This window comes from Paenibacillus sp. Cedars, assembly GCF_003184205.1.
GTDB lineage: Bacteria > Bacillota > Bacilli > Paenibacillales > Paenibacillaceae > Paenibacillus_AQ > Paenibacillus_AQ glucanolyticus.
In genome coordinates this window covers 57,672-115,342 of sequence record NZ_CP020864.1, presented here as the reverse complement: position 1 = coordinate 115,342, position 57,671 = coordinate 57,672, and the positions used below count along the sequence as shown (strand labels likewise).

Annotated in this window: 54 protein-coding genes and 1 pseudogene (1 of these 55 only partly in view); 51 read left to right on the top strand and 4 right to left on the bottom strand. The window is 40.4% G+C overall.

Annotated features, from left to right (window positions below; translation table 11 throughout):
* Window positions 1–279 precede the first annotated feature (279 nt).
* Entirely contained in the window at window positions 280–2,739 is a 2,460-nt protein-coding gene (locus B9D94_RS00545; protein ID WP_253805978.1) for a type IV secretory system conjugative DNA transfer family protein, read from the top strand.
* Between the two features lie 15 nt (window positions 2,740–2,754).
* Here the strand turns inward: B9D94_RS00545 and B9D94_RS00540 are convergent, their stop codons facing one another.
* Complete coding sequence (locus tag B9D94_RS00540; RefSeq protein ID WP_119851401.1) at window positions 2,755–3,063, bottom strand: hypothetical protein; 309 nt, start codon at window positions 3,061–3,063, stop codon at window positions 2,755–2,757.
* Window positions 3,064–3,324: 261 nt separating this feature from the next.
* Between B9D94_RS00540 and B9D94_RS00535 the strand changes: the two genes are divergently transcribed.
* The 23 genes from B9D94_RS00535 to B9D94_RS00425 all read left to right on the top strand — a co-directional run bounded on the left by B9D94_RS00535 (window position 3,325) and on the right by B9D94_RS00425 (window position 29,905).
* Window positions 3,325–3,936 (top strand): hypothetical protein, encoded by a 612-nt coding sequence (locus tag B9D94_RS00535; protein ID WP_148246125.1) that lies wholly within the window; start codon window positions 3,325–3,327, stop codon window positions 3,934–3,936.
* 104 nt (window positions 3,937–4,040) lie between these two features.
* On the top strand, window positions 4,041–4,523 hold the full coding sequence (locus B9D94_RS00530) for a hypothetical protein (RefSeq protein ID WP_148246124.1): 483 nt from the start codon (window positions 4,041–4,043) through the stop codon (window positions 4,521–4,523).
* Entirely contained in the window at window positions 4,520–5,371 is an 852-nt protein-coding gene (locus B9D94_RS00525) for a hypothetical protein (protein WP_148246123.1), read from the top strand. The genes B9D94_RS00530 and B9D94_RS00525 overlap by 4 nt, the downstream gene beginning before the upstream one ends.
* A 12-nt stretch (window positions 5,372–5,383) precedes the next feature.
* Window positions 5,384–6,292 (top strand): replication-relaxation family protein, encoded by a 909-nt coding sequence (locus B9D94_RS00520; RefSeq protein ID WP_148246122.1) that lies wholly within the window; start codon window positions 5,384–5,386, stop codon window positions 6,290–6,292.
* A 71-nt stretch (window positions 6,293–6,363) separates the two neighbouring features.
* Window positions 6,364–7,752 carry a P-loop NTPase family protein gene (locus tag B9D94_RS31235; protein WP_208652662.1) on the top strand — a complete coding sequence of 463 codons (1,389 nt, stop codon included), beginning with the start codon at window positions 6,364–6,366 and terminating at the stop codon, window positions 7,750–7,752.
* Window positions 7,753–7,784: 32 nt separating this feature from the next.
* A complete protein-coding gene (locus B9D94_RS00510) occupies window positions 7,785–8,765 on the top strand; it encodes an SAF domain-containing protein (RefSeq protein ID WP_119851396.1) in 981 nt (326 codons plus the stop codon).
* Between the two features lie 10 nt (window positions 8,766–8,775).
* On the top strand, window positions 8,776–9,456 hold the full coding sequence (locus tag B9D94_RS00505) for a hypothetical protein (RefSeq protein WP_119851395.1): 681 nt from the start codon (window positions 8,776–8,778) through the stop codon (window positions 9,454–9,456).
* 1 nt (window position 9,457) lies between these two features.
* Complete coding sequence (locus B9D94_RS00500; RefSeq protein ID WP_119851394.1) at window positions 9,458–10,300, top strand: P-loop NTPase family protein; 843 nt, start codon at window positions 9,458–9,460, stop codon at window positions 10,298–10,300.
* A complete protein-coding gene (locus B9D94_RS00495; RefSeq protein WP_119851393.1) occupies window positions 10,300–12,207 on the top strand; it encodes a Flp pilus assembly complex ATPase component TadA in 1,908 nt (635 codons plus the stop codon). Before B9D94_RS00500 ends, B9D94_RS00495 begins: the two co-directional genes overlap by 1 nt.
* Window positions 12,200–14,275, top strand: coding sequence for a hypothetical protein (locus B9D94_RS00490; protein WP_119851392.1), 2,076 nt, complete (start codon window positions 12,200–12,202; stop codon window positions 14,273–14,275). The genes B9D94_RS00495 and B9D94_RS00490 overlap by 8 nt, the downstream gene beginning before the upstream one ends.
* 17 nt (window positions 14,276–14,292) lie before the next feature.
* Entirely contained in the window at window positions 14,293–14,760 is a 468-nt protein-coding gene (locus B9D94_RS00485; protein WP_119851391.1) for an ABC transporter permease, read from the top strand.
* A 62-nt stretch (window positions 14,761–14,822) separates the two neighbouring features.
* Complete coding sequence (locus tag B9D94_RS00480) at window positions 14,823–15,200, top strand: hypothetical protein (RefSeq protein ID WP_119851390.1); 378 nt, start codon at window positions 14,823–14,825, stop codon at window positions 15,198–15,200.
* A 12-nt stretch (window positions 15,201–15,212) separates the two neighbouring features.
* Window positions 15,213–15,767: a hypothetical protein gene (locus tag B9D94_RS00475; protein WP_119851389.1), complete on the top strand. Its 555-nt coding sequence runs from the start codon at window positions 15,213–15,215 to the stop codon at window positions 15,765–15,767.
* Window positions 15,754–16,743 (top strand): hypothetical protein, encoded by a 990-nt coding sequence (locus B9D94_RS00470; RefSeq protein ID WP_119851388.1) that lies wholly within the window; start codon window positions 15,754–15,756, stop codon window positions 16,741–16,743. Before B9D94_RS00475 ends, B9D94_RS00470 begins: the two co-directional genes overlap by 14 nt.
* A gap of 299 nt (window positions 16,744–17,042) precedes the next feature.
* On the top strand, window positions 17,043–17,990 hold the full coding sequence (locus B9D94_RS00465) for a copper amine oxidase N-terminal domain-containing protein (protein ID WP_119851387.1): 948 nt from the start codon (window positions 17,043–17,045) through the stop codon (window positions 17,988–17,990).
* Between the two features lie 11 nt (window positions 17,991–18,001).
* Window positions 18,002–21,295 carry a DUF5704 domain-containing protein gene (locus tag B9D94_RS00460; RefSeq protein ID WP_172963869.1) on the top strand — a complete coding sequence of 1,098 codons (3,294 nt, stop codon included), beginning with the start codon at window positions 18,002–18,004 and terminating at the stop codon, window positions 21,293–21,295.
* A gap of 300 nt (window positions 21,296–21,595) precedes the next feature.
* The gene (locus B9D94_RS00455; RefSeq protein WP_119851386.1) at window positions 21,596–22,711 is read left to right on the top strand and encodes a GGDEF domain-containing protein; all 1,116 of its coding nucleotides are present in this window, start codon (window positions 21,596–21,598) and stop codon (window positions 22,709–22,711) included.
* Entirely contained in the window at window positions 22,711–23,385 is a 675-nt protein-coding gene (locus B9D94_RS00450; protein ID WP_119851385.1) for an HD-GYP domain-containing protein, read from the top strand. Before B9D94_RS00455 ends, B9D94_RS00450 begins: the two co-directional genes overlap by 1 nt.
* 125 nt (window positions 23,386–23,510) lie before the next feature.
* The gene (locus tag B9D94_RS00445) at window positions 23,511–23,774 is read left to right on the top strand and encodes a DUF1294 domain-containing protein (RefSeq protein WP_119851384.1); all 264 of its coding nucleotides are present in this window, start codon (window positions 23,511–23,513) and stop codon (window positions 23,772–23,774) included.
* A 153-nt stretch (window positions 23,775–23,927) separates the two neighbouring features.
* A complete protein-coding gene (locus B9D94_RS00440) occupies window positions 23,928–24,425 on the top strand; it encodes a nuclease-related domain-containing protein (protein WP_119851383.1) in 498 nt (165 codons plus the stop codon).
* A 67-nt stretch (window positions 24,426–24,492) separates the two neighbouring features.
* Window positions 24,493–25,860 (top strand): COG1470 family protein, encoded by a 1,368-nt coding sequence (locus B9D94_RS00435; protein WP_119851382.1) that lies wholly within the window; start codon window positions 24,493–24,495, stop codon window positions 25,858–25,860.
* An 86-nt stretch (window positions 25,861–25,946) separates the two neighbouring features.
* Complete coding sequence (locus tag B9D94_RS00430) at window positions 25,947–29,216, top strand: hypothetical protein (protein ID WP_119851381.1); 3,270 nt, start codon at window positions 25,947–25,949, stop codon at window positions 29,214–29,216.
* Window positions 29,217–29,296: 80 nt separating this feature from the next.
* Entirely contained in the window at window positions 29,297–29,905 is a 609-nt protein-coding gene (locus B9D94_RS00425) for a WxL domain-containing protein (RefSeq protein WP_162939250.1), read from the top strand.
* A 157-nt stretch (window positions 29,906–30,062) separates the two neighbouring features.
* Here B9D94_RS00425 and B9D94_RS00420 read toward each other — a convergent pair whose 3' ends face one another.
* A complete protein-coding gene (locus tag B9D94_RS00420; RefSeq protein WP_119851379.1) occupies window positions 30,063–30,848 on the bottom strand; it encodes a hypothetical protein in 786 nt (261 codons plus the stop codon).
* Between the two features lie 129 nt (window positions 30,849–30,977).
* On the opposite strand from B9D94_RS00420, the gene B9D94_RS00415 reads away from it, so the two are divergent.
* From B9D94_RS00415 to B9D94_RS31835, 20 genes and pseudogenes are all read left to right on the top strand, one after another.
* Window positions 30,978–32,090: a hypothetical protein gene (locus B9D94_RS00415; RefSeq protein WP_119851378.1), complete on the top strand. Its 1,113-nt coding sequence runs from the start codon at window positions 30,978–30,980 to the stop codon at window positions 32,088–32,090.
* 212 nt (window positions 32,091–32,302) lie between these two features.
* Window positions 32,303–33,187 (top strand): AbaSI family restriction endonuclease, encoded by an 885-nt coding sequence (locus B9D94_RS00410; protein ID WP_119851377.1) that lies wholly within the window; start codon window positions 32,303–32,305, stop codon window positions 33,185–33,187.
* Window positions 33,188–33,728: 541 nt separating this feature from the next.
* Window positions 33,729–34,169 (top strand): annotated as a pseudogene (locus B9D94_RS00405) (PstC family ABC transporter permease); the annotation flags it as partial.
* On the top strand, window positions 34,169–35,071 hold the full coding sequence (pstA, locus tag B9D94_RS00400) for a phosphate ABC transporter permease PstA (protein ID WP_244235580.1): 903 nt from the start codon (window positions 34,169–34,171) through the stop codon (window positions 35,069–35,071). The pseudogene B9D94_RS00405 and the gene pstA, both read left to right, overlap by 1 nt.
* Window positions 35,072–35,088: 17 nt before the next feature.
* On the top strand, window positions 35,089–35,841 hold the full coding sequence (gene pstB / locus B9D94_RS00395; protein ID WP_119851449.1) for a phosphate ABC transporter ATP-binding protein PstB: 753 nt from the start codon (window positions 35,089–35,091) through the stop codon (window positions 35,839–35,841).
* Between the two features lie 126 nt (window positions 35,842–35,967).
* Window positions 35,968–36,282 carry an ArsR/SmtB family transcription factor gene (locus B9D94_RS00390; RefSeq protein WP_119851450.1) on the top strand — a complete coding sequence of 105 codons (315 nt, stop codon included), beginning with the start codon at window positions 35,968–35,970 and terminating at the stop codon, window positions 36,280–36,282.
* 103 nt (window positions 36,283–36,385) lie between these two features.
* A complete protein-coding gene (trxB, locus tag B9D94_RS00385) occupies window positions 36,386–37,348 on the top strand; it encodes a thioredoxin-disulfide reductase (protein ID WP_119851451.1) in 963 nt (320 codons plus the stop codon).
* Between the two features lie 116 nt (window positions 37,349–37,464).
* Window positions 37,465–38,808, top strand: coding sequence for an MATE family efflux transporter (locus B9D94_RS00380; RefSeq protein WP_119851452.1), 1,344 nt, complete (start codon window positions 37,465–37,467; stop codon window positions 38,806–38,808).
* Between the two features lie 28 nt (window positions 38,809–38,836).
* Window positions 38,837–41,164, top strand: coding sequence for a bifunctional glutamate--cysteine ligase GshA/glutathione synthetase GshB (gene gshAB / locus B9D94_RS00375; protein ID WP_119851453.1), 2,328 nt, complete (start codon window positions 38,837–38,839; stop codon window positions 41,162–41,164).
* 369 nt (window positions 41,165–41,533) lie between these two features.
* Window positions 41,534–41,857, top strand: coding sequence for an ArsR/SmtB family transcription factor (locus tag B9D94_RS00370; RefSeq protein ID WP_119851454.1), 324 nt, complete (start codon window positions 41,534–41,536; stop codon window positions 41,855–41,857).
* A 101-nt stretch (window positions 41,858–41,958) separates the two neighbouring features.
* On the top strand, window positions 41,959–42,303 hold the full coding sequence (locus B9D94_RS00365; RefSeq protein WP_119851455.1) for an ArsR/SmtB family transcription factor: 345 nt from the start codon (window positions 41,959–41,961) through the stop codon (window positions 42,301–42,303).
* Window positions 42,304–42,318: 15 nt separating this feature from the next.
* A complete protein-coding gene (locus tag B9D94_RS00360; protein WP_119851456.1) occupies window positions 42,319–43,614 on the top strand; it encodes an arsenic transporter in 1,296 nt (431 codons plus the stop codon).
* A 27-nt stretch (window positions 43,615–43,641) separates the two neighbouring features.
* Window positions 43,642–44,061 carry an arsenate reductase (thioredoxin) gene (arsC, locus tag B9D94_RS00355; protein ID WP_028407113.1) on the top strand — a complete coding sequence of 140 codons (420 nt, stop codon included), beginning with the start codon at window positions 43,642–43,644 and terminating at the stop codon, window positions 44,059–44,061.
* Window positions 44,062–44,123: 62 nt separating this feature from the next.
* Window positions 44,124–44,483 (top strand): arsenite efflux transporter metallochaperone ArsD, encoded by a 360-nt coding sequence (arsD, locus tag B9D94_RS00350; RefSeq protein WP_119851457.1) that lies wholly within the window; start codon window positions 44,124–44,126, stop codon window positions 44,481–44,483.
* Window positions 44,484–44,506: 23 nt separating this feature from the next.
* A complete protein-coding gene (gene arsA / locus B9D94_RS00345) occupies window positions 44,507–46,270 on the top strand; it encodes an arsenical pump-driving ATPase (RefSeq protein WP_119851518.1) in 1,764 nt (587 codons plus the stop codon).
* Window positions 46,271–46,312: 42 nt separating this feature from the next.
* Window positions 46,313–46,597, top strand: coding sequence for an iron-sulfur cluster assembly accessory protein (locus B9D94_RS00340; protein ID WP_119851458.1), 285 nt, complete (start codon window positions 46,313–46,315; stop codon window positions 46,595–46,597).
* Window positions 46,598–46,623: 26 nt separating this feature from the next.
* On the top strand, window positions 46,624–47,058 hold the full coding sequence (locus B9D94_RS00335) for a protein-tyrosine phosphatase family protein (RefSeq protein ID WP_119851459.1): 435 nt from the start codon (window positions 46,624–46,626) through the stop codon (window positions 47,056–47,058).
* Window positions 47,059–47,323: 265 nt separating this feature from the next.
* A complete protein-coding gene (locus B9D94_RS00330) occupies window positions 47,324–48,571 on the top strand; it encodes an MFS transporter (protein WP_172963867.1) in 1,248 nt (415 codons plus the stop codon).
* 20 nt (window positions 48,572–48,591) lie between these two features.
* Window positions 48,592–49,641: a flavin-containing monooxygenase gene (locus tag B9D94_RS00325; protein WP_119851461.1), complete on the top strand. Its 1,050-nt coding sequence runs from the start codon at window positions 48,592–48,594 to the stop codon at window positions 49,639–49,641.
* A gap of 545 nt (window positions 49,642–50,186) precedes the next feature.
* A complete protein-coding gene (locus tag B9D94_RS31835; RefSeq protein WP_367613770.1) occupies window positions 50,187–50,312 on the top strand; it encodes an exodeoxyribonuclease X C-terminal domain-containing protein in 126 nt (41 codons plus the stop codon).
* Between the two features lie 949 nt (window positions 50,313–51,261).
* On the opposite strand, the gene B9D94_RS00320 is transcribed toward B9D94_RS31835, so the two are convergent.
* On the bottom strand, window positions 51,262–51,870 hold the full coding sequence (locus tag B9D94_RS00320; RefSeq protein WP_119851463.1) for a hypothetical protein: 609 nt from the start codon (window positions 51,868–51,870) through the stop codon (window positions 51,262–51,264).
* A 344-nt stretch (window positions 51,871–52,214) separates the two neighbouring features.
* Between B9D94_RS00320 and B9D94_RS00315 the strand changes: the two genes are divergently transcribed.
* The 7 genes from B9D94_RS00315 to B9D94_RS00285 all read left to right on the top strand — a co-directional run bounded on the left by B9D94_RS00315 (window position 52,215) and on the right by B9D94_RS00285 (window position 57,513).
* A complete protein-coding gene (locus B9D94_RS00315; protein ID WP_119851519.1) occupies window positions 52,215–52,550 on the top strand; it encodes a metal-sensitive transcriptional regulator in 336 nt (111 codons plus the stop codon).
* Window positions 52,551–52,766: 216 nt separating this feature from the next.
* Window positions 52,767–52,967 (top strand): copper ion binding protein, encoded by a 201-nt coding sequence (locus B9D94_RS00310; protein ID WP_119851520.1) that lies wholly within the window; start codon window positions 52,767–52,769, stop codon window positions 52,965–52,967.
* A gap of 33 nt (window positions 52,968–53,000) precedes the next feature.
* Window positions 53,001–55,439, top strand: coding sequence for a heavy metal translocating P-type ATPase (locus tag B9D94_RS00305; RefSeq protein ID WP_119851464.1), 2,439 nt, complete (start codon window positions 53,001–53,003; stop codon window positions 55,437–55,439).
* A gap of 123 nt (window positions 55,440–55,562) precedes the next feature.
* Window positions 55,563–55,766, top strand: a complete 204-nt coding sequence (locus tag B9D94_RS00300; RefSeq protein ID WP_119851465.1) for a heavy-metal-associated domain-containing protein — start codon at window positions 55,563–55,565, stop codon at window positions 55,764–55,766.
* 21 nt (window positions 55,767–55,787) lie between these two features.
* Window positions 55,788–56,027 carry a glutaredoxin family protein gene (locus B9D94_RS00295; RefSeq protein ID WP_036638501.1) on the top strand — a complete coding sequence of 80 codons (240 nt, stop codon included), beginning with the start codon at window positions 55,788–55,790 and terminating at the stop codon, window positions 56,025–56,027.
* A gap of 132 nt (window positions 56,028–56,159) precedes the next feature.
* Window positions 56,160–57,005 carry an N-acyl homoserine lactonase family protein gene (locus B9D94_RS00290; RefSeq protein WP_162939255.1) on the top strand — a complete coding sequence of 282 codons (846 nt, stop codon included), beginning with the start codon at window positions 56,160–56,162 and terminating at the stop codon, window positions 57,003–57,005.
* A 40-nt stretch (window positions 57,006–57,045) separates the two neighbouring features.
* Window positions 57,046–57,513, top strand: coding sequence for a MarR family winged helix-turn-helix transcriptional regulator (locus tag B9D94_RS00285; protein ID WP_162939256.1), 468 nt, complete (start codon window positions 57,046–57,048; stop codon window positions 57,511–57,513).
* Window positions 57,514–57,589: 76 nt separating this feature from the next.
* On the opposite strand, the gene B9D94_RS00280 is transcribed toward B9D94_RS00285, so the two are convergent.
* Window positions 57,590–57,671: the 3' portion of a heavy metal translocating P-type ATPase gene (locus B9D94_RS00280; protein WP_244235581.1), read on the bottom strand. 2,018 nt of this gene lie beyond the right edge of the window; the window shows 82 of its 2,100 coding nt (coding positions 2,019–2,100); its start codon lies off the right edge, out of view; the stop codon is at window positions 57,590–57,592.

Below are 57,671 nucleotides of genomic sequence, written 5' to 3'. Positions count from 1 at the left end.
TCCCGATATTAGAAACGCTTCTACAATTTAAAGTATAGAAGTATATCTTTCCACATGGATGGACTCTCTCACACAATTGGAGGGCTGTTTTGAACAGTGGGAGAGGGTCTACATCATTGTAGGAGGTATCCCAGCGTAAGGGAGAGGGCTACATTAGTCCAAGGAGAGAAACAGGTTTCCCGATCAATTAAAAGAAAAATAGAAATGTATGATAGATTTATGGCTTTTTTATTGTAATATATTAATTAAATAATATACAAGAATCAGGGTGGTGTCATATTGAAGTATATAGGAATGGTAATCGGAGGAATATTCTCAGCAATAGGGCATATGGTGGCTTTTATTTTCAAGAATATTTACATTGCAATCCGGAGGTTTACATTAGACCCTGCTAACAAGAACGCTATCTGGAACATCCAAGCTTTTTCACTATTAATCCTGCTCTTATTTATTTTTTTATGGTTGGTTGGTAAATATCAGGATGTAATTTATGGAGTAGATGATCCAGTAGTATATAGAGCAATTCCGATCATACTAGCATGTTTTTTGGGTCACTCGATATATTCGTGTCCGGCTCTATATCAAAATCAGTATGCTAAACCTCTTGTTCAGACCTTTCTTAATGCACTAAGCATTCTTGCAATCGGTCAATTGATACTTGCTTATACGGATAGAAAAATAGGGCTTTTGATTGCTCTTGTACTATTCATCTTAACCATTTTCACTACTTTATATTACACATTACGTATTAGAGTCAGTTCTACAATATTCAGTAAACTGTCTGCTGCAGCTGAAGAAAATAAACCTCGAAAGGAACACAAGAAAACTTCTAATAGTCATTATGAGATGAAGAGGGGAGAGGAGAAACCGGAGAATAAATTTTCTTGGGAAGAAATTAATGAGCTAGACAGTATTGATTTAAATACACCTGGCTGCTTAAGCCATCTCAGATACTATTCGGAGCAATGTGAATTAGAACTCTTTTATACTCGTCCAACGAAAGAAAGGCAAAGTCAACTCATGAAGCTAAACCGTTCCGACAGGGCACAACACGGGCAAATAATTGCCGGAACGGGTGCCGGTAAAACCTTATTTGCAACCAACTTAATTACACAGGATCTTTTAAATGATTACATCGGAAGCACAGTTATAGATCCTAAAGGTAGTTTGATAAAACGAATGGCTAATTTTTTGGATCGTATCGGAAGAAAATATTATAGGTTGGATCCATTAATTGTTAATTCAGATTGTCTTAATCCGTTCTTTGTCCCAGAGAGTGAAGATATTGAACCGATGATCGAGCGAAATGTTGCAGCATTTCATGCATATCTAGGTCCAGATGCACAAATTTACTTTAAAAGCCGCGCCACACAGCTCTTTCGTGTCGGTGTTAAAGCTTTAAAGTTAGTTTACGGAAATGAAGTAACATACAATGAACTAGACAGATTGATTCAACCCATCAATGATGATTTTAGAGTAGAAGTGCTTCACGAAATAACACTGCTCGGTAAAGAAGGCCAAGTTGCATTGCTTAGAGAATATACGCGTAATATGGCTGGATCTCCGAAAATGCAAGAGCATGCAATGCAGACGTATTCAAACTTGTATGATTATCTTTCTGAATTGACGTCGAACAAATATATTCAAAAGATGTTCTGTGGAAAGTCAACTTTCAGCATAGATGAAGCAATGAAGAATGGAGAGATCATCCTTTTCAATGGAGCGTATGGAACACTTCAAACTCTAACATATACTGCAGGGCGTTTATTTCTAAATCTTATGCGTGCGAGTACGTTCAGAAGAAATATGGATGGCAATGTACGGCCACATCAATTGACTATTGATGAAGTTGAAATGTTTGCGGATGAAGAGTTCTCAACATTCATGGAAATGGCAAGGGAGTTTGAAGTATTTGTAAATGTAATCCATCAGGGTAATGAACAACTCGATGATGTAAGTAAGCGTCTAGGCGCAATGGTAAAACAGAATGCTGTCCAGAAGTTTATAATGGCTGGTCTCGATCCAAATGATGCAAAATACTATTCAGAGATGATAGGAGAGGAATATAAGATTGGCCAGAGTAGTGGAACCGATGAAATGTCTACAACAGGGTTTAAAACCCAAATCAAAGAAGAGAAAAGGTTTACGGTTATGCCAAAAGAAATTCTTAGCCTAAAGGGTTATAATCCGGAAACCGGGGATCCGGCGGAATGTCTCTTTAGGGGAGTACATAATAATGTCAGATTAGACCCTGTCATTGGATTAATCTACCCGCTTCCTAAAGTATTGTTCACTCCACTTGAGGTTAAGGGAGAAGATGAAATTAATGAAGAGGTTGAAGATGACCAAGAAACTATAACGGTTGAAAATGAAAAAAAGGAGGGGGAAATGGACGATATAGAAACTAAGGATAATAATGATAAATTGGAAAATATTAAGAAGAAAGCTCAACATCGCAAAGAACTTCATACAAATGTTCGTGAAATTGAGACCAAGACAGAAATTAATGAGCCTACAACAGTTCGAAGCCCTCTATGGGATGAACAGGATTCAGTAAACAATAGTAGCCATCTTGTTGAAAATTTATCAAATGGGGAAGAGGGCGGGAGTATAGTATCACCACGAGGAGTAACCTTTAGACCGGCAAGCATAGACGACAAGGCATTAAAACTAGCGCAGCAAATCAAAAACGATGCTCAAATATCCCGCAATGAAAAAAAGAGTAGCAAGACGGAGTAATCCGTCTGCTACTCTTTATTGCTCTTCGTTTAGAGTGTGAAACAAATCGTTGAATTCTTCATATACCTTGATACCCAATGGTGTAAGACTATAAAGTTTCTGACGACCACTAGCATTATACTGTACAAAACCAAGCGCTTCAATCCAAATTAAAGCATAGTTTAGTTCTCCGCGGCGGACTCTGCTTTCAAGCGATAAATCTTCTTTGTTGTAATCCTTTTTTGACAATGATTGCATAACTAATTTTGGAGCATTGGGTAAGTTGGAAATCATTGTTTCTAAATAAGGCTTTAATTGTGACGATAAATCAAAGGAAAAGGTCATTATTATTTCACCGAGCCTTTCAAGTTACTATTATATATATTAACACACAATATAAGTAAATAACATATATCTATTAGCGTAATCAAAGGGTGTATATTTCCTCAAAACCAATGTTATTACAGTACAAAAAGATTAACTATCTAGTACATTGTACCCAACTCAAATAAATAAATACAGAGGTTCTTGAAAATATTTTGTGGAACTGAAGGTTGATACTATAATTATATAAGATGAAATTTATTGGGGAGGAGTAGGTGATATATGTATCATTTTTTTGATCCTTCAATCAGACCTGTTACTACTACCGATTTAGCAGGAAATATTATATATGTTCGGACCCATGGACTTCACCATTATGGTTATCCTGATATTTATTTAGATAATGTAACAAGTAATTACGAGGAGTTATTTCATTCAATATTTGATAAAATGTACTCGCTTGATTTTGATATCAATCAGATTTGGAAGTTCAATGGTCACATAATACAATTTGAGATTTACCCAGAAGAGAAGCTTGCAAAAATCGTTTTCCCATCAAATGATGAAATAAAAATCATTACAATCAATAATCCCGTGACTGATGAACCATATAAATTATTAACCAGAGGAATTCAGCAATTATATAATCTACCGGAAATCACCATTACAGCAGAATTACCTAATTCAAGAGAAATTATTGAATATGTATTAGAACAAATCCAGCAAGGTGAATCCTTCGACGGAGACTCGTTTATTTTGTACGATGGGCTGCAGTATGATGTGGTACAAAATTCAGACCGATATGGATTTCCCCAGTTAGAAATTCAACTTGTGAAAAAATCCAAAAAACGGATATTTAAAGAGAAAGGTAGCCATCTAAAGAGGGTGAAATAATAGTCCTTCATTTTTTTGATTAATAGTTGTATATTAATATATATATTAAATAATAGATTAATATGATTGTGTAGAAAGGAGTACTTATAGAAAGGAGTTTTAGATTGTTTGATGAGCATCTTATAAAAGAATTGGAATTTGTTCTGACACATCCTCATTGTAACGTGGAGAAAATAGAATCGTTCTATAACAATTGTCTAATGATGAATGAATCAGTCCCAGTCTACGCATTTGTTAAAACGGTTAATATGATAAATCCTCAACTGTTGGAGGAATGGTCTAATAAAAACCCGATGGTAAGGGTAGCAGCTCAGGAATTAGGAGTGAAAGCAGAGACTAGCAATATAAGAACAAGCAACTTCTCAATTCAAATCAGTATTGATTTATCTGGACATCTACCCAAAGGCGGACTATATAAAGTAGTTTGGTCTTCTGAACTTGAGGAGGGACTATTTAATCAAATGTTTAAACGAAGAGCAATCCATGTAATAGACAGAAAACGTCGAGAAGTGGAGTTAATAGGATTCCGGTTTTTGACGGATCGTAACTGTACACTTTATTTAAAAGTTAAGGAGGAATCAGCATGACGACTTTTCAGGCACTATCGTCCAATCCTATGCAAGAGTATCGTACTTCTCTTCGACGTAAACAAATTCACCAGGGCACGGTAAGTGGAGTCGAGGTTCATGAACCACATGGCAAAAAAATGGAATGTGCACTTGTCCGATTAAATAACGGTCTAAAGGGATTGATTTTCGAAGATCAGTTTGATAAGCATAAATTTCGTTCACTAGTCGGCTTTATTGATCATCGAATTGATTTTATGGTATTGGATGTTCAAAAGATGGGATTGGATCCTAATCAATATCAAGTATTCGATGAAGAAAAGGGAATTGTCTTGCTTTCACGTGTTCAAGCAATTGAAGAATTGCAGGAAGAATTTTGGGAGACTGCAGAAGAGGGTCATGTTGTTACGGGTACAGTATCGGGTTGGGAAGAGAGCCGATTATATATTTTGGTTAAAGGGGTATCATGTGTACTTGCAATACAGGATTACGAATATGATTGGACACCCTCCGCTAAAAACCTAGTTCCATTGGGAACATCTCTCACTGTGAAAATTATAGAGATCGATCGAGAGAATCAACAAGTAAAAGTATCTCGAAAAGAATTATTAGAGGATCCATGGAATCGTGTTCGAGAAAATTTTGGAGTCGATAATTTTTATGCTGGTGAGATAACAGGGGTAGTCGAAAATGTTGGGATTTTTGTAAAAATCGCTCCAGGCATTGAAGTACTTTCATGGTTTCCGAAGAGGTTGCCATCACATGGACAATTAATCGGAAAACATGTAAGTGTTAAGATAAAGAGCATCGATGCTGAGAGAAGGCGGATAAAAGCAAGAATCTGTAAGTTTCCTCATGAAATTTATTAAGGGGAGTGTGTTATGGAAATTCAAGTGTCTCCGTTGATAAATACAACGGGAGAGATGGCACTCCAACCTAAACCTGTATGGGATGATCCATATGCGTACATCACCGGGATGGATCAGTTAACAAGACATGAGTTTTATTTCATCGAAGAAAAAATAAAAAATGGTTGGATTACAGACAGGGATATTGAAATCGTCAAATTTTTATTCGTTCACCGTTGGATAACTTTGATACAACTACAACAGATTTTCTTTGGAGAAGCAGAGCGAGACGAAACGGTGAAAAAGAGGGTTCGGAAATTACTAAAGTATGGGCTGATTAGACGTATTCAGTGGAAAACCTACTCAAGCCCTTCCGAAAATCGGCAAAGTTTTTACGAACTCGGAGCTAGTGGTGCTGATATCTTGAAGTATAGGTACGGAATAGCCTTAGGAAACAGAGATCCGCGTGCAACTCGCCCCACTACGATGCTGTATCGAATGAAATACATCGTAACAAACGAGCTGTACATCCAACTTCGTGAAAACTTCAATATGATTCATTTTGAATTCCACCCGATATTGAAATTAGAAGATGACCAGCAAATACCAATGGCTCGTTACATACTTCAAACACCGGCTAATAAGAAAATAATATTCTATTTGGTGGTTCATCGAGATGATGAGAAGTGGCTAAAAACACTTAGGTACCAGGCGCAGTTCTATAAAAGTTATATCAGTGGAGGAGAAGATGGGGGGATTTTAGTCCTGTTGCTATCCTCAGACGATAAAGCGGTATTAGCACAAAAGCTTCTGCTACAAGAAGGCATTACTAATTTGGTCTGGTTTATTACCGATAAGGATTTATATGATACTGAGAAGGACATTAAAACCAACTTCTTCTTTTTTAAAGATGAAGGAAAGCAATACTACAATCTTGGATGAAATATCCTTCTTCAATACTTATATATTGATATATTTATTAATTAATATACAAACTTAATCAGGGGGTTGAAATGAATCGCATATTCTTAGCTACCCCGGATCGGGATGAAGCAGAATGGCTTTCTGATGAGCTAAGTGAGGTCGGAAAAATAGTAAGGACAATCGATTCTTTAGACTTCTTTATACCTCAGTGGGAATCCATCGAAGCGAATGTAGTTATTTTTATGGAAAATGTAATAAGGTCGGATGAAGCATTTATTCGTCTGATTAAAAAAGTACGCTCTGATCGACCAGGTTCATCAATTTTGTTGGTTTATCATCGTGATGATGATGAGTTAATTTCTAACCTGCACGATGAAGGTGTCACCTGTTTGAATTATATGGACCTAGAGCCAGGTATCGTGGAGCTCCGACTTTTAGAGGCATTAGGACATAAATTCCCCGTCCCTGTTCCGGAACAGATGGCGGTGGTAAACCAGGACGTTGATTACAATCCGGAAAGCGAAATAAATGACTTGTTTGAGTCACCTGAAGAAATAGAGAGAACACCCGCTCCTAATAACGAAGAGAAGAATATAGAAGCAGATGAATTTGAGCAGGATAACCAACCGGCATTTTTGATTGGGGAAAAGGCTAGGGGAATAGGGAGACAACTCTCCGAGACTAGCTCTAAGCTCTTCGGGAAAATTGAAGAAAAGAAACGGTTGATCATTGAGAGTCAGAAGAAAAAAAGCACAGATGTATTTCGAACAGATGATATTGATTTTGCCCCCATATTGCGTAATGGCAATAAACGAAAAAAGGAAAGATTTGTTGGAACGGCAGTCATTGCTGTAATCGGCGTGAAGCCTGGCGTAGGATGCACGCATACCTCGGTTATGATTGCAAACTATTTAGCGAATGAAAATTATCCTGTTCTCCTGATAGAGGCAAATGATTCAAATGATTTTGTAGAAATTGAAGCTGCCTATGAAGGTGTTGAAAATCCAACAATACTCAAAAATCCAACATTTACAATCGACGGAGTAAGATATGTCAAGAATGTCACGGACCTAAAGCTTTATCAATACCATCCAGGGAATTATGCTTTCATCATTCTCGATATGGGCGCTTATCAAAATAGTTACTGCTATGAGGAATTCTTACGAGCTAATATATCCATCGTCATTGGGTCAGGAAGTGAGTGGAAGCAAAAAGATGTCATCACATTCTTTGAGGAGCAGATACACCTGGATCAAAGCAGATGGAAATTGTGTGTTCCTTTGGCCACAAAGCAGACGATTGAAGATATAAGAAAAAAACTGCCAAAGCGAAAAATTCACGCCATACCTTTTCAACCGGATCCTTATAGAAGGGACAAGGTTGTAAATTCGACATTGGAAGATATGTTAAAGCTGCATCAGCATCAACGATTATCGGTTCTTAAGAAAAAGATGCAGTCGTTCTTCCAAGATGAATAACGGTGGGCTTGAGTTCAGAAGGGAGAAGAAACATGTCAAGGATAAGATTTCGCCAAAAACAATTACTGCTTGCGGCCTCAATCGGTGGAGCTGCGGTATTGTTGATCTGTTTTACTTTCGGATTTTTCTATTTTAATCACATTGAAAAAAGAAATGAAAGTGAAAAGCTCGTGATTGAGCAGGAGCGTGATTATGTGAAGAAGCAATTAGAGGAGGAAACGATCGCAGTAGAAGTAGCTGCTAATGATTATTCAGCGGGTGATATTCTACATGAATCGGATCTAGTAACGATAAATATTCCCAAAAGTGCTGTGCCGGACAATGTTATGAGAGCAAATGACATTGTTGGAAAGTACACAAAAATCAATCTCAAGAAAAACACACCTATCACAGAAGCCATGCTATTTGAAGAAGGTGTTACGCCAGATGATTTGAGGAATCAGGAGTTTCGTCTTATTGAACTACCAAGCAAACTGGGAAAAGAAGAATATGTAGATGTTCGTGTGAAATTCCCTACGGGACAGGATTACATTGTTCTTTCTAAAAAGAAAGTCAAGGATCTGGCGAACGGGACCGTCTGGTATGAAATGAATGAGAAAGAAATTCTCACTATGTCGAGTGCGATTGTAGATGCCTATATCAACGATGCTTCCATTTATGCGCTTAGCTACGTGGATCCTTATATGCAGAATAAAGCAGTTGTCACTTATCCAGCCAATGAAGCCGTGCTTGATCTGATCGAATCTGATCCAAATATAGTTGAGGTTGCTAAAACAGAACTTGAGCGTAGATACCGTCAAAAACTAGAAAGCGATCTTGAAGCAATGACAGATAGAGAACGGCAAAATTATCTTAATGGGCTAAACGGAAATAAAAAAGAGGATCAAATTAACGTACAAGAAAGTCAAACCCCTCCAGTTAGCGGAAATTCGCTGCTAGATCAACCGCAAACACAGCAAGACTCTGAAGCAGTATTCTCAGATACTATCGAAAGCGTTCCGGTAACGGAGTAAGGAGGATGACATGAGACAGGTACTCTTCATCGGGGATCTTGATAAAACGGATCTATTATTCTATATAGCGAAGCTCATTTCACTTGATAAAAAAGTTCTAATAGCTGATTACACTCTCACAAAAAGATATGAATTTGCCTATCCCAAGGTTGAGATGTGTGAAGCCATTCAACAATATGATTATTTTGATGTGGCTGAAGGCCTGAACAAATATAGTGATTTAGAATCCATATTAAATAAGCACGATTATGACATCGTGCTTGTAGACATTGAAAAGGAACAGTCATTAAAGAATTGGCCAAATGCCGATTCGTTGTACTTGATCACTTCCTATGAGAATCCAGTAATTCAGAGAAACTTGAAACTTACAGAATCCTTCTTTCATGAAAAACTTGCTTCCGAATTAGTACCAGTTACGAAGATTATTTATGAAGTCCATGGCACGCTGAATGAGGATTACATTAATGATCTTATGGACAAGTTCCCTATTCACTGGGAAGAAACATTAATTTTTTACCCAGATGAACGAGATTTGACTCGAAAAATAAGCAATCAATATTCGAGCTCAGTGAAATTGAAGGGATTATCAGGACCTTTTAAAGAGGTTATCAAGTCTGTAGCAGGTAAAATCCTTGATTCTAATTCTAAAGAAACCAATGTCCTTTGGAAACAAGCTGAAAGGAGAAAATAATATGGGGCAAATTGCTTTTTGGGGAATTCAGCATGGTTTGGGTGTAACAAGTAACACAGCTGCGTTAGCTTCTATAATTGGTATGGATTATCAGATTAGAACTTTATGCTCTCAGCCTCAATGGTCCGACAACACGCTTGAGAGTTCCTTTAAGAAATCGATTAACCGAGGGAATCCGGAGTTTTACAATATGTCTGGTACTGGACTGGATGGTTTAGAAAGAGCTGTTCGTGCAGGGAAAATTGAAAGAGATACTGTTAAGAACAATGCTTTATTTATCGAACGAGACAGGTTAGATCTGCTTAGAGGCAGTGAAAAATCAGATAAAAGTCAGTTTGATAATGCAAATGAAATTATGCGGATTATCTATAACGGAGCGAAGGAGTATTATGACCTTGTCTTATTAGACGTTCATAGTGGATCGAATAGCCCTGTTACTAATACGTTGCTTGAGGATTCCGATCTGATTGTAGTTTGTGTAAATCAGAATATTCACGTTTTAGATAAGTTCTTTAAAGATAAAGAAAGTTTGCCCAAAGCACTATTGCGGAAACCTCATGTTTTACTCGTCGGGCAATACGATCCTGAGTCTAAATATAAAGTCAGAAATATTGCTAACAAATATTCATATAAAGGACCAATTCTAACGTTGCCTTACAATACCTCTTTTAAAGATCACCTTAATGATGGGGATATTAAAGGGTTTATATCAAGGAATCGAAACATCAGTAAAAATCATGAAAACTATCAGTTCATACAAGATTTAAGAAGAAACGCTAAATATATACTCACAGAGGTTGGTATCAATACGCAAGTCAAGATGATTGAAAGAGGGGCTTCTTAATGGGCGAATCATTAATCAATTTTGCAATAATCGTCCTGATCATTTTCAGCTTAATTATCCTTCTTTGTTACAAGCTTACTCGGAAGCCCTTTGCAACTCCAAAAAGAAAAGATGACTTGGAAATCGAAAGATTTCAGCAAGATCAAATTCTTGAATTCGTAAAAAAAAGAATCAATGATTTTGTAAACAGCAATCCGCTTGATATGGGGTTATCTGGAGAGGAGTTTGAAAGAAGAACAGGGCTCGTCGAAGAACTTCGTAATGCTATGAAAAACGCTACATCAGGGGATATTCAAGAAAAAGTGTATCTCAAGCAGTATATATATGACCTACTTGATCGAGAGTATGGTGTTAACGAAACAAATGTTAATTGGATTATTCCATTTAATGACCCAAGCCATCTCACCGATCAAGATCGTTTTGACGTATTGCTCTATCTGTACAAACAAAAACATGGTTTTAAGGCGTTGTCAAAATTAATAGAGGATTACCAGTTGGATAGGCCCAAGTTCATTATTGAGGACGGGACAGCGGAATCCTACATTATTACAGGAGAAGAAATTAGAGATATTTATAACAAAGTATACAAGGAAGGCAAGCTTACGTATCACGATAAACTGAATATCGTTGTTCAAAGAATTTATCAGAGATATAAGGGTTTTGGTGTGATCGATGAAATAAGGGATATGACAATTGACGGTGTGTCTGGAGGCGTATCTGGATTACCTAGCAATTTACAGTCTATTGAGAATGAACTGGAGCTCATGGACAGTATGAAGAAGCCAAATCAAGGACATCAGAGCGTTTGGATATTCTATAAAGGTAAATCCATACATTTATCTTTCCTCGGTTTTGAGTCGGAATTAGAGCTCATCAGAGTCTGTCAAAATATCTATAAATACGATAGTTCAGAACAGCTTACCGAGACAAACGGATATGTTGTTAACGAAATGAAAGATGGTTCCCGGGTTGTCGTAGTAAGACCTCAATTCTCAGAGAGTTGGGCTTTCTGGGTTCGTAAATTTGATTTACCTAACATGACTTTATCTAAACTGTTTCCAGACACACTTCAAAATGCTGTTGTTGTCCGTGAAATGCTCAAATACTTGATGAAGGGTGCTCAAACTACTGCTTTCACTGGAGCACAAGGATCTGGTAAATCTTCTGCGGTGATGGCGTCAGTAAAAGAGATGTATGCAAGATGGAATTTGAGGATTCAAGAATTAATATTTGAACTTCATATCAGAAGACTTTATCCAGAACGGAACTCCATTGCATTTCGTGAAACCAAGCATATTTCAGGCCAAAAAGCATTGGATTTACAAAAGAAAACCGATGGGTCGGTTAACATTCTTGGGGAGGTTGCAACTGATGAAGTTGCTGCCTGGATGATACAAATGTCTCAGGTTGCAAGCTTATTTACAGTGTTTACGCATCATGCTACCTCTACAAAAGAATTGATATGGTCATTAAGAAACTCGCTTCTCAAAGAGGATGTCTTTAAAAACGAAAAGATTGCAGAAGAACAAGTTGCCCACGCAGTTAAATGGGATATTCACTTTAGAAGAGAAATGGACGGATCCCGATTCATTGAAAGAATTACTGAAATAACTCCGATGGAATATGATTCGGAGCTGTTCGATAAAAGTGGGAATTTCAATAAAGGAGACACTCTTGAAAGTAAAATTGATGCACTTTATGAGCTGCAAAGAGAAGGATATCGAAGGAAGAACGGAAAGCTTTGGAAAGCTACAAATGTAATTGAATTTAGAGATGGAGGATATCAAGTTGTAGCTCCAATTTCAACGGAGAAAATAGAACGGATGATGTTCAACATGTCTTATGACGATAGGGCCTCCTTTCAGGAATTTTTAAATGATCATTGGGGGACTACTCTAAATGAATAAGTGGCTCTGGTTTGCAATAATTAGCGGAATAGCTCTGGCTTTCTCAGGTGGATTTTACCTTTACTCTTACCTGAAATTAAAAAGGAAGAGAAAAGACCTGGGTAGTATGTGGTCAGCAAGCCGAACAACCAAAAAAACAACTAATGCGCAGCTAATGGTGCTTTATCAGAAATCGTATACACAGTTCATGAAGATTCCTGGTTTACGAGGGCAAGTGAAATCGATCAGGAAGCGCCTTTCGTCAGTAAACTCTTACGATGAATTTACAATTCGTAAAGAAACAATGCGGATTACTTTTATAACCTTGGGTATCATTCTGGTTGCACTTCTTTTATTGGCTTTCTTAAGTAAGAGTGTAATGGCTGTATTTTTCGGAATAATGCTGGCTATTGTTTTGAATGGATTCCTGATAACTATTTTTGTGAATCGAGTTGAGGACAAGCTTTTAAAACAATTTACTCAGTTTCTAGAGGACGAACGTCATTATTACCAAGAAAAAGGATTGGTGGATGAAGCAATATATGATGCTGCTCAAGGGTCACCCCATGAGGTCAAACTTCAAACTCAACGAATCCATGAAATACTGACTTCCCAGGATCCAAAGAGAGCACTTGAAAGCTACTACACTGTAGCTCCTAACAGATACTTAAAAATATTTGCTGGTGTATCACACCTTGTTATGGAGTATGGAGATAAGGTCTTAAGCAAAGGGTCAATGTACCTTAATTCAATAAACAAATTTGTACAGGAGATACGTTTTGATCTGCTTAGAAGGAAACAATTAAGCTACAGGCTTAACGGACTGACATTAATTGCTCTAGCGCCAATATTATTATCATTCCCGATTGTTCAATGGGCAGAAAAGTATTTTCCGATTACAAAGGAATTCTATAAAGCCCGTATAGGGTACATCGCATTGATTTCTATTTTCGCTGCCTCTGTCTTGGCTTATATGATGATTCGTAAATTAAGTGAACTTGATGAGGCTAGATATGTTGCGAAAAGTCGCCGCAAACAATGGGAGAAGAAAGTTTATAGTTGGCTATGGGCTAAGTGGATCATTGACCGTTTTGTTCCTGGGAAACATACGCGAAAGCATTACCGACTTAATATGTTGCTTAAAGAATCAAACTCACCTCTCTTAATGGAGTGGTTCTATATACACCGAATATTAGTGAGTTTGGCAAGTTTTATCGGCGTAGTTGTACTTAGCTTTTTTCTTCACTCCAATGCTGTTAATCAAGTACTCACTAGTCCTACCTCTGAGCGATTTCAGATCATTGGCCAGATGAGTGCAATTGAGGCTCAGAAAGCTAAAGAGTTAACTGCGTTCGATAATGCAATTATTAATGATGTAAAAGGGGTGAAAGAGAATACAAGAGAGGCGATCCAGGCAAAGGTGATTGAAATTTTCGATGGACGCATCAATGACATTGCTTTAAATAACACGGTTAACCGCATTATGGAGAAAACCACTTCAATTCAAAATGAGTACTTCCGTTGGTGGGAGCTTGTTATCGCTTTAACAGCCGGAATCATTGGTTACTACATTCCGGTTTGGATTCAGCAGTTCCAACGAAAGATGAGATCGATGGAAATGCAGAATGAAGTTGATACTTTTCATGCCTTGATCTCTATACTTTCAGAATTTGATAGAGTTTCTGTTGAATCAATATTGGAATGGATGGAGCGTTACAGCATTATATTTAGACCGGCTTTACAAAGATGCCTATTAAATTTTGATAGCGGTGCAAAAAATGCTTTACGAGAATTGCGTGAAGAAGCACCATTTGAATCATTTGATAGGATTATCCGGCGATTAGAAAGGGCAGCTGACAAAATAACGGTCACTGAAGCCTTCGATGATCTTGAAATGGAGCAAGAGTATTACTCCAAACAGAAAGAGGAACGTCTTGCACGTTTAATCCGCAAGAAAGCATCATGGGGGCGGATAATTGGTTTTGTGCCGGGTGCATTACTTATTGTGTTTTGGCTTGTGTTTCCTCTGCTGTACACATCAGTTGGACAGCTTACGGATGTAGCAAATCAAATAATGAATTTTAATTAAAAGGGGACTGAATTTCAATGGAAGAAAATCCGAATTTAGCGTTACGAATAGCTGCAGGTATCTTTTTTACGGTGTTGTTGATTACAATTGTTGCCATGCTTACGATGTCGTCCCAGGACGCGACCAAACAAGGTCAAAGTAAGATCACAACGATTACAACTCAAATTTCTAACACTGAGTACAACACTTATAATAATGCCTCGATGTCAGGTTCCCAAGTATTGAATGCTGTTCGTCAATACATGGATCAGGAACATTTCGGTATTCAAGTAACCACGGGTAAAGGAGCAACAACTTTCTACGGGAATACATTTAATCCAAATGATGGAACAGTTGTCGGAGGCCCAAAAGATAAGAATAAAAATATTTCGACGGCTGAAGATCCTGCACTGGATACTTACGTAAATCCATCCGGTAAATATTCTTCTCGAGTTGTCCGTGATCAGAATAACGTTATCGTAGGTCTTGTGTTCCAGCAGTTATAAACCTTAAAGCTTATCGGCTTTCCTCACTGAGGAAGGCCGATAGGAAATAATCGGAGGCTATCATGAATGATTCTATAGAAAGAAGTATATTGCTTGGCGCGATGTTAATCGTATTTATTTTAGCAGCTACAAGTGCAGTTCATAGTTTAGACCTTCAAAATAAAACTTTCCAAGCATTTAAACAAATAAATGAACAAGATAAAAGATTATTTACAACCCTTGATGTAGGGGGGAAAGAAGCTTATTCAGGCGCTGAAGTGTTACAAAGCATACGACAAATCAAAAGTATTAATGCAGACATTAAGGTTGAAAATACAATCTTTTCAAAAGATTTAGATATAGATGTAACAGATCTCTCAATGATTGATCTAAATAGAAATTACCTAGTTACTTTTATAAGAGCTACTAATGGTGATTTGAGCACTGTTGTTTTTAACTAGGAGGCGTATGGATTGGAAAATATATTTTCTAAGGTAGTTGCAGTGCTAATAGCGATTGTCTTGTTGTTTATTTATCCCCTGTACCAACAATCTATAAAGCAAGATAATTTATCCCAATTAATAGTCCAAGGTGCTGTCACCGAATTGGTAGATGCTGTAAGAACCAAAGGATACATAAGCCCATCAATGTACCTAGAATTTAATGAAAAGATAGGGAGTACAGGAAATCAATTTGATATTCAAATGGAACATTTGCATAAAAAATATAATCCTGATTACGCTGATCTAGCTAATCCAAATAGTTTTAGAAATAATTTCGAAACTTACTATGATGGTCATTATACTGAAGAAATTATGAATGTACTGTTTCCTAACAACTTGGATCCTCTCAATAGTGAGAGAAGGCTGTATAAATTGACTGAAGGGGATTTTTTCAAAATTAAGGCCGTCAATACAAACCGGACTATGGCTACCGTAATTGGGGACATATTGACCGCATCTAATACTGGTAACAACGCAAAGATCTTAGTCCCATACGGGGGAATGGTATTAAATGAAGATTACTAATTTTGCCATTATTTTCATATTGATTTTCTTTCCATTCTACTTGATTTTGGATTTACACATTTCCGATCAACATGAAGTTAATAAGTTGAACGAAATTTACTCCGCAGCGTTGCGGACAGCAGTGCAAGATAGCAGCGCTATGCTGAATCAAAATGAATTGCAAGAATACGAGGCAGGATACCAGTCCCCAAAGTACTTTAATGCCAATAAAGAGATTGCCATCGACACTTTTTTTAGAACAATGTATCTCAATTTTGAAGTGGATAATGATTATATTGGTCAAGGGGCGTTGGCATCATATATACCAGCTGTAGGCATTATAGATTATAAAGGTTTTCATATTTATGCTTTTTCTGAATACCAGAATTCAGAAGGTCAAACAATCTTTAAACATATGTGGAGACCACAGAAACCCTATTCTTTTGCCGATAACAAAGGGAACAGTGTTAACTTCACACTTGATCAATACGTATATGCATTCGATGCAAGTACTAAATCTTGGATCGAAGGATATCAACCGGAACTTCAGGGTCGAACTAATATTGATATTTTAAATAATCCTGATCTCTTTGAGTCTGTAAGAAGAAGCACGATCGTTAAAACGGTTCAAACAGATTTGGCTTATTACATTAACAAACACAATGAGTATGCTTCGCATTATGGAGTAACTTATAACTTCAAACTTCCCGAAATACCAATGGAAGATTGGACAAACACTATAGATGATATTGGCGTATTAGCTTTCGTCCAAGGGATTCCGATTGGAGATCAATATTACAATAACTTTGCTTTTGGTGGTGGACGACTTGTAAAACAACCGGTCATCTACGGGGCCGTGGATCAGCAAACGGGGCTTAAATATTATTACCGTGATAGCTGTTCCTACCCGTACCGAATCGAAGAAGCATTTAGTAGTGAAAAAGAGGCTGCAGCAGCTGGATATTTCCCTAAAGAATGTTTTAATGGTTCTCAGTAGCTTCAAATAGGTAGTCCAAATTCAAAAGACCGCGGTCTATTTGCCACTGCCGCATCGGCACTGCGTATCAGGGTGCTTGAAAGTGTTAAGGATTTATAAGTCCAACTACTCCAGCAGCGCCTTTGGCACTTTGCTAAGCCTCTAGTTGCGGCAAACATACCGGCCGCAACTGATTCTAATAGTTTCGGGAAAATGGGGGGCATAAGGTATAATTGAAAGGGGTGATGCTGGTTGTTATGTTGTTATCGGAAGATTCTGAAACAAGTGATTCAAAATATATAGACGGAGAGTGAGATCCAATGAGAGTGGTTTTTAAAAGTTTGCTTGCCGGTGTTTTGCTGACAACTGCTGCTTATGGTGTAGTGAGTGCTAACACGACAGAAGCCAAAAGTGCAGTTCAAGTCGAAGTTATGTTGGACGCAAAAAAGATGAAGTTTCCAGATGCCAAGCCGTTCCAAGATCAACAAGGTAGTGTGATGGTTCCGATTCGTTTTGTGTCCGAAGCTTTAGGAGGGAAGATCAGCTATAGCAAAAGTGGTGGTAAAACCACTGTTGAAGTAAAGAAAGGCACGGATACGGTCAAAATGACCGTTGGCCAAACAACTGCGTTAGTGAACGGGAAGTCCAAAAGCTATGGTACGAAGATCATTCTAAAGGATAGCCGGACATTTGTTCCTCTTCGCCTGGTGAGTGAAGGTCTGGGTGAAAAGGTCAGTTGGGATAAGGTTGGTCGGTGGGTCTGGATCGGCGAGAAAAATTTCCGAAATACAGACGATGATCAGTTTAAGCTTAAGCCTTTGAGCGATTTCAAACAGTACACAAAAGATAAATATTTCTTTGAGAATCTAAAAGGTGAGCCTTTTAAGGGCATTAAAATCATTAATGCTAATCAATTGCCGATCAAACTTGGAAATGGAGAAATCATTTATGATATCAAACTTGAAAAGGATAAGGTGAAAGACTATATCGCAATTAGAAGCTCAGTTCGAGGTACACCAATCTTTTTCATGGTCAATAATGACTTTGTAAAGTATCGGACTGGTGTAGACAATGCTTTTGTAAACCATAAGGACGGGACAGCAACGAATTATTATCCAGTTACCAGCACGTCGGATGTTTTCCAAGGTGGAAAATACATTCAACATTATGATTGGACTAAATTTCGTTTGAATATGGCAGATTACATTGCCTTTAGGACAGACAAACCAGAGGATTATATCGTGGCGATTGTTAATCCCTTTAAGTAAGGAGCAGCAATATGCTGAGATCGAGAATTAAGAAATCATTACAGCTGACGCTTTGCTTAATAGCGGTGATCACGACGGTTTTTGTATTCGACCCGAGTAAAGCAGAAGCTATTGGGGACAGTAGGATGTTTCAACATCCTAACAATCCAAACATCTATTATTTTGTTGGTATGGTTTACTATGACACATGGAGTGATTCCGCTGGTAAATGGACGACAACAAAACCACCAGGAGCCGTTACTGATGTGGATGGTTTCGACTATATGTTTGAATTTAACTCGTCTCGAAAAATAAAGGATGTTCGTGTAAGCAAGTTCGATTATTCCCGTGAGTATGGAGATCAGATTTGGGAAAAATCTCGATCAGTCGAAATGGCACGAAACCCTAAATCCTATTATCAAGATTCAACATCCATTAGTTATTCTCTCACTAAACTACCATGGACAGGGAAAGGGACTAACGTGGCGAATGTTCCTGTTTATGTCACGGGAGGACTGTTGGAGGCCCCAAAAGCAGTAAATAGAAGAGAAGAAGAGGAAAGGGATAATAACCAACAATTTGCACCACTCGTTCAAGGGTGGCGTTATCACTTCCCAACTTTGTTTGAAATCGAACTCGAGCCTGCTGAAGGTAAAGCGATTATCAAACACTTTACTACTACGGGCAAGCCACTGAATGGTGTACCTGGATTTAATGATAGGGAAGAGAAGTTAGAAAAAGATAAACGGTATGATTTTACGCACACACCTGGTACTGCAGATTATGAGTACAAAGGACACAAAAAAAGTTCCCAATCTGATCCAAGCGGTGGAGCTATTTCGCCGGGAGATCCTAGTGGATTTGTTTATAACGGTCAATTTCCAATTTACTATCTGTATTTTTACTATGAACCTAAAAAAGATCCACCTCCTCCGCCGAAAAATTCATGCACTCCACCGGCGCCAGGAGCTCAGATTAATGGGAAGTACATGGATCCGGTTGTCACCGCCAAGATATTGGCCGATCAACGTGGAAGTGAAATGTTTGATGTTCTGCAGGGAATCCCGACTTCCGAAAGCTTGTACGGAAACATTTTAGCTCGAAACTATTTATTCCAGAATACCTTCGTTCAAATGTCGGGAACATGTACCTTTGAAGTAAACGTGGAGAAGACATGGACTCTTCGATGGGATCCGAAGAAGCCGGGGCCGAATGGACCAGACGGTAAACCGACTGAGGTTCCGGATCCGCAAGAGGATGAAGAGGTTGTTACTCAGAGATATACGGTTGTGCGGCCGTATTCGTATTGGGTGATCGATAACCTGGAAGTGTATAAGATCAACCAAGGTATTTTAAGGAACTATGCCTTACCGGGAGAGCAAATTACCATTAGTCCGCAAGGGTATCAGCCGCCGCAATTTACAACAAATGCGTCAGGAGCGTACTATCCGCCAACACCACCAGATCCTATTGTGGCACCGGCAGGATCTTATGGCGGCAGTCAATTTACAAGCAGACCGTCTCCACCAAGTGAGAATCTGCAAAGTGTTGCCGAGGATGGTGTAAAGAAGGTTGAAGTTACCAATGATGCATTAGTTTTTAATGGGGCAACGATCATGAATCCTGCCCGAACTCCTGAGACAGGACCGAGGCCTGGAAACATACCTGCACCGACTCAGATCGATGAGAATGTGCTGTATAAGCCCAACAACATCATTAGTTCCAGCAAGGTCAATCGAGCTAATACAACGAGTGCCGGCACCATATTCTACGGATTGCTCCCTGGCAACATAAACGGCGGCAGCGACCAAGAATTTTCGATTCACCAAATCAATACGGTAACGGTACATACACCAGTTGTTAACTATTCATCAGTTAGTGATGATCGGCCACATAATCAGAAAACAACACCGAATTATAATAGAGCCGCGTTCATCTTGGATCGACCGTTTATAGTACGAATGCCGACAAATGGTCAGCACACGAACTATCCTGGTTATGGAAATCGAGATTACGCCAAATACTTCCGGACGAAGCAAGTGCGATTCCCTTTTGATACGTATAACAGCAGCCGCACGGTATTCTATCCGAAAGACACATGGATCGATATCCCGGTTAACCAATTGGATACCGAATTTTTCTTACCAGTTTGGGTTGATGAGGGGAATTACCAAGTATACTTCCGGAACATTGCGGAAAATTCACCACCAGATCTTCCATATCAATACGATGCAAATCTTGATCTGGTGAATCACGTGGCTGCTGATGAAGTATCTGTGGAAGTCATTGGCCGGCTTTACGATTTCCATATTACCGATATTGCGGATTATAAATGGGAATCTGTTTTCCGGACACAACCAGGCAGCACAAATCCAACGGGAATATCCTATTGGGTTGGAACAAAGGGCATTGATGGAGAACCAAGAGGAAATACTCCACAATTCACGTTACCAATCCGGCCAGGAAGTAACCCAATCCAAGGATTTAAAAATGTGGCCGTCAAAACCGGGTATCATTTCAAATTCGATTTCAAGAGCAAGGGTAACATGTTTGGAAAAGAGGATGGCATACGTATAACACCGACATTCCACTTTGTTTCCAAGGATGGGCAATATCGCTTTCCTGTTGATCTGTACTATAAAACAAATTCAAAAAATTTCGTTAAGGTAGGATCTCCAGAAGATCAAGTAAAGCGATACGTCATCTTGAATGAAAGGTTAAGAAATGTACCTGCAGAGGAAATGATCGATACTGCTAACTTCAAATATGATAACTACTTCACGACTGGGCAGCTGGGTTCAATCACAAGACAGCAGTACATCGATCGCTACATTTCAAAAGATACAAAACAAAAGACACCGGTTGGTGGATATGGGCTGATGCTGCTTCCGGAGTATATCCGAACCTTTATCGGGCCAAAAACGAATATCCCACCTTCTGTCAATGTTCAACGAGCCAATGCTGCGATCCAGAAATGGTATGGAGAATACAGCTTGCCGGCAGAGCCATATGTGGTTGAGGCTGGCACGGATCTGGCAGAGTATGCAAGAACCCACGGGGGACTAGATGAAAAATCGGCTGTCTTTTTCAAGAATGGTTATATCATTGTGAATTTTAACATTGAGTCTATTCGCAATGGGGATCTGAATAACCCTCATCTTCAGTACATTAATGCGCCTTTGATGAATCAATGGCAGCTTGAAGGATATCAACGTTTGGTATTTGACTCCTTCGGCAACCGGTTCAATTTAGAGGATGGAGATGTCGTTTTCTATCATGCTGATCTGTCCAGTCGGAATGATTTCAGCTCTCAGGTGCCTCATTAAATTAAAAGAGTTTCAGGTGGAGGATTTATGTTTTCTGGAATTCCTGGCCCCTGAAGTAGCGGCAGATGGTTACCGGCTATCCGGAAGAATCATTTAGAACAAAAGCATACCTGACAAGAGCCGAGAGTTCTACCCTGTTTATCTAATGACCAAAAAATTGTAGGAAAAGGTTATGTGACTTAATGAGTTAGGGAGAAGAAAACTCGTCATCGACCCGTTGTCCATGTGGTCTAAATTGCCAAAGGGATCCGGGGGAGGGCATTCCCTTTCCTGGATCCTTTCTTTATAAGGGGGATTCAATTGGAATTATTGCAATCAATTATGATGTTACCTCTGTTATTTATCATGTGGAACTTAACAAATAAAATGCCTAGACGAAAAGGCTCTGAAAGTAATATCCAATTGAGCATTATCGTATTGTTTACAGGTATATATCATATTCTGCAAATCCTTGGGGTATTCGAAAATGTAACATTGAACGGAGAAATACTAGGGGATGTATTGTTTATAGCTATCCTTTTTGCGCTTTACCAGATATTTCAAAGTACCCAAAGATGGGAACAGTGGGTAGTTTATATAGGTTGTTTAGTTACAGGTTTAGTTGGGTTTTGTATCCCGCTTCCGGTGCTTCATCCTATACTTTCGATTATTCTGGGGGCAGCTGCGTGGTATTATCTAGCATCAGATATGCATCGTAAAGCGAAGATCGCTATTGTGCTTTTTATTTTTTCTAAGATGGTTGTTTTGGCAAAACTATTCATTTGGGACCTATCGTCATTAGAGCTTTTAATAGCACTCATAACTGTCTCAGCATATACAATAATAATTTCTTACATTGTTGATTATTTAATTCAGTTAATTCGAGGTACATACGAATCATCTATTCAGGACCCACTAACAGGGCTTTATAACCGTAAGCAATTTGCTGCTTTCGTAAATAAAAGCATTGATAGAAAGATACATGTATATGTTATCTTCCTTGACGTTGATAATTTCAAACAACTAAATGATGTTTTTGGACATAAAAAGGGGGACGAGATCCTCAAGAAAGTTGCATCCATTCTGTTGGAGGAATTAGAGGGTAGTGGTGTTGCAGGACGATACGGCGGAGAGGAAATGGTAGGTTTAATTGTAGATCCCCATATTGATATGTTGGAGTTGACTGAATCGATCCGTTCTCGTATTGAGCACGAGGCTTCCTTTGACACGCCAGAAGGAACGTACTCGGTAACCGCGAGTATAGGTTACAGTTCATACGTTGAGGGTTTATCATCTGATGAACTCATAAAACAAGCAGATGAAGCGATGTATGCTGCAAAAAAATCAGGGAAAAACCAAGTGGTGGAATACGGCAAATATGAATCATCCACGATCAATGTATCTGACAGAAATTTAACTAAAGCGGGGAACATGTAATGAAAGAAACAATAAACGTGCCTCAGCAGACATTTAAGCATTCGTTAAAAAGAACGCTGAATCTCGAAATCGTTGACGCTTTATTCTATTGCATCGAGTTGCGAGACAAACTGACTGCCACTCATTCAGTCGTAATGGCTCATTATTCATACGAGCTCGCAAAGATTTATGATCAAGAACAATCACTTTTATATTATGCAGGTTCCCTGATCCACGATATAGGGAAGATAGCGATGGATGATAGGATTTTAAAAGGAAATATAAGACTCTCAGCAGATGAACGAACATGCTTATGGGAACATGTAAAAAGTGGAGAAAGAATACTTGAGAGATTACCACTGCCTGCAATCGTGAAGGACATTGTAAGGTACCACCATGAACGTTTTGATGGTAGCGGGTACATAAAGGGATTAAAGGGCTACAGCATACCATTGTGTGGCCGTATAGCGGCCGTGAGTGATACATTCTCAGCTATAATATGTGGTCGACCTTATCAAAACCTTAGATCTGCGAGAGAAGCTATTAATATTATGAAACGAGATACTCATTTATTTGATGCAGCCATACTCCAATCATTAACCATTATTGTGGAAAAAGAAATAAATAATAATCGAGTAATATCAGAATCGAAGGTTCCTTGGAATATGCTTCAGGATACAGAAAAGATTAAATAATATTTGTATACATATATATTTGTATATTAATATATATATTAATTAATAATATAATATAAAGGAGTGATAATCATTTCAAATGTAACGTGTACATAAGAACATTAATCATTCAAGGGGAGAAAGAGATGCTAATACCTTGTTTCATTGCTCTTATGAATTTAATTGGCATGTTTATTATGTGGTATGACAAGTCTCAAGCAATCGTAGGTTCGAGAAGGGTTCCAGAAAAACGAATTTTTCTGATCGGCTTCCTTGGAGGAGCTATTGGTATTTGGCTAGGCATGAATCTTTTTAGGCATAAGACAAAGCACTCCCTTTTTGTAGCAGGAATCCCCATTCTCGTCGTTATCAATCTATTCCTATTTGTATTACTGGCTCTAAAAGTCTAAGATTTTTCAATTTTATATGCGTAGGTGGAACAATTGGATGTTCAAAATGTGATACTACTAACGCTAATACCCTTGTCATTAGCAATAGTATGCTTCTTACTAATTCGAACCCTTCAGGAGAGGAAGTTTCAGCAGGAAGGGGGGCCTTCGAGTATGATGGCGATTAGCGCGCCGTCTACAGAAGATCCTAATTACATATACAAAAATGTTGAATTGATTCACGAAAACATCAAGGTAGAAATCGAAGAAATTCGAGTTCAAAATAACGGAGTTTTCATTATCGTCAGAAAGAATCGATCTGGTTATATCGTCGGATCCGAAAATGATGAGGTGTGGAATCAATACAAGCAAACAGGTGATAAGGTAAACCCCAAAACCCTTCGAAACCCAATGGCGATTACAAGAATTCATACCTTCGTTCTAGCTAAAAATCTTGCGGAAATTGGTTGTCGAATGTGGGTTCAGGGGATCGTGGTGTTTACTCATCCAACAGTTGAACTAGATGTCAGGTTAAAGAAAAACTCGAATACAGCTGTACTAACTGCCAATCATTTGAATGAATTTGTTAGTAATTATGAACCCAGAGATATTATCGATAATCAACAAATAACTAAAATAAGGGATTGGCTCAATGGTTTGAATAATAAGTAACGCTCATAAATCTACTTATTCCCAATGGAAGTACATCATATCAAGACTCTCTTTAGAGGTGAAAATCATGAAATCAAAACAACCAATCATGTTAGTTGGTTTAACTATGCTAATTGCTCTGCTATCTAATTTGTTTATCCTTACTCCCTCTTACGCAAAACAGGAAGTAAATCCGAATCAAGCGCCAAAAGCATCCTTTTGGTTTGCACCAAGTAAAAAAGAAGCTCGAGATGGTCTGGGGTACTACCGTGATACAGTAACCCCCGGAGAAACTCGGGAGTACAAATTCTATGTTAAAAATTTGCTGAATGAAAAACTAGATTTGAAGATTTACGCGACGGATCCGGTGCCCTTGCAGGATGGAGGAAAGGATTTCGGGGCATATAACGCCGGGGTAACGAATGCAGGGACATGGCTTTATCCTCAAGGTTCTAAGGACATTACGTTGGGGCCTAATGAAATGCGTGAGTATACCTACCGAGCATCCATACCAAAGGATCTGGCTCCTGGGCAGCACATCGGCGTTGTAGCTGTATCTGAATATAACGAGTTCCAGGGAGAAGGAGTCGAGACCAATATCGAAAACACGACTCTTGCTCCGGACGTTGAAAGTTCAAATGGTTTGTGGATCATTATGGATTATAAGATCGATGATGCCAAACATGCTATGTCGATTAATACATTTACTCATGACTATATCGCATCGGGTGAATCCCGGTTTACCGTTACACTTGAGAATCGTGGGACGATCTTGGAACAACCGACCGGTTATATTGAGGTTCGGGATAGCTCCAAAAAAGTTATTTTTCGAAAAGAGTATGAGGCCGGCTCGATCTACTACGGTACGACAGCCAATATGGTAAGCATCGCGAAAAACCAGTTGTTATTGCCAGGCGATTACGAAGCGTACTTTGAAGCAAACTTTGCTGGGCAAAAGGAATGGAAGCTATTTAAATTCACAGTAACACCAGAAGCTAAAAATGAAGCACAAGCTGCTATGGCGCATTACGACAAACTGGAAGTAACGGACGGCATTCCAGATTGGTTGAAATATGTTCTCGTCATCGGTGGGATCCTCATTCTTCTGCTGCTAATTCTCCTATTTTGGTTGCTGGCTAAGCGTAAAAAGGGCGACATTGAGGAACGAATCAAAATGTATCTGGAAAAAGGCCTTACTTTTGATAAGACGCGAAAGAAAGTCCAACTTGACCAAAAGACATTCACCTTATACGTCGTCAAGCTCGGGTACATACCGGATGGCGAAGAACCTGAGTGGGATAAAACCATTCATACGTGCAAACATGCGAGACGTATTGCAATTGCCATGGTCGAGAATTCATCTGTTGGACCTGGCAGCAAAAATGAAATAACGGAAGGTTCTGCATCATCTGAAAACCTGAAAGGGGGTGAGGACGATGTAGGAAAAGGAGCTTAAGCGATAATTGGAAGTCAATTGGGGTGACGGAAGCCAACATGAACGAATGCATGATGAAAATAACAGTATTTTGGAGGTCTTGGCACATGGCTAAAGAAAAAGATGTAGAGAGACAAAGGAGTAAATCTGGTAAGGCAAGACGTGTCCTAACAACTGCGCTGGCGGCTGCATTGTTATTACCAAGCGTACTGATACCTGGTAAAAATACGGTCGAAGGTGCCGGTCATGCAAATATAGTCGGCGTTGATTATTTTGCAGATCCAACCATGAACAGAGTGCCTAGGCCAACGTTTGAGCTTAGTGATGGTAGAACCATCTTTATGCGTGATTCCGCATTGGCTTTTCAACCTGAAGATAAAAATGTATTACAAGATTGGGGCACGGACTACATTAAGTATCTTCATTTCAATACTGCCGAGTCTGGTTATGCAGCTAGACTTACAACCTCTGGAGAATTCTTCGTTCGCAAAGATCAATTCAATGATCCTAGTCGGGCCTTCTCAAAGTGGGCTGAAGGATGGAAAGACTTTGTTTACCTGAACTATGCCGGCGGATACAGTTTCTTCGGTTTGAAAAATGATGGCGGCGTAGTTGCAATAGGATCGGGAACTATGGGTGAGCTGGGGACTGGAGTAAAGCAGAGTGCGTCAGTTCCGATGGAAGTGCTGAATCCGGACACGAACACACCACTAACCGGGGTTAAAAAGATCATTCAGGTCGATCCAGTAAATGTGTTGTTTGTTACCGATTCAGAAATCTATAAAATCGGTCGTGCCTTTGGATCAAGCTCTTTTGATAACGCAAAACCTATCAAGGTCACGTCATTGTTTCCAGGATTTAATGGAGCAGATAGCTTTGAAATGGGATATATCGGAGAAGGAATGTTAGGCACTATTGATACGATAAATTCAAATCCTTATGCAGATGTATCCCTTCGTTACTTTATGATTAACGGAAGTTATTATACCTTGACTGATACGTCAACATCTTCGAAATATACGCTTGAAAGTTCAGGCTACTCCGAGATGAATAGTAATAGGCTTTACCCATTTAATGGGGACCCTACAAAAACTGTACGATCGTTATATCAGCAAGAACAAACCAATGGAGGTAGGGTTTATACCGCCAATGCAGAAAACACGTTCTTTGAAATTGAGTCGAATGGAAACTTGGTTACATGGGGATTCCCGATTGATCAAATTGGTTATCAATCCTTTGACCGGTCCAAGTATTCAACGTCAAAAAGCCTCTTAATCCCAAATGCAAGCAAAGTGTCTGTAAATCCTAATGCAGCTATTTCTATTGTTGCCGCCCTAGCAACGGATGGTAATGTTTATGTGGTCGGCAACAACGGTAACACATGGGCAGGCGGACCCAATGTAGGGATAACCGGCATTAGTGGTGTCATTAATGCTCCTACTAAATTAACAGGGCCAGATGGTGCGATTGAGAATATAACTGATTTGGCTATGAGCTCAAGTGCAATGTACCTCTTGAAAAATACAGGGGATGTGTATGTCTTTGCGAGAGATACTTCGAGCATCTATAAAAACAAGTACAACAAAACAACAGGCACGAAATTTGTTGGTTTATTGGAAATTAAGCGTGACGTTAACAAGAGTGTAGTATACGGAATCGATGAAACAGGGGTTCTTCATCTTATTGATGAAGCGGGTAACACTACGCCACAAACGGGTGCAACTGGCATTTATCCTCCAGGGTATACTCCGGGGCCGACAACAATTGATAAGCCGACTGAGGGTATGCGTACAACGGATAAATTCGAAAATACGATTATCACCTTAGAATATCCTGCAGTAGCCAACAAAAAAGAGTACTCCCTAGACAATGGAGCTACTTGGTTGGATTACACGGCTCCAATAACCTTGATGAATAAAGGCATGATTAACGTTAAAGCACGTGCTGGATTGGATAGCCTGTACAGTGAGATTCTAGATATCTCCTTTATGAATAACCCTATTATCATCCCTGCGGGGTATCCGAAGCTGCTAGAGCAGGACGGGGTACTCACGATCGATACAGGCTCCATTGATTTGAATCGGGTAAAAGTCCGAGTTGATATTGATGGCCAGGTTTCCGATTATACATCTCCCGTTTTATTGCAGGAAGGCGACTATGTCGCAACAGCGATCATTCTAAACCAGAATGGTGAAGAACTCACAAGAGTAACAGAAAACATTACTGTCGATCCGCCGGCTCCGGGGACGTTAACGGCTCCTGTTGGTGCTGTGGGGGATCTGGATGCAAACAATCAAAGACCATTAACAATCGGCTTTAATCCAACACAAGGATCGCTGCAAATTCAACATGATGGCGGTCCATGGGTGGACGAACCTGAAATCTTAAATCAATATAACGGCACAACTGAGGATCCAAGCGCTACAGAGCGTAAATTTACACTGTTTGTCGATAACGTTGTAGATTCTGTTTATAAAGCCCGAGTAACCGATGGAGTTAACTTTAGCTCGGAAACCCTTCTAGTTGTGACAGCTCAAGTTTATGATCCGTCTTTCTTCAGAGACATCGATGATAAATTACTGATTGATTTCTCGAATCTTCCGACGGGGAACTGGTATAAAGAATACTCGGTGGATCAAGGGTCTACATATCATGAGTACACTGGACCGATCGATATCGGTGCAGCGCTGCCTATCAAGGTCCGCGTTACGGATACTGGATCTGGTCAAGTTCTTATCGAAAAAGAATATATCACGCCAGCATTGAACGGAACTAATCCAAACCCTAATCCTGGTGTTGATCCGTCTTGGGGAACTGAGGTAACGGCTGCAGATCAGGAAGCCATTCTAAACGTTATCGGCGGAGGGTTATCTTCCAAGTTTAATGGACTGCTTTTGGATAATATTGAGATACAGACTGTAAACCAATATCAAACGATTAACTCCGTCACTAATACGTTGATTGAAGATAGCTCTGGATCCGGGGATGGTTGGACGTACTCGCTGTCCGTTACAGATTTTGTAAGTGACCCGGTGTTAGACACTGGATTGGGTACCCAGGATCTTGTAGTTAAAATTCCTGCATCTGCCATGAACGTTGATGTAAAATCTGCTAAGGTTCTTGCCGGATCTCCGGATCAGACCGCTAAAGTGGGGAATTACGTCCTCGGATCTCAGAAACAGGCTCTTGCACAAGCCAATCCATTTGAAGGTATGGGTTACTACGACATTCCTATGGACTTTATGTTCCGCGTGCCAAGCACCGTTGAGGTAGTGTCCATGGGCAGTGGAAGTGCTCATCAAGTGGGCGACAAAGTTGGTTTGAGAGTAGGGGTGTACAGATCCTTGTTCACCTTCTCATTGGCCAAAGGGATCTAATGTTCTACGGGGGAACCAGCATACATGCATGGTTCCCAACCAACAAACATTCCTACAAAAGAAATGATGGAGGGCAAAACATGATTAAAGGATTTAGAAAACTTCTTCTTGGGACGATGGGGATGTCAGCACTTTTGTTGTCCCTAGGAACTTCAACATTTGCAGCAGATGTAAGCGAACAAAAAGTCGAAGTTGTAGGTTCTGGACTGCGTGCGTTCCAAACTCAAATTAAGTTCGATGATATCAGGTTGGATGTCAAGAAAAGTCAAAGCTCTAAGGCAGAAACGACAGTGACGCTCGTTGATGGAAGAGGATCAGATGCTGGCTATACATTAAGTATGAGCTCGACGGATTTCGAAATCGAGAAAAACATAAATGGGACCTTAGAAAAGTTTTACATCCCGGCTTCGGCTGTTGAGGTAACAGCGCAGTATAAAGGACCTGTCACAGGTGCTCCTATAGATTTCAGTCGGGGGCAAGGAACACTTTCCTCCCAACTCGTACTTTCAAACGCATCGCAAGCGATTATACAAGCAAAACCATCTTATGGTGGCGGTACACACCAGTTTCAAATGCGTTATGACTTGAAGCTGCCTCAAACTATAAGTAAGCAAGACGGTACAAAGATCGGGGTACTGCAAGGATCCTATAAAGCATTGTTTACGTATAAGGCTACATCTGGTATTTAATATTTCCGGATTCTAAATAAATGCCGCGCGGACTTTTTATGCCGGGCGGCATTTAAACCTCTCTCGATAAACAAACATCAGATAGAGATACAACAATGGCGGCTTATTGGCTCATTACAAAGAAGACCTCTAGATGGTGACAGAGGTCTTTTTGCGTTCAGGGAAAAAGAGCGACTGGCTTAGGATGATAGATCGGACTCTTTTTCGTTAACTCAATCAACTGGTAGGTTCCTGCGACGTAAAAGAGGATGCCCTGGAGCTGGCTTGGGCTTTTAGAGTTACCGTATTTCGTCAAGAGCATGTCAACAAAATCGTTGAACGAAAAGGCGTCATGAAATACGGCTAATTGGCTCGTTGGACTCATGATGATCTTGAGATATAGGAATTTTGAATCCTTCTTGTAGTCATGAAACTTCTTATCCCATTCATCCTTGATCCACGTTTTATAGAGCAGATCGACATAGCGCTCGTAATTGGTGCTATCATCAATTGCTGCGCTGACATCAATGGGACTATTTGATTCCTCAATGACTATAAAGCGTCCTTCATAATCGCCGAAGTGTAGCGCCCAGTCGTCAGTTAATTGGTAGACCTCAGAGCGATGCCATTTTACAGCCTTGAGTTCTAGGAACTCGGTGGATATGCCGGCAAATGGATCCTTATGTTTCAGATCTCGGAGTGTTTTCCCGGGGTTAAAGGTGGTCTGTTTTACTTTCAGATGGAAGAGGATACGGTGATCCTCATCTGCGTGCGATTGGTGGAAATCCAGGAACCATTTGAACAACTTCGGCTGCGTGAATAGCAAGGTGGCTTTTCCCTTATTTACTTCGAAAGGAAATTGCTTTATCTCGATAACGGATTTCTTCTTCTTTTTACTGTCAGCGAATTCAAATCTCGCTTCTGACCCACCCGCGTATGCGGTATGCTGGAGAGGATGAAGCATAGGCTGATGATGCTTTGTATTGACCTCTCCTAATTGAATTAGAGTCTATCTGCTTGAATTCATGTTCACTGAGGAAGAGATGTTCTAAAATAAAAATAAATCTTGAGAAGAGGGGAGTACGATAAGTAGATGAAGGGGTTATATTATCATCCTAGCAGGATTAAGCATAATGGAGCACCGGTACTGATTGATGCTGGGAAACACGGTGCGATAACATTATTTGTTCGGTTGATCGAGCAAATGGTCCCAGAAGTAATGGAGGAATTAAAAAATGAGGTTCTCGAAGCATATGCTAGAGCAGATCATTGGTATGCGATGCAAAGTAATTTATCGCCACAAGAGGGGCCATCAGAATGGAACATTGTCAAAGAATCTAGTTATGTTAATTTTCCTGCATATAACAACTTAAAAGAAAAACTAATCAAATGGTCTAATAAGTATCACTTAAATGGCATTGAAGATTTTTATTTAACTTTGGCATTATGGTCTATTGGTAATTATTATGAAGAATGTAATGAAGTCTCTCGGAAACAGAGAGTCAAGGAAATCCAAGAGTATGCTCGTATTTTCGGAGTATCGGTAGAAGAGTGCCGGTCAATGGCAATATACAAAAACTCCTGGCCATATGAAGAATGCATTTCCTTATCGGAATCACTCTATTTTGAGGACGAGCCAGATGACATTGAATTAAGTAAAAGCATTGGTAAAGGCGAACAAATTTTCAACTCCTTTTTTTCAAGAGTGTTTCCTTTCACTTTCACCCCAGAAATATTAAGTGATATTGGTAAACGATCACCAAATATATTAACTTACGAATCCCTTCGGCTCTTCGACGAAACAAGAAGCGACCTACTAGGAAAGGCGAACACAAGAGACTATTCTGAGTTTGAAGTACTAACTAAGCCTTGGGAAGGTGGTATAGGTTGGGATCCGCGAATAGAAACCTGGAAAGAATTCGAAGAGAAAATGGATAAGCAATACGAGCAATACAAGACTCTATATCGGGAGAGATCTTCGCAGTTCCTGCGCGAACGTGGGTATGTGAAAGATAAAGAAAAGAGAAAATTGGAACACTTTAAATGGTTAGTGGATTATCAAATTAAAGGTTGGAGCATAAGAGAAATCGCGGATTATTATAGCGGGCTTAATAACGAGATAATTAACGAGGATACCGTCTTTCATGGGGTAAGAAATACTGCTAGTTTGGTATTAATTCATTTAAGGTCCTCTAAGAACAGTTAATTAGAGACTGGCTGCTTCTGAATACTTGCCATTCAACGTCGATTCATTTTTCGATTTTGTTCTTCACTAATACTTTGGCAAGACCAGTGCGATGAACAGAAGAGCGGCCACGCCGCTCCTAAGCTCAAATGTAGCCATTAACAGAACATTTTGACCGCCAATGGAAATCGACTAGATTAGAGAGGTTTTAATAAATAAAAAGGGTGAAGGGTATGGAGAAACGCGATTATTTAGTAAAAACATTATCACGAACTAAAAGAAAGGATTATGAAAACTATATTATCAATTCAATCTGGCACAAAATTGATAATATGGAACTGCAGCCTGTTAGTCAGCAATATGTAAAACGCAAGAACGGTAAATATGCTCTAATGGATCTATACTTTCCGCAGCTTCAGATAGCAATTGAAGTAGATGAAGCATACCACCAGAAAAATCAAGAAGAAGATAACCTCCGATTGGATGAAATTATAGCTGCTGTTAATGAAGAGTCTAACTCTGAATTCATGTGTCTAAGAATAGATGCATCTCAATCTATAGAATCGATAAATTATCGAATTAGTGAGGTCATATCAATCATCCAGGAGAAAGCTTCTATTAAGCAATTAAAGTGGTTGACCTATGAAGAGCAACTAAGTGAAATTAAGCAGCAAGAGTACCTTACTATTTATGATGGTGTATCGTTTGAAAATATCACTGACATAGCCAATACCATATTCGGAAAAAACTATAAGGGATTTCAAAGAAGCGGGTTTAGAGTGACTGAAACACTTTGGGTTTGGTGTCCAAAACTAGCTGTTAAGATAGATGGGGTAATTAAGTCCCCGGCAAGAGGATGGTTGAATATACTGGCTGATGACTGGTCCTATATCGATGAATCTCAGGAAAATCAAACTGAGGAAAGAAGAATTGCACTCATTGATGATGATCTTAGATTAAATAAGGTAAGAGCGGTCTTTGCGAACTATAAAGACAATTTAGGAATAAACCGCTATAGATTCGTAGGAGTATTTAAAAGTTCAGGACTGTCTCCCGATAACCCCAATTATATAAGATATGTCCGTATCCAGGACAAAACAAAGATCATCCATGCATAGTTTGGTGACTTACAATCCAGGGAGGTTGCAAAGTACAAGAACTTGTACCGATTGACGGAATGGACAAGAACATAATCCCATTGCCGAGTTGATGCAAATCTAAATAAAAAGCACATACATATGTTCAATTTAAAACCGAAAACGTCAATTCCTGACTGGTCCCTTAAAAAAATTGAGCAGAATAAAACGAAAAAGTAAGAACTAAGCATCTTTCAATGAGTGTGCTTTAACATTGATTGCTATTGCTGCTAAAATGCAAGAAAATTAAAAAAATCAGGGGAAATATTTCCCTGTTACTAGAAGTATTAATTTATCAGGTAATGGAGGCAATTAAAAAAATGGAAAATCTTAAGGTCGAGATACTGAATTGTTATGGGATAAATAAGCTAGTCCATGATTTTGATTTTAGTACTAATTCGGCTTATGTAATTTATGCTCCAAATGGTGTGATGAAATCATCTTTCGCTAATGTGTTTGACGACTACAGTAAAGATAGGATTTCAACTGATTTAGTTTATAAAACTCGTGTGTCACCGCGTTCAGTGCAGGAATTGCAGTTGGAATCATGATTATCCCTATGGTGTCATCGTTAAGCGAAGATGCAATGCGAGCTGTACCTAAAAGCTTGAGGCATGGTGCATATGCATTAGGTGCCACTCGGTTGGAAGTCGCTTTACAGATTGTATTGCCAGCTGCCATTTCTGGAGTGGTTTCATCCTTTGTATTAGCCTTTTCTCGGGCTATTGGAGAGACCATGATTGTGACTGTAGCAGCTGGAGCCACTCCACAACTAACGGCTAATCCGTTAAACAGTATACAAACAATGACCGCTTACATTGTACAGGTGAGTCTAGGCGATACGCCTCACGGTTCATTAGCTTACGGTTCCATTTTTGCCGTTGGCCTCACGTTATTCGTGATCACTTTTTTGCTAAATATATTAGCTTCAGCCATTGCTAAACGGTTTAGGGAGGCGTACTAATGCCAAGTCCAATGGTTACCCCGAATAAACATGGGGCAGTTAGCAAGGAAGTAGAACAAATCCAAAATCGGAGAAGAAGAGATCACTTAGCAAAACTACTCTTTATAGCAGCAACTTCAATCGCAGTTGCCGCATTAATGGCTCTGCTTACCAATGTAATTGTAGATGGGATTGCCTCAGTAAGACCAGAGTTGTTTACAAATTATCCATCTCGAAGAGCGTCTTCTTCTGGATTGAAGTCGGCACTTGTAGGTACAATTTTAATGGTGGCCATCATGGCACCTATCGCTTTTTTATTAGGCGTAGGTGCGGCCGTATTTTTGGAGGAGTATGCCAAAAAGGGAGTTGTTACCCGCCTCATTCAATTGAATATTAGTACATTAGCCGGAGTACCTTCCATCGTGTATGGAATCTTGGGGCTTACACTGTTCGTTAGAGGTTTACATCTAGAGCGCAGTCTCCTTTCAGGATCCCTAACCATGACACTTCTCATCTTGCCGATTATTATTGTATCTGCTCAGGAAGCAATAAAAGCCGTACCAAATTCCAGAAGAGAAGCATCTTACGCACTAGGTGCCACCAAATGGCAGACGGTTCAGAGATCCGTACTTCCGTCAGCATTTCCTGGGATCTTAACCGGCGTCATACTTGCGGTTTCAAGAGCAATCGGAGAGACAGCCCCGCTCGTTATGATTGGGGCGCTGACTTATGTAGCCTTTCTTCCCCAAAGTATTCTGGACCAGTTTACCGTTTTACCGATTCAAATCTATAATTGGATCGCCAAACCACAAACAGACTTTCATGATCTTGCGGCTGGTGGGATTATCGTTTTGTTAGTTCTATTGTTGTCTTTAAACTTTGTCGCCATCATTTTACGTAACAAGTTCCAAAAGAATCTGTGACGAGGGGTTTTACCAGAATGAATGCAATCAAAATAAAAAGTCTAAGTGTGCACTATGGAGAAAAACAAGCTCTAAAAGATATCACGATGGATATGCCAGCTAAATCGATAACAGCTTTGATTGGACCATCCGGTTGTGGGAAATCAACCTTACTCAGGATGATTAATCGAATGAATGATCATGTATCCGACCTCAATTACGAGGGGCAGATTTTTATCTCAGGATATTCAGTCTATGAAAAACATGTCCAGCCTGAAATGTTAAGAAAGAAGGTGGGGATGGTATTTCAACAACCAAATCCATTCCCAAAATCCATATATGATAACATTGCATATGGTCCCAGACTGCATGGAAAAACGAAAAAAGCCGAATTAGATGATATTGTTGAAAAAAGTCTCAAAGACGCTGCATTATGGGACGAGGTAAAAGATTTGTTGAAAAAATCTGCATTAAACCTATCGGGTGGACAACAACAGCGACTATGTATTGCCAGGGCTTTAGCTATTCATCCTGATATTCTTTTGATGGATGAATCAACGGCAGCGTTAGATCCGCTCTCGACCATGAAAATAGAGGAACTCGTCACCCAGCTTAAGAGTGATTATACCATTGTTATGGTCACTCACAATTTACATCAAGCAGCCAGAGTTTCGGATCAATCTGCCTTTTTTCTCAATGGTCAGCTCGTAGAATATTCAATCACAGAAGACATTTTCACAAAACCGCGAGATCTGAAAACGGAACACTATATTTCAGGTCGATTTGGCTAATTGAGCTCGGGCGATCATATATAAATCATGAAATACATCAAAAAAAATTGATGGTTGACGCAGGGAATTTTGCTTGCTACAATGAATCCATCAATTTTTTTTGATTTGTTTGATGGAGGTGATCTCGTGAGTAATTCAACTATAGAAGAGATAACATTAAGTAAATACGAACAAAAATTCAAAGCACTCTCGGACAAACATCGTTTGAAAATTATTTGCGAGTTAAATCAAAGAGGTAAGGTATGTGTTTGCGACCTAACCGACATGCTGGAACTCCCCCAATCGAAATTGTCTTATCATCTAAAAATGCTGCTGGAAGCAAATATTATTTTGATGGAACGCATCGGAAAGTGGAACTATTATGAGCTGAACGATGAAGAGATCAAAGGGTTGTTATCCGAAAAGCTGTGCTGCATATTTTATCCGAATTCAAAAACATAATTTTTTTACCCAATACATCAAAAAAAATTGATTAATTATCAAAGTTAATATAAATGAAACCATGATGTGAAAATCCGATATGTTTTCAGAGGAGTGAAGTAACGTGTACAAATCAATCATTATAGGAACGGGTCCAGCAGGTTTAACAGCAGCCATTTATTTAGCTAGAGCTAATTTGAATCCGCTTGTTATTGAAGGACCACAACCGGGAGGCCAATTGACATTAACTACAGAAGTTGAGAATTTCCCTGGTTTTGTTGATGGAATCATGGGACCTGAGCTCATGGATAATATGAGAAAACAAGCGATTCGATTCGGTGCTGAGTTCATGAATGGTTGGGTACATGAAGTGGATTTCTCTTCACGACCGTTTCAAGTGTCCGTTGAAGGGCTGGGTCAATTGCAAGCTGAAACGATCATTCTCTCCACGGGTGCATCCGCGAATTTACTTGGCGGTATACCCGGCGAGAAGGAGAATATCGGCCGCGGCGTAAGCACATGCGCGACATGTGATGGTTTCTTTTTTCGAAATAAAGAAGTGCTGGTCGTGGGCGGGGGAGATTCCGCCATGGAAGAAGCCAATTTCCTCACGAAGTTCGCATCCAAGGTAACAATTGTTCATCGTCGTGATGAACTGCGTGCTTCGAAGATCATGCAGGAACGTGCAAGACAAAATCCTAAGATAAGCTGGGCACTTAGCAAAGAATCCACTGAAATTATCGCCGATGATCGCGGAGTTACCGGACTGCGCGTTAAGGATATAAAAACAGGGAATGAAGACATCATCGAGACCAATGGAATTTTTATTGCGACGGGTCATACGCCCAATACTGCATTTTTGAAAGGACAGATTGATACCGATCCAGTTGGATATATTCGCGTGAAACCTGGAACAACTGAAACGAACATTCCTGGGGTTTTTGCTTGCGGTGACGTACAGGATCCGAAGTACCGTCAGGCCATTACAGCTGCAGGTACAGGATGTATGGCTGCTCTAGACTGCGAAAGATTTTTAGAAGCAGAATCCGCCTATATAAAAACAGTCACAGATTTGGCTGAAGTATAGGCGTATGCTTATGTGTGAATTAACGACTACAAACTATTCCGTGACAAGCGTTTTCTGATCCGGCCTTTGTGGCCGGTTTTTACAGTAACCTTTGAGCAAGAAGGAGCAACTAGATCATGAAGGGCACAAATGATTTGACCCAAGGTCCTATTATGTCTACTTTAATGAAATTGACGATTCCCATCATTGCAACCAATTTTATATCTACAACCTACGGTCTTGTGGATATGATTTGGGTTGGAGGGCTAGGAAGCGGTCCGGTTGCTGCAATTGGCACAGCAAGCTTCTTCATTAATTTAGCGATTGCGTTATCGACCATGATAACGATTGGTACTGGTATCAAGGTTTCACACAGTATGGGAGCCGGTCAGGGAGAACAAGCTAAGTCTTATGTAAAAAACGGATTTATCATGTCTATTGCACTAGGGCTGCTCTACATGGTTTTTATCATATTGACCCAGGACCAGCTGATCGGTTTCTTCGATCTGGGAAGTGAAAAAGTTGAACAGATGGCGAAGCAATTTCTATTGATTTCGATAGTAGGTACCCTATTTTCAATTCTAAACACCTTATATGCAACCGTTTTGAATGCAATGGGAAACAGTAAACAACCATTTTATATTTTTTCAATGGGTCTCATCTTAAATATAATTCTTGATCCATTTTTAATATATGGAGTCGGCAGTTTTGAAGGTTTAGGAGTTGCAGGGGCCGCTATTGCTACACTAACAGCCAATGTATTAGTGACTTTGCTGTTTATCATGAAAACGAAAAACTTAGAAATGATCTCTAAGCAATCGGTCTGGAACAGCCGTCTCATGAAAGAGGTTATCCGATTGGGAGTTCCGATCACGATTCAACGGGTCACCTTTACGATCATTTCGATCATTATTGCTAAAATTATTGTAAGGTGGGGGGCTGATGCCATTGCGGTTCAAAAAGTTGGCATTCAAATTGAATCGATCTCCTATATGACGATCGGTGGTCTACAAGGGGCTATCGCGGCCTTTTTTGGACAAAATTACGGAGCTCGTCGATTGGATAGAATTCAGCAGGGTTATCGAAAGGCGTTGCTGTTGACCTCCATATTTGGCACTTTCATTTCGCTCATATTCATTTTGTTTCCTCAGCAACTCTTTTCACTGTTTCTATCTGATGATACGAGTATGAAGCTCGGAGAAGATTATATGCGAATTATCGGCTTCTCCCAGTTATTCATGTGCATGGAATTGATGACTGTAGGTGCGTTTAACGGTATTGGTAAAACACATATTCCGCCGATCTTCAGCATTTTATTTACGGCGCTAAGAATACCCTTGGCTTTACTCTTATCTGAACCGTTTGGTTTAAATGGGGTGTGGATCTCAATTGCGCTAAGTAGTGTTCTTAAGGGGATCATTTTGGTCATCTGGTTTAGAAAATCTTTACGCAGTATTCATAAATCGCTTGTAATTTCTTAATGAACAAGGATAAAGGACGGTCATAAACATGAATTTGTTGAATCGTGAACTTATAGAGGTTGTAATAGACAATGCACTTCAAAATGATCTGCTTCGAGGTCATTTCGGTTTAGAAAAAGAAAATGTACGGGTCGACCAAGATGGAAAACTTGCCCTGACACCCCACCCGAAGGCTTTTGGAAGCAAGACGGAAAACCCTTATATTCAAACTGATTTCTCAGAAAGTCAAATTGAGATGATAACTCCAGCCTTTGAGTCGATTGAAGAGACATATGATTTCATGGAAGCCTTGCAAGACATTGTTTCTGTCGAATTGGAAGGAGAGTATTTGTGGCCAAGCAGCAATCCACCCATGCTACCCGAAGAGAAAGAAATTCCTATTGCCAAAATGAGCGATCTCATCGCAGACGAGTATCGAAGTGAATTGGCGGATAAGTATGGTCGTAAAAGACAATTGTTAAGCGGAATTCATTATAATTTCTCGTTTGATGAGAAATTTCTCGCAAAACTATATGATATCCAGGAGCGGCACAAAGACTTTAAGGAGTTCAAAGATGCAATTTACTTTAAAGTAGCCCGTAACTTGATGAGGTACCGTTGGCTGCTCATCTATCTAACAGGGGCAAGTCCTGTTTTTGATAATACTTATATTCAGCAATGTGTTAACTTGGCGGATTCCCATGATAATAAAAGTTATTATTTTCCGATTATGAACTCACTTCGGAACAGTATGTGTGGATATCGGAATGAAAAATCGTATTATGTTTCTTTTAATTCGGCCAAAGAGTATGTTCACGACTTAAACAGGCTGATTCAAAAGAATGAATTACTGAGCGTAAAGGAATTTTACAGCCCCGTTCGCTTAAAAACCACTAAGGGGATCAATCCGTGCCAAGAGCTTGTGGAAGATGGAGTAGCATACTTAGAGCTTCGATTTATGGATATTAATCCACTTCATAAGATTGGAATAAGTAAAGAAATGATGCACTTTATCCATTTGTTTATTCTATTTATGCTGCTTAAAGTAGATGAATCCTTCCATGAGGAAGATCAAAGGATAGCTGATGTAAACCAAGATCAGGTGATTATGGAGGGTATAAAAGGCTATTTAAACGAGCCTGAATATAGTCAGTTCACGATGGAGGAAATGGCACTCGCTGTTATCGATGAGATGAAGGATATGGTGCAGCTTTTGTTTCCTAAGAATGAGGATTTTCAGCACATTCTGGACGATGAAAAGCAAAAGATTCTCCATACTGAGTTGAATGTTGCATCTAGGGTGAAGTCCGACATTCAAAAATCATCTTATCTGACATACCATTTGGAAAAAGCAAAAATATACGCTCAGAACAGTATTCAAAATGGATACCGTTTTGCAGGGTATGAGGATCTCGAATTATCAACCCAACTTCTCTTAAAGGCAGCGGTGAAACGAGGCATACGCTTTAAGTGGATGGATCGGGATGAGAACTTTGTATTACTATCCAAAGGTAATCATCAAGAGTATGTGAAGCAAGCTACGAAAACCTCCTTGGACTCCTATAGTACGGTGTTAATTATGGAAAATAAGGTGGTCACGAAAGAAGTTCTCAAACAACATGGAATTCGTGTACCGTCAGGGGAAGCGTTTCAGAGCTTGGATGAAGCAATGTCCACCTATGAAACATATCGCGGTACTCCCATTGTGATAAAGCCCAAATCAACCAATTTTGGGTTGGGCATTACGATCTTCAATCAAGATTATTCGAGAGAGGATATGAAAAAAGCGTTTGAAATAGCCTTTACGCACGATCAAACGGTTCTTCTTGAGGAATTTATGACAGGAAAGGAATATCGCTTTCTGGTCATGGGGGATCAGGTTGTAGGGGTGCTGCATCGTGTCCCTGCAAATGTCGTCGGTGACGGTGTCCACACGATCGAACAGCTTGTTCATGAAAAGAATAAAGACCCGCTCAGAGGTAAAGGGTATAAGACGCCCCTTGAGAAAATTCAGTTAGGGGAAGCAGAAGAGATGTTTTTGAAAAATCATTCTATGAGTTGGAACGATATACCCCAACAAGGTGAAGTTATCTATCTAAGAGAAAATTCGAACATTAGTACAGGAGGAGACAGTATCGATTTTACGGATGAAATGCCGAACAGTTATAAGGAACTTGCTATTCAATCAGCTAAAGCTGCAGGAGCCACCATATGTGGTGTGGATATGATGATTGATTCCTTAGAGGAAGAAGCAACCGATACCAATTACAGCATTATAGAAATCAACTTCAATCCAGCAATTCATATCCACTGCTACCCTTACATCGGAAAGAATAGAAAGGCAAATGAAAAGATTCTGGATTTATTGTTTGGTTAGTTTGATAGCGCCATGTAATTCGGTTCTATCGGGGAATGTGTCGCAAGAAACCAGGAGTGGGCGAATGATGAGTGAATCATGGTGGGGCGAAGGAAGAGCAGAGTAAGGCCCCCCCAAAGTGGGGTCAGAAATCGGGTGAAAATTTTGCGCACAGAATTTCTGCCGCGTGCCTTTGCTGGTGCGCGGTTTTTGATGCTGTTGCATGAGGCGCGAAAGTCGCGCTCCGATAACGCGCCCGGGGAGGCTGTTTCAAATAATGTAATGAGCAGGACCCGTTTTCTTGATTTCAAAGAAGCTGTCACTTAAAATATAATTATAAATTTATATAATGGTGAAAAAAGCTTGCTTATATAGGAAGGATTGGATACTTTGGAACAATTGAATGAGATCGCTGAAAAATTGAAACTTCTCGGAGACAAGACCAGACTTACCATGCTAACGCTGCTTAAAGACAGAGAATGGTGTGTTTGTGATTTTGTCGATTTATTTGACATGTCGCAACCTGCAATTAGTCAGCACTTAAGAAAATTAAAATCGCAGGGAATTGTAAATGAGACTCGCCGTGGTCAATGGGTATATTATTCTTTAAATGTAGACGATAAGCCCTATATCAAGACGGTGTTAGATCAAATGCCTGAAACAGACACCCTTCTTGCTACGCTAAACAAACGAACGAATACAACCTGTGATTGAAATTGTGGAGAGTAAATATTGGTTGAAAATTAAATAGATATAAGTTGTTGATTATATAAGTGTATTATTATATAATGATGAAGCGAAAGGGAGTGATCAATATGCAAACCAGTTTGGAGAAAGTTAGTGATGTTTCACAGACACTTAAATTACTTGGCGACAAAACACGGCTTACGATGATGAAATTACTTGAACATCAGGAGTGTTGCGTTTGCGAACTCGTTGAAGTGTTCAAGACAAGCCAGCCATCCATAAGCCAACATTTAAGAAAGTTGAAGGATGCAGGTCTCGTTAAGGAAAACAGGCGCGGACAATGGATATTCTATTCCAATAATCGAGACAATAGCCACTATAATCTTATTGAAGAACTGCTGCAATTTGTTCCTTCCCAGAATCATGAATTGACGGAGCTTGAGAGGAAAGGGCTTAGAATTACTTGTAATTAATTGGAGGTTTGAACATTGGTTTCTGTTGTCCTGGCTAGCATCATTTTTCTTGTTACCTTAGTTTTTGTCATTTGGCAGCCTAAAAATCTATCCATTGGATGGTCTGCCTGTGGTGGTGCTGTACTGGCGCTGCTTGTGGGAGTCGTTGACTTTCAGGATGTATGGGATGTCACCCAGATCGTATGGAATGCAACGCTCGCCTTTGTCGCGATCATTATCATTTCATTGATCTTGGATAAAATCGGTTTGTTCGAGTGGGCCGCCTTACATATGGCGAATGCTGCTCGAGGAAACGGTATCCGGATGTTTGTCTATGTATCCGTTCTTGGAGCTGTTGTCGCTGCTTTTTTCGCAAACGATGGTGCGGCCCTAATCTTAACTCCGATTGTGCTTGCCATGGTACGAGCGCTGAATTTTGACGAGAAGAAGGTATTTCCTTTTATCATCGCAAGTGGTTTTATTGCGGACACAACTTCGCTGCCGCTTGTAGTCAGCAACCTGGTGAATATCGTATCGGCCGATTTCTTCGGAATTACGTTTATCGAATACGCCAGTCGTATGTTGGTTCCCAATCTGTTCTCTTTAGTAGCCAGTATCCTTGTGCTTTATTTGTTCTTCCGCAAGAGCATCCCGCGAAAGTTTGATGGGATGCAGCTTAAACAACCCTCAACGGCAATTCAAGATCCTAAGATGTTCCGTTTATCATGGATTGTATTGAGCGTGCTGCTGATCGGTTACTTTGTGTGTGAATTTGTGGGTATTCCGGTATCGATCGTAGCTGGCGTTATCGCGATATTCTTCCTGCTGATGGCAAGAAAAAGTCCGGCTGTGAAAACCAAAGAAGTACTCCAAGGGGCTCCGTGGGCCATCGTATTTTTCTCGATCGGTATGTATGTTGTGGTCTATGGCTTACGTAATGCCGGTCTTACAGATCTTCTTGCAAGTGTCATACAGAGCGTAGCGGATCAAGGATTATTTGCTGCAACCATGGGGATGGGCTTCATTGCTGCGATTATTTCATCCATCATGAACAATATGCCGACCGTCATGATTGATGCACTCGCCATCGATGCGACTAACACGTCGGCTGCCATTAAAGAGGCTTTAATTTATGCGAATGTGATCGGTTCCGATTTAGGTCCCAAAATTACACCGATTGGTTCACTAGCCACCTTGCTTTGGTTGCATGTCCTTTCGACCAAAGGCGTGAAGATCAGCTGGGGGACTTACTTTAAGACAGGGATTATATTGACCATCCCAACGTTATTTATAACCCTTTTAGGTTTATATATATGGCTAACCATACTTTAATTCAAGCGATAAGGGAGAGAAACGATGATGGAAAAAAAGACACTTTACTTCTTGTGCACAGGCAACTCTTGCCGCAGCCAAATGGCTGAAGGATGGGCCAAAAAACATTTGGGTGATGATTGGAATGTTTACAGCGCCGGCATCGAAGCTCATGGCCTAAACCCGAATGCGGTCAAAGCTATGAACGAAGTGGGGATCGATATTTCGAACCAAACTTCGGATATCATTGATCCGGTGTTGTTAAATCAATCCGATTTGGTGGTCACCCTGTGCGGTGATGCTGCCGATCGTTGTCCGATGACACCTCCTCATGTTCGCCGCGAGCACTGGGGATTTGACGATCCTGCCAAGGCTCAGGGTACAGACGAAGAAAAATGGGCTGTTTTTCAGCGCGTTCGCGATCAAATCGGCGAGCGTATTCAAAAGTTCGCTGAAACCGGCGAGTAATCAAATAGAATGTAGGAGCCGGGAACTTTTCTCGGCTTCCTTTATTACAGGAGGGAAACGACATGATATCCATTGAGATTTATGATCCGGCCATGTGTTGTTCTACAGGAGTATGCGGGCCAAGCGTGGACCCTGAATTGATTCGTGTATCAACCGTTGTCCACAATTTAAAAAGCAAGAACATCGATGTTGCTCGTTATAACCTGGCAAGTGAGCCAGATGCGTTTGTTTCGAACCGTGCTATCAATCAGCTGCTTACTGAACAAGGCCCGGAAGTTCTACCGGTAGTTTTGTTAAACGGTCAAGTGACGAAAATCCAAGGCTATCCCTCCATGGAGGAATGGTGTTCTTGGACTGGATTGGCAGAGACGGACTTGGTAAAAAAACCGAAAATGCGTATTGAGCTCAAAACGAAGCAATGACAGAAGGAAGTAGGTGCACAATGATGACGAGATCATTTCATCCAAATGATATTCCACTAACGCCATATCTCTTTTTTACGGGCAAAGGCGGAGTTGGAAAGACCTCTACCGCGAGTGCGACAGCCATATCACTTGCAGATGCGGGTAAGCGAGTTTTGCTAGTCAGCACAGACCCGGCGTCGAATCTGCAAGACGTTTTCGGTATGACGTTATCCAATCATCCTGTTCAGATTCAAGGAGCGCCTAACCTGTATGTCGCCAATTTAGATCCGGAGACGGCAGCAAGTGAATATAAAGCACAGGTCGTTGATCCGTACCGCGGCAAACTTCCGGATACCGTGATTGCTACGATGGAGGAACAACTTTCAGGCGCCTGTACGGTTGAAATTGCCGCCTTCAATGAGTTCTCCGCCCTTTTGACCAATCAAGAGCTGAAAGCCGGTTTTGACCATATTCTTTTTGACACAGCGCCAACAGGGCATACGCTTCGGTTGTTGCAACTTCCAACCGCTTGGAGTGGATTTCTAGATGAAAGTACACACGGTGCTTCATGCTTAGGTCCATTAGCAGGTCTGGATTCGAAGAAGGAACTATATAGCAACGCACTGGCAACGCTGAATGATGAACAACAAACAACACTCGTGTTGGTGACGCGTCCAGATCGTTCACCGCTGTTGGAGGCTGCCCGCGCTTCATCCGAATTAAGAGAGACGGGAATGAATAATCAGATTCTTGTTATGAACGGCACTTTTGTTCTTCATTCAAACCCGGATCCCATTTCAGAAGCGTTCTATAAACGCCAACAGATCGCGTTAGATGCGATGCCGGAGAACCTAAAGACCATTCCCCATTATGAGATACCTTTAGTTCCATATAACCTAACCGGACTATCCCATTTGCGTCAATTATTTTCACCCATAGAACAATCATTAAGCCCTGAAAACGTGGAACAGATTTCAGCACCACCATTAAGCACACTCATCCGTGACATATCTTCATCCGGAGTATGTGTTGTATTTACGATGGGAAAAGGCGGTGTGGGAAAGACAACCATTGCATCAGCCATTGCGGTTGGCTTAGCTGAACAGGGACATCGAGTACATCTGAGCACAACCGATCCTGCCGCACATCTTAACCACATTTTAGATGAGGAAGGAAACAACCATTTATCGGTGAGTCGAGTCGACCCAAGAGTCGAACTGGAAAAGTACCGTAATGAAGTACTGAGCCAAAATGCCGATTCCTTAGATGAAGATGGTCTTGCTTATTTGGAAGAAGACTTACGATCTCCTTGTACAGAGGAGATTGCTGTCTTCAGAGCTTTTGCAGAGTTGGTTGAGCGTTCACAGGATGAGATTGTAGTGATTGATACGGCTCCAACCGGACATACGCTGCTGCTTTTGGACGCAACGCAAGAGTACCATAAGGAAATTGAACGTTCTTCTGGAGAGATTCCTAATTCGGTGAAGCATCTTCTGCCGCGCCTGCGAAATCCTGAGGAGACCAGCGTAGTTATTGTTACTCTGGCAGAGGCCACGCCTTTTTACGAGGCTTCCCGATTGAACGAGGACTTAAAGCGAGCAAATATCCCTACAAAATGGTGGGCGATCAATCAGAGCTTCGCTGCAACGCAGACAACGGATCCGGTGTTACAAGGCCGAGCGAGTTCGGAGGCTCAATGGATCTCACAAATCAAAGAAGCATCGGCAAATCACAGCGTGATTATTCCGTGGGAACCGGAGGAAATTAAGGGATACGATCGGCTCAAAAAACTGGCGGAGAAGTAATGACGGGTAAAATTCTACTTATATGAGTGAGGAGTGATCATCATGATCATTACGGATGGGGCTAAAGCATACATCGAAGAGATGATGAAAGAAGCTGGGACCACAACGTTAAGATTCTTTAATGCAGGTGCTGGGTGTTGCGGACCAAGTTATCAGCTGACGCTGGATAAAGCTCAGGAAAATGACATTGTCGAGCGTATAAATCATATAGAAGTGGCTCTCGATCCAACGATTGCCGACCTCGTACGGAATGTTACATTGGATATTGACCTAGATGAAGAAGGTCCTGCATTAATCGTCAGTGGCGGCAGTAGCAGCTGCTGCTAATTCGAAAATAGGAGGCAACGAAGAACATGGAGAAGAAATACCATGCACTACATGAAGATAAGATCTATATGGGCGGAGCCGCTGATGTCGAAGAAATGGTAAAACAAGAAGGTGTCCAAGTCGTGGTGGACCTTCGAGAAGAAGCCACGGAGTGCGCATCCACAGATGCCAACGTGAAATGGGTTAAGATCCCCTTGGGCGACAATGCAACGGAGAGCGAGGAAGTTTTATTTAAAAAGGCGATCGATGAAGTAGTTAGTGCCTATCACAATGGCCAAAAAGTTGCTTTTCATTGTGGGGGAGGTAAAGGAAGAACAGGAACCGTTGCCATTGGAACCTTGCTAGCCCTAGGAGAGGCCCAAACCATTGCCGAAGCTGAGGAAAAGGCCAAGAGCATTCGCAATATTATTCAAATAAAGCCGACCCAAAGGGAATCCCTCGAAAAGATATTTGAAGCCTAGTCTTATGATAGCCACCTGTTCTACAGGTGGCTATTTAAATGTCCTCATTTCAAAATTAAAACTTGCAAAATACAAATATTTGAGTTATAACTTATCTAAGGTTAGGTGCATGGAATGTGAGTGGATTTTAATTTTGTGTACATGGAAGTGGACTAAGGGGTCTATTTTAAGGGTTATTACTTGCAATTTACAAATAATTTGGAGGCTGATTATTGATGGTAGCGACAAATGCATTTGCTCCAGGGATCAAAATCAAAGAGGGAGGATGGTGAATCGGAGCACAGCTGAGAAAAACATGATCATTGCCGCCTTCATCACAGCAGTTAGTTTATTTGGAGACGCCATGTTATATGCCGTATTGCCGGTAAACAGTGAGGAATTCGGGTTAACAGCTCTTTGGCAGATAGGGGCTTTATTATCGATCAATCGGTTTGTTCGTATACCGATACATCCACTCATTGGTTGGTTCTATACACGATATCCGGTTCGAAATGGTCTATTCATCGCCATCTGCCTAACGATCGTTTCTACATTTGCTTATGGTTACTTTAATGAATTTATCGCGCTCTTGATCGCTAGATGTGTGTGGGGGGTGGCATGGGCTTTCATTAAACAAGCCGGGCAGTTATTAGTGGTTGAAGCTGTTACGGAGAGTAAGCAGCCAGGGAAACTAACAGGTTTATTTAATGGGATTGCCGGTGCTGGTGTCGTTATTGGAATGGTTGTAGGTTCCTTATTATCTGAAAGCTTTGATACTTCGTCGGTGTTAACCGGTTTTGCGATCCTCAGTGCTTTAACTTTTCCGCTTTTGTTACCTATCAAAACAAGAAGTCGAGGTGTAGTGCAGCATGTAGAGAACAAAAATTCGAAAGCACTGCTGTTCATGGTTAAGGATCGACGTTTCATTGTACTCCTACTAACCGGATTTGTGATTTCCTTATTATTCCAAGGGTACGTGAAATCGACACTTAGCTACTGGATAGAAATGCGGGATTTTAGTGCTTTATCTTTATTAAGTTCGCTTAGTGCTGCAACGTTAACAGGGATATTACTCACCCTCAAATTAGCTGCGGATCCTTTCCTTGGTTATTGGGTTGGAAGGTTTAGTGATATCAGGCAGTCGAGAACAGAATGGTTAACGGGAAGTATCATGGCGGTGGGTATTCTTTTTGTCATCATCGCATTCCATCTCCAAACTGTTGTGTGGCTCTCAACGCTGATCTTATTACTTCTCGTATCTTCAATCGTAACTACATTATTAGATGCTGATGCCGCTCAATATGCAGCTGATTCATCCAATAAACATTACGTCGTATCTTCGTATTCCATGACGGTTGATATAGGTGCTGCGTTAGGTCCATTTCTGGGTTTCACACTGCTCTCTGTAGTTGGAGACACCGCCTTGAATGTCAGTGCTGCTCTATTGTTAGTTTTGTGTGCATTTATATTGCTTCGAGTGAAGAAAAAGGATCGAAAAAATGAAATCCTAAATGATATCGATAACCATACATAACGTGAGAGGAGAGAATGACAATGAATCATGTATTAGATGTCCTAGTCATTGGTGGCGGGCAATCGGGATTAGCATCAGGATACCACCTGAAACAAAGAGGCCTATCCTTTTTAATTTTGGAAGCGAGTGGGGAAGCTGCAGGTTCGTGGCCGAATTACTACGATAGTTTAAAGCTTTTTTCCCCAGCTAAATATTCATCCTTACCGGGACTATCCATCCCGTCTCCAGGTGATCGATACCCCAATCGAGATGAGGTTATTCAGTACCTAAAAAACTACGCATCTCACTTTCAATTACCAATTGCCTTTTATCAACGTGTTGAGCAAGTTTCTAAAGAAGTAGGTGTTTTTCAAGTTCGTACGACTACGGGAGAAACATATACTGCACGCAATTTGATCTGCGCTACCGGTTCTTTTAACAAGCCATATATCCCATCGATACAGGGTCAGGAAGATTTCAAAGGTACAATCGTACATTCCGCTTTTTATAAGACACCGGATCCCTTTAGAAATCAATCTGTTATCGTCGTTGGAAGGGGAAACTCAGCTATACAAATCGCGATGGAGTTAGCAGATATAGCCAATACAACATTAGCGGTTCGTGAGCCGGTCTCGCTTGTGCCGCAGCGTTTTCTAGGTAAGGACATTCACTTTTGGTTTATCATCACCGGTATCGATTCTCATTGGCGGATAGGGAAGTCATTAGCCAACGCATCTTCCGTCATGGACCTGGATGGGTATAAACAAAGGTTGAAGGAGGGCAATCCAAAGCAAAAGATCATGTTTACATCGTTTTATGAAGATGGCGTAACTTGGCCTGATGGATCAAAAGAGAAGGTGGATAGTGTTATTTTTGCAACTGGGTTTCGTTCCAATCTTTCCTATATCAAAGATCTAGGAGGACTTGATACTAAGGGGGATCCATTACAAGACCGAGGTGTAAGTACGGTTGTACCTGGTCTATTTTATGTGGGGCTGTCAGGGCAACGATCCTTTGCTTCAGCGACCCTTCGGGGGGTTGGTCCTGATGCAAAGTATGTTGTGAAACATATTCAGAAGAATGCTAAGTGAGAGAGACTGCTTCTTATACCCTCTACTTGTTAGTTAGTTGCAACATGAAGAAAGAGGGGGATTCAAACGAAAATTCTCGTGCTTATTGTTCATTCCTATATTCAGCATTCAAAAAGCACAAACGTAGGAAAGAAGAGATGGAAGGTAAGGAGCATATAACCGTCATGGCCTTTATGAGCAATATCCTGATTAACGAGTTCACGTAAGAAGAGAACAGGACCTCTTACTCGTCCATGACCCGGATACGGATAGGCTTATTGCCAAGGGGGATTCGCACTGGAAGAAAAAGAACTACATTTGGCTTAGCTCTATAGGTAGCGGAGATATGATTAATATAAGTGTTTATTAGTCATAACTCCATTTTAAGCCAAAACATTGGAAAAAAGTATGTTGAAGCTTGCAAGGAGAGACGACAGAGAGGAGTTGTTTATCTATATGGTGTAAAGAGCTATAATCCGATGGAGAATCCACGAACCACTTTGATGTCGGAGACTTTTTAAAGGTTTAATTAACATGTACGAACAAGTGAGGTATTACAAATAGAAATGACAATGACATTTGGCAAATACAAAGGAGAGACTATTGAAGAAGTGTTCTTGATGAATCCAAGTTATTATTCTTGGATAAAAGAGACTGGTATGTCAAATAAGCTGGAGTTTCAGGAGTTATAGTAACAATTCCTTATCAATACCCAGAACGATTTGAATGGGAAATTGATATGCGTAGCGGGTATCAATGCTGGAAAAGTAAGCAAATGATGAATATATTTTTGTTGTTTAATCCGAAGGTCGAGAATGAATTGAGACACGGATATCCATTCATAAGCGATCTTGCTTATAGTAAACCCATTTCATTAATCCCTTTTGCAAATGAATACGGGTTCAACTTGAAGAACGTTACAGTAAGATGACCAAGTCAAAGTATGTTATACACATTTGTCCACATGGTAAAGTTTATCAGGGGGAAAATTACGTTGTTGAGGGTAAAGAGCAAGAAACCGTACTAATGAAAAGCATACAGATAGTTTTTGAAAATGGAGCGAAAGAAGAGCGATGAACGCCCTAAACTATCTGGTAGATCTGTAGATTGATATCCTCATAGGATAAAGTTCTTGTTATCGGTGTAGAGAAGGCATCACTTAGCAAATGTTCTTGGTCCTTTACAACAGGGTTTTGGAAAGTTAGCTGAATCAGCTGCTCCGCCAGAAAAGTCGTTTCAAGAGCGGGACTTGTCGCCGTTTATCAAAGTTATGGAACAGCGAGAAGTCGTAACGCATGTGCTAGTAACACAATTAAAGGCAGATGTCGCACGTTACAAAGAGGCTTTTGAATCATCCGAAACCGAATTGGATCAGCAGCGTGAAGAAAATAAAAGGCTGCGACTCATGAATGGATGAGTGGGACGAGCTTATGGCTGCAGCCGAGGAAGCAAAAGCAATAATATCCGGATTCTCGTTTCGGGATGAAATATTCTATCTTTTGGGAATTTCTTTTTGGTATTCATATTTATAAGTCCACTTAATGAAGCGCGAATAAGAAATTAATCCCTTGGTGTACGAGGGACTATCATGGGCAGATGCACTCGCTCCTTAGTACTAATAGCTAAACCGACTTGTAATCGTTAACGATTCTGGTTTTCTCCTGTCATATGGTGTTGATGGTCACCATTTAAAGGTTGAGGGTGGTCGGAAACATTATCTTTGGATGAAATTGGTGTTTGATAGATAACCAAAAAACAAATTACGATAACACCAAAAAACAGACTTGGTTTAGTTAAAACCGACGCTTTAAAGTGGGAACTCGATGAATCAATTTCACCACGGAGCATAAGGAAAATGAGAAAGATGATGGAATAGCATAGTATTGAGATCATTTTGATGGCCTGCTCAATATAAGTTAATGGGATCATCACCATTAGCATTGCTCCCATCATACCTCCCATAATTCCTGCTAACAAACCCTCCATTATAGCCATTAAACCGCTAGATATTCCGGCGATAGCACCTACGAAAGCGCCGATAAACATTGAAATCATAGTTGCCATGAAAAAGTTCTCTGGGAACCAATTCGCTACAATAGTTCCTACTCCTAATCCAATGGACATCCCTAGTGACATAGCTGCCATCATACTAGCCATACGCGAAATTCGATCTCGATGGATAATGATGAATGTAACAATCCACACCATAAGAAATACATTTATCCCAAGAACAATCCAAGAACCAATCATACGTTTCCCCCTAAAAGCTCCTGATTTAGAACAGGAACAGATTTTGAAAGTAAATGTGAACACTGACAATATATATTGTGAATGAAATATACCATGCCCCCTTACCCTTTATTTTTATGAATATGGCTTGGATTAATTTTTATGTGTAGAAAATGGTGTGAAGGTTCTACTTGACAATATAGGGTGGGGGGCTATATATTCGAAGTGTAAGGTAATACTGTATTATGATAATTTTCATGTAGGCCAACAATCTAGTGTCAAGTTCTATATAGTTAACACCGTTTATTTTTTTATAGGGTGGGAGAGTATATTAAACTGAAGGAGGAGATTAAATGAGCATAAACATGGAACTGGTTGATCAATCAAAAATACCATCTAGTCACTGTTCAACTGACGATTGTGGGCGAAAGAGTCATCACTCAGATAAAGTGAAAAACAGCATAGTTTCTCGGTTGAACCGGATCGAGGGACAAGTAAGAGGCATTAAAGGTTTAATTGATAAAGACACTTATTGTGACGATGTATTAAATCAGATTGCCTCGGTCCAATCAGCTCTAAACGGTGTCGGGAAGCTTTTGCTCGAGCATCACATGAGAAGTTGTGTTATCGATCGAATACAAGAAGGCGATACAGAAGTATTAACCGAGTTGTTAACGACCATGAACAAATTAATGAAATAACAATTCTTAGAAGCAGCAGCGATGCTGCTTTTTTTATAATCATTAATTGGCTTGGAAAAATAAAATTAAAAAGATGTTGACTGAATATAGGGTACGGGGGTATACTAAAAACAAGAAATGACATTTACATTTAATGTTAAAACACGATGAAACATGTAGTAATAAAAAGATAATTTAAACTTTAAAAACAACCAATGAGGGGATGTAATGATGAAAATGAAAAACTTGACATTAGAAGTAGAAGGTATGAGCTGCCAACATTGCGTCAATACGATTGAAGGGGCACTCAAAGAAATTGGTGTAAAGGGAAAAGTTGATCTCAAAAACAATACGGTGGATGTGTCGTTCGACGAAAGTCATGTCACGATTGTACAAATCAAAGAAACCATTGAAGAACAGGGATACGACGTAAAATAAATCCAATGTGTAAAGTGAAGGTGGGAACCATTTATGGAAGCAACAGCAACGAACCAAAAAAAACAATCAACTTTGCAAATCACTGGGATGACTTGTGCGGCGTGTGCCAATCGAATTGAGAAGGGATTAAATAAATTGGAGGGTGTAGATACGGCTAACGTAAATTTCGCTCTTGAAAAAGCTAGTATATCGTATGATCCAACAAGAATTGATACTGACATTCTGGAAGAGACAATTAAGAAATTGGGCTACGGTACGGCTAAGGAAGTTGCTCAATTTAAACTCGAAGGTATGACCTGTGCAGCATGTGCGAATCGAATCGAGAAAAGCTTAAGCAAGCTGCCAGGCGTGACGAATGCTACGGTCAACTTTGCAATGGAAACAGCACGGGTAGAATACTCACCTGGAGAAGTATCCATCACCGAGATGCAAAACAAGGTTAAACAAATTGGATATAAAGCAATCTCGAAAGAGGATCATGAGAACACAGGTGATCGTCGTGAAAAAGAATTGCGTCAGCAAAAACAGAAACTACTCATCTCAGCCTTACTTTCATTACCACTTTTATGGACGATGGTTGCTCATTTTTCTTTCACTTCATGGATTTATACACCGGAGATTTTCATGAATCCATGGTTTCAACTGATCTTGGCAACCCCAGTTCAATTCTATATCGGTAAACCTTTTTATGTAGGTGCTTATAAAGCACTACGTAATCGCAGCGCAAATATGGACGTATTGATATCGCTCGGGACTTCAGCTGCTTATTTTTACAGTTTGTACCTTACGATTGATTGGTTCATAAGCGGCGCGGGTATGCACCATGGACCATCACTGTATTTCGAAACAAGTGCAGTTCTGATCACATTGGTTATCACAGGGAAATTATTTGAATCACTTGCAAAAGGCAGAACCTCTGAAGCCATTAAATCATTGATGGGACTGCAAGCCAAGACGGCATTAGTTGTTCGTGACGGTCAAGAGCTTTCAATTCCGGTAGATGAGGTAATTGTAGGGGACGTAGTGCTTGTACGTCCTGGTGATAAGGTGCCGGTGGATGGTCAGGTACTGGAAGGTCTATCGTCTGTTGATGAATCCATGCTAACGGGTGAGAGTCTCCCAGTTGAGAAAAGAGAAGGCGACACGGTCATCGGAGCAACGATTAACAAAAATGGCATCTTGCGAATCAAAGCGACAAAAGTCGGTAAGGAAACAGCACTTGCACAGATCATCAAAGTTGTAGAAGAAGCACAGGGCTCGAAAGCTCCGATTCAACGGGTGGCGGATGTGATCTCAGGAATTTTTGTCCCAATTGTTGTTGGTATAGCAGTTGTGGCCTTCTTGATTTGGTACTTCCTCGTGACCCCGGGCGATTTTGCAGAAGCATTAGAAAAAGCCATTGCAATTCTTGTCATTGCTTGCCCATGTGCACTCGGTTTAGCTACGCCAACTTCGATTATGGCTGGTTCCGGACGCGCTGCAGAACTAGGCATTTTGTTTAAAGGTGGTGAGCATCTGGAACAAACCCATAAGATCGATGCCATCATACTTGACAAGACAGGTACGGTTACCAAAGGTAAGCCAGAGCTCACGGATGTTTTATCCGAAGGAGATGAGACAACATTTTTACGGTTGGTCGGTGCAGCAGAGAAAAATTCTGAGCACCCTCTGGCAGAAGCAATTGTCACAGGAATACTGGATCAAAATATTGAGTTGCCTGGTACAGACTCTTTTGAAGCCATCCCGGGATTTGGAATCAAGGCCGTCGTAGAAGGTCATCAACTTCTTATCGGTACTCGCAGGTTGATGGACAAATATGAGGTGGACGCTAAGCATGCATATGATACGATGGCTCGCCTGGAGGAAGCCGGAAAAACAGCCATGCTTGTTGCGATCAATAACCAATATGCAGGTATGGTTGCTGTAGCGGATACGATTAAAGAAACATCAAAAGCAGCTGTTCACCGTTTGAAAGAAATGGGTATCCAAGTCATTATGATCACGGGTGACAACGAGCGGACGGCAAATGCTATTGCAGCGCAGGTCGGTATTGATCATGTTCGAGCAGAAGTTCTGCCAGAAGGAAAAGCAGAAGAAGTGAAGAAATTGCAAGCCCAAGGCAAGACAGTAGCTATGGTAGGTGATGGAATCAATGATGCGCCTGCTTTGGCGACAGCTGACATCGGGATGGCAATTGGAACGGGTACGGATGTAGCGATGGAAGCTGCAGATGTAACACTCATGCGGGGAGATCTCTCCAGCATTCCGGATGCAATCTATATGAGTCGCAAAACGATGAGTAATATTAAACAAAACTTATTCTGGGCTCTTGGTTACAACACACTTGGAATTCCAATCGCAGCGATCGGTTTATTGGCACCTTGGGTGGCAGGAGCTGCAATGGCACTGAGTTCCGTATCCGTTGTTCTCAACGCGCTCCGGCTGCAACGTGTAAAAGTGCGTAATCAATAATAAATACCTTTTTTTAATGGCGGTTGTCATGGGAGAAAGAGTGAGGATTGCGATAAGAATAGGGGAATTACAACTGCAAAAACTCGAATAGTAAAAACGTGAACGTGAAAGGAGGTGAAAACAATGCAAGAAGTGAAAATGAAAGTTGATGGAATGACATGTCGTTCCTGTGTCAAATCTATAGAAGGCTCCCTTGAGCAGATCGGTGTTGAAGGCAAAGTCGATTTTGATGAAGGTACTGTCCACGTTCAATATGATGAGTCGAAATTACAGTTGAACGATATTCAGGAAGTTATCCGGAGTAGGGGCTATGAAGTTACGAATTAAGGAAAACAAGGAGTGAGAACGATGACGGAACCGATCAAAGTCTATACGATACCGACATGTAGCGACTGCAATTATGCGAAGCGATACTTCACTGAACAAAATGTGCCTTATACAGAATACAATTGTGCAGAGAATGCAAAGTATGCCGAGGAAGTTAAAGACTTAACGGGGAAACAAATCGTTCCAACGATTGTCATAGATAATAAGGTCTTTATCGGGTTTGCGGAAAATTTAAAGGAAATAAGTGAAATCATAAAATAATCGTCCATAAAGCCGGTCACTAGACCGGCTTTATTTTTATATGTTTATCACATGTATTGATTTTAAATGACACGTCACCTATCATATGAAAGGTGACGTGTCATTTAATTTAAAAAGAGAGGATGTATAATATTGGAGACCCCAACATTTCGAGTACATCGAATACAAACCGGAGCAGTTCGTGTTCACCCTCAGCAGGTGGAAGGAAGCAAATTCAATCGCTCGATTTGGATTCTTACATCCAGGAAGTGGACTGAATGGCTTCCCATTAATACATATTTAATAGAACACCCGAAAGGTCTGGTGCTCTTTGATACCGGGGAAGATCCGTCAGTTAATGAACCGGATTTTTACCCATGGTGGGCTCCTCAATATCGGAAGATGTGTCAATTTAAAATTCGTGAATCAGAATCGGTAACTGAGGGGATCCTGCGCCTCGGATTTTCTCCTGATGATGTCAGATATGTGATACTAAGCCACTTGCATTCAGATCATGTTGGAGGGATTGCTCGATTAACTAAATCGGAGTTTGTCATTAGTGAGCGTGAATGGGCAGATGGTCAACGTTTTGGAGCAACGTTCATGCATGGATATCAAAAACATAGATTTTATAATCCTGATTATAAATATCAAATTATTCATCATGAAAAGATGAATCAAGCAGGTGCATTTATAAATGGATATGACTTGATCGGGGATGGTTCCCTTGTGATTGTTCCGACCCCAGGGCATACATTTGGTCATCAATCGTTGTTGGTAAATGGAAGACAGCCGGTTTGCTTAGCCGGGGATGCAATCTACACACAATCACAATTTAAGCGAGAGGTAGCAGATGGTGTTGCAGATGATAAAAAGGCAGCTGTAACAACAATGAACCAACTTAGGGAGTGGTCAAAAAGAAATGGTGGTGCACCTATACTATCAACCCATGATCCGGACGCTGGAGTTTTGCTTTCGAGGCGTAATGGTATGATATAATTTCTACATATCAAGTATGCTACGGAGAATGGTGATTAACTTGGAACAAAATATAGAACTTGCTGAACAATTACGTTTTCTGATTCTTGCTGCCGAAAGACAGGGTGGACGTATGTTACAGTCTGCATTGAGTAAAGAAAGTATTACCGGATCACAGGCGGAGGTGTTACGGGTTCTTGAAGAGAGAGGACCACTCTCATTGAAGGAGCTCGGCTTTCTGTTAATATGTGAAGGTGGCAGTCCATCAAGGCTCGTTAACAAACTTGTTCAGGATGGTTACATTATTCGTGATACGGACCCTAAAGATTCCAGAGCGGTTATATTACGTTTATCCGATAAAGGTGTGGAAAAATCAAGAAGAGTAACATTGATAGAACAGGAACTATACACGATGATATCTCGAAAAATCGATAACGATAAGTTAGAATCGATCAACCAGTTCCTTTGCGAACTGTTGTCAGAAGAACCTATTGCCGGCAGCCTGCAGGCTAGGGGTTTCATGAAATAATGTGATGCCTCGCTTTATGCCCAAAGAAAAAAAGAGGCTCGTTTGAGCCTCTTGCAGTAATTGTTTCACACATGGGTCATGCCCTAAGAAGTTTGGCGTTAATTGCTACGACAATAGTACTGAGAGACATCAGTATGGCTCCTATCGCAGGGTTTAGG

Excerpts from the sequence above, each read along its gene's own strand:
- B9D94_RS00490 (WP_119851392.1), top strand. The coding sequence starts at position 12,200 with ATGAATAAGTGGCTCTGGTTTGCAATAATTAGCGGAATAGCTCTGGCT.
- arsC (WP_028407113.1), top strand. The coding sequence starts at position 43,642 with ATGGAAAAAAAGACACTTTACTTCTTGTGCACAGGCAACTCTTGCCGC.
- B9D94_RS00380 (WP_119851452.1), top strand. The coding sequence starts at position 37,465 with ATGAAGGGCACAAATGATTTGACCCAAGGTCCTATTATGTCTACTTTA.
- B9D94_RS00540 (WP_119851401.1), bottom strand. The coding sequence starts at position 3,063 with ATGACCTTTTCCTTTGATTTATCGTCACAATTAAAGCCTTATTTAGAA.
- B9D94_RS00470 (WP_119851388.1), top strand. The coding sequence starts at position 15,754 with ATGAAGATTACTAATTTTGCCATTATTTTCATATTGATTTTCTTTCCA.
- B9D94_RS00305 (WP_119851464.1), top strand. The coding sequence starts at position 53,001 with ATGGAAGCAACAGCAACGAACCAAAAAAAACAATCAACTTTGCAAATC.
- B9D94_RS00440 (WP_119851383.1), top strand. The coding sequence starts at position 23,928 with ATGATGGCGATTAGCGCGCCGTCTACAGAAGATCCTAATTACATATAC.
- pstA (WP_244235580.1), top strand. The coding sequence starts at position 34,169 with ATGCCAAGTCCAATGGTTACCCCGAATAAACATGGGGCAGTTAGCAAG.
- B9D94_RS31235 (WP_208652662.1), top strand. The coding sequence starts at position 6,364 with ATGAATCGCATATTCTTAGCTACCCCGGATCGGGATGAAGCAGAATGG.
- B9D94_RS00425 (WP_162939250.1), top strand. The coding sequence starts at position 29,297 with ATGATTAAAGGATTTAGAAAACTTCTTCTTGGGACGATGGGGATGTCA.
- B9D94_RS00315 (WP_119851519.1), top strand. The coding sequence starts at position 52,215 with ATGGAACTGGTTGATCAATCAAAAATACCATCTAGTCACTGTTCAACT.
- arsD (WP_119851457.1), top strand. The coding sequence starts at position 44,124 with ATGATATCCATTGAGATTTATGATCCGGCCATGTGTTGTTCTACAGGA.
- B9D94_RS00330 (WP_172963867.1), top strand. The coding sequence starts at position 47,324 with ATGGTGAATCGGAGCACAGCTGAGAAAAACATGATCATTGCCGCCTTC.
- B9D94_RS00435 (WP_119851382.1), top strand. The coding sequence starts at position 24,493 with ATGAAATCAAAACAACCAATCATGTTAGTTGGTTTAACTATGCTAATT.
- B9D94_RS00335 (WP_119851459.1), top strand. The coding sequence starts at position 46,624 with ATGGAGAAGAAATACCATGCACTACATGAAGATAAGATCTATATGGGC.
- arsA (WP_119851518.1), top strand. The coding sequence starts at position 44,507 with ATGACGAGATCATTTCATCCAAATGATATTCCACTAACGCCATATCTC.
- B9D94_RS00495 (WP_119851393.1), top strand. The coding sequence starts at position 10,300 with ATGGGCGAATCATTAATCAATTTTGCAATAATCGTCCTGATCATTTTC.
- B9D94_RS00500 (WP_119851394.1), top strand. The coding sequence starts at position 9,458 with ATGGGGCAAATTGCTTTTTGGGGAATTCAGCATGGTTTGGGTGTAACA.
- B9D94_RS00365 (WP_119851455.1), top strand. The coding sequence starts at position 41,959 with ATGCAAACCAGTTTGGAGAAAGTTAGTGATGTTTCACAGACACTTAAA.
- B9D94_RS00460 (WP_172963869.1), top strand. The coding sequence starts at position 18,002 with ATGCTGAGATCGAGAATTAAGAAATCATTACAGCTGACGCTTTGCTTA.
- B9D94_RS00420 (WP_119851379.1), bottom strand. The coding sequence starts at position 30,848 with ATGCTTCATCCTCTCCAGCATACCGCATACGCGGGTGGGTCAGAAGCG.
- B9D94_RS00430 (WP_119851381.1), top strand. The coding sequence starts at position 25,947 with ATGGCTAAAGAAAAAGATGTAGAGAGACAAAGGAGTAAATCTGGTAAG.
- gshAB (WP_119851453.1), top strand. The coding sequence starts at position 38,837 with ATGAATTTGTTGAATCGTGAACTTATAGAGGTTGTAATAGACAATGCA.
- B9D94_RS00510 (WP_119851396.1), top strand. The coding sequence starts at position 7,785 with ATGTCAAGGATAAGATTTCGCCAAAAACAATTACTGCTTGCGGCCTCA.
- B9D94_RS00310 (WP_119851520.1), top strand. The coding sequence starts at position 52,767 with ATGAAAAACTTGACATTAGAAGTAGAAGGTATGAGCTGCCAACATTGC.
- B9D94_RS00325 (WP_119851461.1), top strand. The coding sequence starts at position 48,592 with ATGAATCATGTATTAGATGTCCTAGTCATTGGTGGCGGGCAATCGGGA.
- B9D94_RS31835 (WP_367613770.1), top strand. The coding sequence starts at position 50,187 with ATGACAATGACATTTGGCAAATACAAAGGAGAGACTATTGAAGAAGTG.
- B9D94_RS00535 (WP_148246125.1), top strand. The coding sequence starts at position 3,325 with ATGTATCATTTTTTTGATCCTTCAATCAGACCTGTTACTACTACCGAT.
- B9D94_RS00415 (WP_119851378.1), top strand. The coding sequence starts at position 30,978 with ATGAAGGGGTTATATTATCATCCTAGCAGGATTAAGCATAATGGAGCA.
- B9D94_RS00465 (WP_119851387.1), top strand. The coding sequence starts at position 17,043 with ATGAGAGTGGTTTTTAAAAGTTTGCTTGCCGGTGTTTTGCTGACAACT.
- pstB (WP_119851449.1), top strand. The coding sequence starts at position 35,089 with ATGAATGCAATCAAAATAAAAAGTCTAAGTGTGCACTATGGAGAAAAA.
- B9D94_RS00295 (WP_036638501.1), top strand. The coding sequence starts at position 55,788 with ATGACGGAACCGATCAAAGTCTATACGATACCGACATGTAGCGACTGC.
- B9D94_RS00340 (WP_119851458.1), top strand. The coding sequence starts at position 46,313 with ATGATCATTACGGATGGGGCTAAAGCATACATCGAAGAGATGATGAAA.
- B9D94_RS00480 (WP_119851390.1), top strand. The coding sequence starts at position 14,823 with ATGAATGATTCTATAGAAAGAAGTATATTGCTTGGCGCGATGTTAATC.
- B9D94_RS00410 (WP_119851377.1), top strand. The coding sequence starts at position 32,303 with ATGGAGAAACGCGATTATTTAGTAAAAACATTATCACGAACTAAAAGA.
- B9D94_RS00505 (WP_119851395.1), top strand. The coding sequence starts at position 8,776 with ATGAGACAGGTACTCTTCATCGGGGATCTTGATAAAACGGATCTATTA.
- B9D94_RS00450 (WP_119851385.1), top strand. The coding sequence starts at position 22,711 with ATGAAAGAAACAATAAACGTGCCTCAGCAGACATTTAAGCATTCGTTA.
- B9D94_RS00485 (WP_119851391.1), top strand. The coding sequence starts at position 14,293 with ATGGAAGAAAATCCGAATTTAGCGTTACGAATAGCTGCAGGTATCTTT.
- B9D94_RS00445 (WP_119851384.1), top strand. The coding sequence starts at position 23,511 with ATGCTAATACCTTGTTTCATTGCTCTTATGAATTTAATTGGCATGTTT.
- B9D94_RS00520 (WP_148246122.1), top strand. The coding sequence starts at position 5,384 with ATGGAAATTCAAGTGTCTCCGTTGATAAATACAACGGGAGAGATGGCA.
- B9D94_RS00525 (WP_148246123.1), top strand. The coding sequence starts at position 4,520 with ATGACGACTTTTCAGGCACTATCGTCCAATCCTATGCAAGAGTATCGT.
- B9D94_RS00300 (WP_119851465.1), top strand. The coding sequence starts at position 55,563 with ATGCAAGAAGTGAAAATGAAAGTTGATGGAATGACATGTCGTTCCTGT.
- B9D94_RS00320 (WP_119851463.1), bottom strand. The coding sequence starts at position 51,870 with ATGATTGGTTCTTGGATTGTTCTTGGGATAAATGTATTTCTTATGGTG.